At 56.6% G+C, this 57,671-nt stretch carries 51 protein-coding genes, 1 tRNA gene and 2 rRNA genes (2 of these 54 only partly in view); 34 read left to right on the top strand and 20 right to left on the bottom strand.

Annotated elements, in window-relative coordinates; genetic code table 11:
- From FZF21_RS01885 to FZF21_RS01875, 3 genes are all read right to left on the bottom strand, one after another.
- Positions 1–2,724, bottom strand: a 23S ribosomal RNA gene (locus tag FZF21_RS01885); it reaches 182 nt to the left of the window's first position.
- A 192-nt stretch (positions 2,725–2,916) separates the two neighbouring features.
- A tRNA-Glu gene (locus FZF21_RS01880) sits at positions 2,917–2,992 on the bottom strand.
- Positions 2,993–3,076: 84 nt separating this feature from the next.
- Positions 3,077–4,618: ribosomal RNA gene (locus FZF21_RS01875) — 16S ribosomal RNA — on the bottom strand.
- Together the 16S and 23S rRNA genes with 1 tRNA gene alongside form the textbook arrangement of a ribosomal RNA operon.
- 485 nt (positions 4,619–5,103) lie before the next feature.
- Between FZF21_RS01875 and FZF21_RS01870 the strand changes: the two genes are divergently transcribed.
- Positions 5,104–6,057, top strand: a complete 954-nt coding sequence (locus tag FZF21_RS01870) for a nickel/cobalt transporter (RefSeq protein ID WP_015570232.1) — start codon at positions 5,104–5,106, stop codon at positions 6,055–6,057.
- Between the two features lie 33 nt (positions 6,058–6,090).
- Here FZF21_RS01870 and proP read toward each other — a convergent pair whose 3' ends face one another.
- Positions 6,091–7,593 carry a glycine betaine/L-proline transporter ProP gene (gene proP / locus FZF21_RS01865; RefSeq protein WP_015570231.1) on the bottom strand — a complete coding sequence of 501 codons (1,503 nt, stop codon included), beginning with the start codon at positions 7,591–7,593 and terminating at the stop codon, positions 6,091–6,093.
- A gap of 646 nt (positions 7,594–8,239) precedes the next feature.
- On the opposite strand from proP, the gene kdgT reads away from it, so the two are divergent.
- Complete coding sequence (gene kdgT, locus FZF21_RS01860) at positions 8,240–9,232, top strand: 2-keto-3-deoxygluconate transporter (protein ID WP_017694692.1); 993 nt, start codon at positions 8,240–8,242, stop codon at positions 9,230–9,232.
- Between the two features lie 33 nt (positions 9,233–9,265).
- On the opposite strand, the gene FZF21_RS01855 is transcribed toward kdgT, so the two are convergent.
- Both FZF21_RS01855 and crfC read right to left on the bottom strand, forming a co-directional pair.
- Positions 9,266–10,144, bottom strand: coding sequence for a diguanylate cyclase regulator RdcB family protein (locus FZF21_RS01855; protein ID WP_023295782.1), 879 nt, complete (start codon positions 10,142–10,144; stop codon positions 9,266–9,268).
- On the bottom strand, positions 10,141–12,495 hold the full coding sequence (crfC, locus tag FZF21_RS01850; RefSeq protein WP_045348054.1) for a clamp-binding protein CrfC: 2,355 nt from the start codon (positions 12,493–12,495) through the stop codon (positions 10,141–10,143). Before crfC ends, FZF21_RS01855 begins: the two co-directional genes overlap by 4 nt.
- Before the next feature lie 591 nt (positions 12,496–13,086).
- Between crfC and FZF21_RS01845 the strand changes: the two genes are divergently transcribed.
- From FZF21_RS01845 to phnP, 16 genes are all read left to right on the top strand, one after another.
- Positions 13,087–13,422 (top strand): zinc ribbon domain-containing protein YjdM, encoded by a 336-nt coding sequence (locus FZF21_RS01845; RefSeq protein WP_003860206.1) that lies wholly within the window; start codon positions 13,087–13,089, stop codon positions 13,420–13,422.
- Positions 13,423–13,502: 80 nt separating this feature from the next.
- On the top strand, positions 13,503–13,940 hold the full coding sequence (gene yjdN, locus FZF21_RS01840) for a VOC family metalloprotein YjdN (protein ID WP_032104775.1): 438 nt from the start codon (positions 13,503–13,505) through the stop codon (positions 13,938–13,940).
- A gap of 136 nt (positions 13,941–14,076) precedes the next feature.
- Positions 14,077–14,865, top strand: coding sequence for a phosphonate ABC transporter ATP-binding protein (gene phnC / locus FZF21_RS01835; protein ID WP_032104776.1), 789 nt, complete (start codon positions 14,077–14,079; stop codon positions 14,863–14,865).
- A gap of 23 nt (positions 14,866–14,888) precedes the next feature.
- Entirely contained in the window at positions 14,889–15,905 is a 1,017-nt protein-coding gene (phnD, locus tag FZF21_RS01830) for a phosphonate ABC transporter substrate-binding protein (RefSeq protein WP_047736613.1), read from the top strand.
- Positions 15,906–15,998: 93 nt separating this feature from the next.
- Positions 15,999–16,778, top strand: coding sequence for a phosphonate ABC transporter, permease protein PhnE (phnE, locus tag FZF21_RS01825; RefSeq protein WP_032646912.1), 780 nt, complete (start codon positions 15,999–16,001; stop codon positions 16,776–16,778).
- 20 nt (positions 16,779–16,798) lie between these two features.
- Complete coding sequence (gene phnF / locus FZF21_RS01820) at positions 16,799–17,524, top strand: phosphonate metabolism transcriptional regulator PhnF (RefSeq protein WP_006810434.1); 726 nt, start codon at positions 16,799–16,801, stop codon at positions 17,522–17,524.
- Positions 17,525–17,977 (top strand): phosphonate C-P lyase system protein PhnG, encoded by a 453-nt coding sequence (gene phnG / locus FZF21_RS01815; protein WP_015570223.1) that lies wholly within the window; start codon positions 17,525–17,527, stop codon positions 17,975–17,977.
- Positions 17,974–18,558 (top strand): phosphonate C-P lyase system protein PhnH, encoded by a 585-nt coding sequence (gene phnH, locus FZF21_RS01810; RefSeq protein WP_045339387.1) that lies wholly within the window; start codon positions 17,974–17,976, stop codon positions 18,556–18,558. Before phnG ends, phnH begins: the two co-directional genes overlap by 4 nt.
- A complete protein-coding gene (locus tag FZF21_RS01805) occupies positions 18,558–19,622 on the top strand; it encodes a carbon-phosphorus lyase complex subunit PhnI (RefSeq protein ID WP_032646905.1) in 1,065 nt (354 codons plus the stop codon). Before phnH ends, FZF21_RS01805 begins: the two co-directional genes overlap by 1 nt.
- Positions 19,615–20,460 carry an alpha-D-ribose 1-methylphosphonate 5-phosphate C-P-lyase PhnJ gene (phnJ, locus tag FZF21_RS01800; RefSeq protein ID WP_045339389.1) on the top strand — a complete coding sequence of 282 codons (846 nt, stop codon included), beginning with the start codon at positions 19,615–19,617 and terminating at the stop codon, positions 20,458–20,460. Before FZF21_RS01805 ends, phnJ begins: the two co-directional genes overlap by 8 nt.
- Positions 20,457–21,212, top strand: coding sequence for a phosphonate C-P lyase system protein PhnK (gene phnK, locus FZF21_RS01795; protein WP_045339391.1), 756 nt, complete (start codon positions 20,457–20,459; stop codon positions 21,210–21,212). The genes phnJ and phnK overlap by 4 nt, the downstream gene beginning before the upstream one ends.
- A gap of 307 nt (positions 21,213–21,519) precedes the next feature.
- Positions 21,520–22,200 (top strand): phosphonate C-P lyase system protein PhnL, encoded by a 681-nt coding sequence (gene phnL / locus FZF21_RS01790; protein ID WP_017382651.1) that lies wholly within the window; start codon positions 21,520–21,522, stop codon positions 22,198–22,200.
- On the top strand, positions 22,197–23,333 hold the full coding sequence (gene phnM, locus FZF21_RS01785; protein WP_149121111.1) for an alpha-D-ribose 1-methylphosphonate 5-triphosphate diphosphatase: 1,137 nt from the start codon (positions 22,197–22,199) through the stop codon (positions 23,331–23,333). Before phnL ends, phnM begins: the two co-directional genes overlap by 4 nt.
- A complete protein-coding gene (phnN, locus tag FZF21_RS01780; protein WP_032104477.1) occupies positions 23,330–23,881 on the top strand; it encodes a ribose 1,5-bisphosphokinase in 552 nt (183 codons plus the stop codon). Before phnM ends, phnN begins: the two co-directional genes overlap by 4 nt.
- Positions 23,874–24,308 carry an aminoalkylphosphonate N-acetyltransferase gene (phnO, locus tag FZF21_RS01775; RefSeq protein ID WP_015570217.1) on the top strand — a complete coding sequence of 145 codons (435 nt, stop codon included), beginning with the start codon at positions 23,874–23,876 and terminating at the stop codon, positions 24,306–24,308. The genes phnN and phnO overlap by 8 nt, the downstream gene beginning before the upstream one ends.
- Positions 24,309–24,317: 9 nt before the next feature.
- Complete coding sequence (gene phnP, locus FZF21_RS01770; RefSeq protein ID WP_032620756.1) at positions 24,318–25,076, top strand: phosphonate metabolism protein PhnP; 759 nt, start codon at positions 24,318–24,320, stop codon at positions 25,074–25,076.
- Positions 25,077–25,130: 54 nt separating this feature from the next.
- On the opposite strand, the gene yjdP is transcribed toward phnP, so the two are convergent.
- The 3 genes from yjdP to FZF21_RS01755 form a co-directional block, all read right to left on the bottom strand.
- Positions 25,131–25,454 (bottom strand): DDRRRQL repeat protein YjdP, encoded by a 324-nt coding sequence (gene yjdP / locus FZF21_RS01765; protein WP_032668803.1) that lies wholly within the window; start codon positions 25,452–25,454, stop codon positions 25,131–25,133.
- Positions 25,455–25,529: 75 nt separating this feature from the next.
- Positions 25,530–26,156, bottom strand: coding sequence for a GNAT family N-acetyltransferase (locus FZF21_RS01760; RefSeq protein WP_008500049.1), 627 nt, complete (start codon positions 26,154–26,156; stop codon positions 25,530–25,532).
- Between the two features lie 121 nt (positions 26,157–26,277).
- On the bottom strand, positions 26,278–28,554 hold the full coding sequence (locus FZF21_RS01755; RefSeq protein WP_032668804.1) for a hybrid sensor histidine kinase/response regulator: 2,277 nt from the start codon (positions 28,552–28,554) through the stop codon (positions 26,278–26,280).
- Positions 28,555–28,735: 181 nt separating this feature from the next.
- Here FZF21_RS01755 and FZF21_RS01750 point away from each other — a divergent pair, with 181 nt between their 5' ends.
- From FZF21_RS01750 to FZF21_RS01725, 6 genes are all read left to right on the top strand, one after another.
- Entirely contained in the window at positions 28,736–30,250 is a 1,515-nt protein-coding gene (locus tag FZF21_RS01750; RefSeq protein WP_017382641.1) for a sugar ABC transporter ATP-binding protein, read from the top strand.
- Positions 30,251–30,252: 2 nt separating this feature from the next.
- Positions 30,253–31,248: a ribose ABC transporter permease gene (locus FZF21_RS01745; protein ID WP_003860239.1), complete on the top strand. Its 996-nt coding sequence runs from the start codon at positions 30,253–30,255 to the stop codon at positions 31,246–31,248.
- Between the two features lie 28 nt (positions 31,249–31,276).
- Complete coding sequence (locus tag FZF21_RS01740; RefSeq protein ID WP_003860240.1) at positions 31,277–32,218, top strand: ABC transporter substrate-binding protein; 942 nt, start codon at positions 31,277–31,279, stop codon at positions 32,216–32,218.
- Between the two features lie 90 nt (positions 32,219–32,308).
- Positions 32,309–32,995 carry a D-lyxose/D-mannose family sugar isomerase gene (locus FZF21_RS01735; protein WP_017382640.1) on the top strand — a complete coding sequence of 229 codons (687 nt, stop codon included), beginning with the start codon at positions 32,309–32,311 and terminating at the stop codon, positions 32,993–32,995.
- 10 nt (positions 32,996–33,005) lie between these two features.
- Entirely contained in the window at positions 33,006–33,866 is an 861-nt protein-coding gene (locus tag FZF21_RS01730; RefSeq protein WP_017382639.1) for a ketose 1,6-bisphosphate aldolase, read from the top strand.
- Positions 33,866–34,885 (top strand): carbohydrate kinase family protein, encoded by a 1,020-nt coding sequence (locus tag FZF21_RS01725; RefSeq protein WP_032668809.1) that lies wholly within the window; start codon positions 33,866–33,868, stop codon positions 34,883–34,885. The genes FZF21_RS01730 and FZF21_RS01725 overlap by 1 nt, the downstream gene beginning before the upstream one ends.
- Here the strand turns inward: FZF21_RS01725 and FZF21_RS01720 are convergent.
- Positions 34,867–35,598, bottom strand: a complete 732-nt coding sequence (locus FZF21_RS01720; protein WP_032104458.1) for a response regulator transcription factor — start codon at positions 35,596–35,598, stop codon at positions 34,867–34,869. The genes FZF21_RS01725 and FZF21_RS01720 overlap by 19 nt on opposite strands.
- Before the next feature lie 256 nt (positions 35,599–35,854).
- On the opposite strand from FZF21_RS01720, the gene fdhF reads away from it, so the two are divergent.
- The 3 genes from fdhF (at position 35,855) to FZF21_RS01705 (ending at position 39,272) form a co-directional block, all read left to right on the top strand.
- The gene (gene fdhF, locus FZF21_RS01715) at positions 35,855–38,002 is read left to right on the top strand and encodes a formate dehydrogenase subunit alpha (RefSeq protein WP_080024796.1); all 2,148 of its coding nucleotides are present in this window, start codon (positions 35,855–35,857) and stop codon (positions 38,000–38,002) included.
- Positions 38,003–38,323: 321 nt separating this feature from the next.
- The gene (locus tag FZF21_RS01710; RefSeq protein ID WP_023295770.1) at positions 38,324–38,476 is read left to right on the top strand and encodes a Hok/Gef family protein; all 153 of its coding nucleotides are present in this window, start codon (positions 38,324–38,326) and stop codon (positions 38,474–38,476) included.
- Positions 38,477–38,597: 121 nt separating this feature from the next.
- Positions 38,598–39,272: a tetratricopeptide repeat protein gene (locus FZF21_RS01705; RefSeq protein WP_015570200.1), complete on the top strand. Its 675-nt coding sequence runs from the start codon at positions 38,598–38,600 to the stop codon at positions 39,270–39,272.
- A gap of 80 nt (positions 39,273–39,352) precedes the next feature.
- Here FZF21_RS01705 and gltP read toward each other — a convergent pair whose 3' ends face one another.
- On the bottom strand, positions 39,353–40,666 hold the full coding sequence (gene gltP, locus FZF21_RS01700; protein ID WP_015570199.1) for a glutamate/aspartate:proton symporter GltP: 1,314 nt from the start codon (positions 40,664–40,666) through the stop codon (positions 39,353–39,355).
- Positions 40,667–41,089: 423 nt separating this feature from the next.
- Between gltP and acs the strand changes: the two genes are divergently transcribed.
- The 3 genes from acs (at position 41,090) to actP (ending at position 45,137) form a co-directional block, all read left to right on the top strand.
- A complete protein-coding gene (gene acs / locus FZF21_RS01695; protein ID WP_015570198.1) occupies positions 41,090–43,048 on the top strand; it encodes an acetate--CoA ligase in 1,959 nt (652 codons plus the stop codon).
- Positions 43,049–43,176: 128 nt separating this feature from the next.
- Positions 43,177–43,491 (top strand): DUF485 domain-containing protein, encoded by a 315-nt coding sequence (locus FZF21_RS01690; protein ID WP_017382635.1) that lies wholly within the window; start codon positions 43,177–43,179, stop codon positions 43,489–43,491.
- A complete protein-coding gene (actP, locus tag FZF21_RS01685) occupies positions 43,488–45,137 on the top strand; it encodes a cation/acetate symporter ActP (RefSeq protein WP_017382634.1) in 1,650 nt (549 codons plus the stop codon). The genes FZF21_RS01690 and actP overlap by 4 nt, the downstream gene beginning before the upstream one ends.
- A gap of 33 nt (positions 45,138–45,170) precedes the next feature.
- On the opposite strand, the gene FZF21_RS01680 is transcribed toward actP, so the two are convergent.
- Together FZF21_RS01680 and FZF21_RS01675 are read right to left on the bottom strand one after the other, a co-directional pair.
- The gene (locus tag FZF21_RS01680; protein ID WP_017382633.1) at positions 45,171–45,860 is read right to left on the bottom strand and encodes an LrgB family protein; all 690 of its coding nucleotides are present in this window, start codon (positions 45,858–45,860) and stop codon (positions 45,171–45,173) included.
- Positions 45,853–46,263, bottom strand: coding sequence for a CidA/LrgA family protein (locus FZF21_RS01675; protein ID WP_032668810.1), 411 nt, complete (start codon positions 46,261–46,263; stop codon positions 45,853–45,855). The genes FZF21_RS01680 and FZF21_RS01675 overlap by 8 nt, the downstream gene beginning before the upstream one ends.
- A 102-nt stretch (positions 46,264–46,365) precedes the next feature.
- Here FZF21_RS01675 and FZF21_RS01670 point away from each other — a divergent pair, with 102 nt between their 5' ends.
- Positions 46,366–47,280, top strand: a complete 915-nt coding sequence (locus FZF21_RS01670) for a LysR family transcriptional regulator (protein ID WP_149121112.1) — start codon at positions 46,366–46,368, stop codon at positions 47,278–47,280.
- Between the two features lie 36 nt (positions 47,281–47,316).
- On the opposite strand, the gene FZF21_RS01665 is transcribed toward FZF21_RS01670, so the two are convergent.
- The 4 genes from FZF21_RS01665 to soxR form a co-directional block, all read right to left on the bottom strand.
- Complete coding sequence (locus tag FZF21_RS01665) at positions 47,317–48,963, bottom strand: Na+/H+ antiporter (RefSeq protein WP_003860270.1); 1,647 nt, start codon at positions 48,961–48,963, stop codon at positions 47,317–47,319.
- A gap of 152 nt (positions 48,964–49,115) precedes the next feature.
- Positions 49,116–50,465, bottom strand: a complete 1,350-nt coding sequence (ghxP, locus tag FZF21_RS01660; protein WP_023295766.1) for a guanine/hypoxanthine transporter GhxP — start codon at positions 50,463–50,465, stop codon at positions 49,116–49,118.
- Positions 50,466–50,762: 297 nt separating this feature from the next.
- A complete protein-coding gene (locus tag FZF21_RS01655) occupies positions 50,763–51,434 on the bottom strand; it encodes a glutathione S-transferase (RefSeq protein ID WP_017694715.1) in 672 nt (223 codons plus the stop codon).
- A 356-nt stretch (positions 51,435–51,790) separates the two neighbouring features.
- Positions 51,791–52,249 (bottom strand): redox-sensitive transcriptional activator SoxR, encoded by a 459-nt coding sequence (soxR, locus tag FZF21_RS01650; protein ID WP_003860275.1) that lies wholly within the window; start codon positions 52,247–52,249, stop codon positions 51,791–51,793.
- A gap of 98 nt (positions 52,250–52,347) precedes the next feature.
- Here soxR and soxS point away from each other — a divergent pair, with 98 nt between their 5' ends.
- On the top strand, positions 52,348–52,674 hold the full coding sequence (gene soxS, locus FZF21_RS01645) for a superoxide response transcriptional regulator SoxS (protein ID WP_003860277.1): 327 nt from the start codon (positions 52,348–52,350) through the stop codon (positions 52,672–52,674).
- A 6-nt stretch (positions 52,675–52,680) separates the two neighbouring features.
- On the opposite strand, the gene FZF21_RS01640 is transcribed toward soxS, so the two are convergent.
- A complete protein-coding gene (locus tag FZF21_RS01640; protein ID WP_015570189.1) occupies positions 52,681–54,246 on the bottom strand; it encodes an EAL domain-containing protein in 1,566 nt (521 codons plus the stop codon).
- Between the two features lie 265 nt (positions 54,247–54,511).
- Positions 54,512–55,912, bottom strand: a complete 1,401-nt coding sequence (locus FZF21_RS01635; RefSeq protein WP_149121113.1) for a sensor domain-containing diguanylate cyclase — start codon at positions 55,910–55,912, stop codon at positions 54,512–54,514.
- A 443-nt stretch (positions 55,913–56,355) separates the two neighbouring features.
- On the opposite strand from FZF21_RS01635, the gene FZF21_RS01630 reads away from it, so the two are divergent.
- A complete protein-coding gene (locus FZF21_RS01630; RefSeq protein ID WP_003860282.1) occupies positions 56,356–56,637 on the top strand; it encodes a YjcB family protein in 282 nt (93 codons plus the stop codon).
- Positions 56,638–56,698: 61 nt separating this feature from the next.
- On the opposite strand, the gene ssb1 is transcribed toward FZF21_RS01630, so the two are convergent.
- A complete protein-coding gene (gene ssb1, locus FZF21_RS01625; RefSeq protein ID WP_006177466.1) occupies positions 56,699–57,229 on the bottom strand; it encodes a single-stranded DNA-binding protein SSB1 in 531 nt (176 codons plus the stop codon).
- A 251-nt stretch (positions 57,230–57,480) separates the two neighbouring features.
- Here ssb1 and uvrA point away from each other — a divergent pair, with 251 nt between their 5' ends.
- Positions 57,481–57,671, top strand: partial view of an excinuclease ABC subunit UvrA gene (gene uvrA / locus FZF21_RS01620; protein WP_003860287.1) — the 5' end (the start) only. Its footprint extends 2,632 nt past the window's final position; only the first 191 of its 2,823 coding nucleotides appear in the window; its start codon is at positions 57,481–57,483; its stop codon lies beyond the right edge, outside the window.

Below are 57,671 nucleotides of genomic sequence, written 5' to 3'. Positions count from 1 at the left end.
CTACCGGGCAGTGCCATTGGCATGACAACCCGAACACCAGTGATGCGTCCACTCCGGTCCTCTCGTACTAGGAGCAGCCCCCCTCAATTCTCCAGCGCCCACGGCAGATAGGGACCGAACTGTCTCACGACGTTCTAAACCCAGCTCGCGTACCACTTTAAATGGCGAACAGCCATACCCTTGGGACCTACTTCAGCCCCAGGATGTGATGAGCCGACATCGAGGTGCCAAACACCGCCGTCGATATGAACTCTTGGGCGGTATCAGCCTGTTATCCCCGGAGTACCTTTTATCCGTTGAGCGATGGCCCTTCCATTCAGAACCACCGGATCACTATGACCTGCTTTCGCACCTGCTCGCGCCGTCACGCTCGCAGTCAAGCTGGCTTATGCCATTGCACTAACCTCCTGATGTCCGACCAGGATTAGCCAACCTTCGTGCTCCTCCGTTACTCTTTGGGAGGAGACCGCCCCAGTCAAACTACCCACCAGACACTGTCCGCAACCCGGGTAACGGGTCTACGTTAGAACACCAGCCATTAAAGGGTGGTATTTCAAGGTTGGCTCCACGCAGACTGGCGTCCACGCTTCAAAGCCTCCCACCTATCCTACACATCAAGGACCAGTGTTCAGTGTCAAGCTATAGTAAAGGTTCACGGGGTCTTTCCGTCTTGCCGCGGGTACACTGCATCTTCACAGCGAGTTCAATTTCACTGAGTCTCGGGTGGAGACAGCCTGGCCATCATTACGCCATTCGTGCAGGTCGGAACTTACCCGACAAGGAATTTCGCTACCTTAGGACCGTTATAGTTACGGCCGCCGTTTACCGGGGCTTCGATCAAGAGCTTCGCGTTGCCGCTAACCCCATCAATTAACCTTCCGGCACCGGGCAGGCGTCACACCGTATACGTCCACTTTCGTGTTTGCACAGTGCTGTGTTTTTAATAAACAGTTGCAGCCAGCTGGTATCTTCGACTGATTTCAGCTCCGCCCGCAGGGGCTTCACCTACACATCAGCGTGCCTTCTCCCGAAGTTACGGCACCATTTTGCCTAGTTCCTTCACCCGAGTTCTCTCAAGCGCCTTGGTATTCTCTACCTGACCACCTGTGTCGGTTTGGGGTACGATTTCGTGTTACCTGATGCTTAGAGGCTTTTCCTGGAAGCAGGGCATTTATCACTTCAGCACCGTAGTGCCTCGTCATCACACCTCAGCGTTAACAAGGTACCGGATTTACCTGGAACCTCCGCCTACATGCTTAAACCGGGACAACCGTCGCCCGGCTGACATAGCCTTCTCCGTCCCCCCTTCGCAGTAACACCAAGTACAGGAATATTAACCTGTTTCCCATCGACTACGCCTTTCGGCCTCGCCTTAGGGGTCGACTCACCCTGCCCCGATTAACGTTGGACAGGAACCCTTGGTCTTCCGGCGAGCGGGCTTTTCACCCGCTTTATCGTTACTTATGTCAGCATTCGCACTTCTGATACCTCCAGCATGCCTCACAGCACACCTTCAACGGCTTACAGAACGCTCCCCTACCCAACAACACATAAGTGTCGCTGCCGCAGCTTCGGTGCATGGTTTAGCCCCGTTACATCTTCCGCGCAGGCCGACTCGACCAGTGAGCTATTACGCTTTCTTTAAATGATGGCTGCTTCTAAGCCAACATCCTGGCTGTCTGTGCCTTCCCACATCGTTTCCCACTTAACCATGACTTTGGGACCTTAGCTGGCGGTCTGGGTTGTTTCCCTCTTCACGACGGACGTTAGCACCCGCCGTGTGTCTCCCGTGATAACATTCTTCGGTATTCGTAGTTTGCATCGGGTTGGTAAGCCGGGATGGCCCCCTAGCCGAAACAGTGCTCTACCCCCGAAGATGAATTCACGAGGCGCTACCTAAATAGCTTTCGGGGAGAACCAGCTATCTCCCGGTTTGATTGGCCTTTCACCCCCAGCCACAGGTCATCCGCTAATTTTTCAACATTAGTCGGTTCGGTCCTCCAGTTAGTGTTACCCAACCTTCAACCTGCCCATGGCTAGATCACCGGGTTTCGGGTCTATACCCTGCAACTTAACGCCCAGTTAAGACTCGGTTTCCCTTCGGCTCCCCTATACGGTTAACCTTGCTACAGAATATAAGTCGCTGACCCATTATACAAAAGGTACGCAGTCACCCCATAAAGAGGCTCCCACTGCTTGTACGTACACGGTTTCAGGTTCTTTTTCACTCCCCTCGCCGGGGTTCTTTTCGCCTTTCCCTCACGGTACTGGTTCACTATCGGTCAGTCAGGAGTATTTAGCCTTGGAGGATGGTCCCCCCATATTCAGACAGGATACCACGTGTCCCGCCCTACTCTTCGAGTTCACAGCAAGTGTGCTTTCGTGTACGGGACTATCACCCTGTACCGTCGGACTTTCCAGACCGTTCCACTAACACACAAGCTGATTCAGACTCCGGGCTGCTCCCCGTTCGCTCGCCGCTACTGGGGGAATCTCGGTTGATTTCTTTTCCTCGGGGTACTTAGATGTTTCAGTTCCCCCGGTTCGCCTCGTTAACCTATGTATTCAGTTAACGATAGTGCAACGGATTGCACTGGGTTTCCCCATTCGGACATCGCCGGGTCAAGGGTTCATATCACCTCGCCGGCGCTTTTCGCAGATTAGCACGTCCTTCATCGCCTCTGACTGCCAGGGCATCCACCGTGTACGCTTAGTCGCTTAACCTCACAACCCGAAGATGTTTCTTTCGATTCACCATCGACTTGCGAAAATTTGAGAGACTCGAACACACATGAGCTGTGTGTCGTTTCAATTTTCAGCTTGATCCAGATTTTTAAAGAGCAAATATCTCAAACATGACTCGCAAGTCAGTTTTGAGATATGACGGCAGGTGACTTTCACTCACGAACCAGCAAGTGGCGTCCCCTAGGGGATTCGAACCCCTGTTACCGCCGTGAAAGGGCGGTGTCCTGGGCCTCTAGACGAAGGGGACGTACAGTCTCAATCGCAAGACGCCTTGCTATTTACTTTTCATCAGACAATCTGTGTGGACACTACAAAGGCAGGTTCTTTAAGGTAAGGAGGTGATCCAACCGCAGGTTCCCCTACGGTTACCTTGTTACGACTTCACCCCAGTCATGAATCACAAAGTGGTAAGCGCCCTCCCGAAGGTTAAGCTACCTACTTCTTTTGCAACCCACTCCCATGGTGTGACGGGCGGTGTGTACAAGGCCCGGGAACGTATTCACCGTGGCATTCTGATCCACGATTACTAGCGATTCCGACTTCATGGAGTCGAGTTGCAGACTCCAATCCGGACTACGACGCACTTTATGAGGTCCGCTTGCTCTCGCGAGGTCGCTTCTCTTTGTATGCGCCATTGTAGCACGTGTGTAGCCCTACTCGTAAGGGCCATGATGACTTGACGTCATCCCCACCTTCCTCCAGTTTATCACTGGCAGTCTCCTTTGAGTTCCCGGCCTAACCGCTGGCAACAAAGGATAAGGGTTGCGCTCGTTGCGGGACTTAACCCAACATTTCACAACACGAGCTGACGACAGCCATGCAGCACCTGTCTCAGAGTTCCCGAAGGCACCAATCCATCTCTGGAAAGTTCTCTGGATGTCAAGAGTAGGTAAGGTTCTTCGCGTTGCATCGAATTAAACCACATGCTCCACCGCTTGTGCGGGCCCCCGTCAATTCATTTGAGTTTTAACCTTGCGGCCGTACTCCCCAGGCGGTCGACTTAACGCGTTAGCTCCGGAAGCCACGCCTCAAGGGCACAACCTCCAAGTCGACATCGTTTACGGCGTGGACTACCAGGGTATCTAATCCTGTTTGCTCCCCACGCTTTCGCACCTGAGCGTCAGTCTTTGTCCAGGGGGCCGCCTTCGCCACCGGTATTCCTCCAGATCTCTACGCATTTCACCGCTACACCTGGAATTCTACCCCCCTCTACAAGACTCTAGCCTGCCAGTTTCGAATGCAGTTCCCAGGTTGAGCCCGGGGATTTCACATCCGACTTGACAGACCGCCTGCGTGCGCTTTACGCCCAGTAATTCCGATTAACGCTTGCACCCTCCGTATTACCGCGGCTGCTGGCACGGAGTTAGCCGGTGCTTCTTCTGCGGGTAACGTCAATCGACAAGGTTATTAACCTTATCGCCTTCCTCCCCGCTGAAAGTACTTTACAACCCGAAGGCCTTCTTCATACACGCGGCATGGCTGCATCAGGCTTGCGCCCATTGTGCAATATTCCCCACTGCTGCCTCCCGTAGGAGTCTGGACCGTGTCTCAGTTCCAGTGTGGCTGGTCATCCTCTCAGACCAGCTAGGGATCGTCGCCTAGGTGAGCCGTTACCCCACCTACTAGCTAATCCCATCTGGGCACATCCGATGGCAAGAGGCCCGAAGGTCCCCCTCTTTGGTCTTGCGACGTTATGCGGTATTAGCTACCGTTTCCAGTAGTTATCCCCCTCCATCAGGCAGTTTCCCAGACATTACTCACCCGTCCGCCACTCGTCAGCGAAGCAGCAAGCTGCTTCCTGTTACCGTTCGACTTGCATGTGTTAGGCCTGCCGCCAGCGTTCAATCTGAGCCATGATCAAACTCTTCAATTTAAAAGTTTGATGCTCAATGAATTAAACTTCGTAATGAATTACGTGTTCACTCGTTGAGACTTGGTATTCATTTAGTGTCCGAAGACATTAAGAATCCATGTCACTTTGAGTGCCCACACAGATTGTCTGATAAATTGTTAAAGAGCAGTTGCGACGCGCTTCAGCGCTCTGTCGCGAGGTGGCGTATATTACGCTTTCCTCTTTCAGAGTCAACCCGTTATTTCAGGATTTTTTCTCTTCAGCCGACCGGGTTATCTGTGAAGTGATTCACATCCGCCGTGTCGATGGAGGCGCATTATAGGGAGTTCCCGAGCGACCGCAACAGAAAAGTTGCAAAAAAATGACTGACTGCTGTATTCCCCAGCAAAACCCCGCCTTATACCTTTTTACACACAGACTTATCCACAATCCATTGACGATCCCGGTGTGATCCAACGATGTGAACACTATACTAGCGGCAAATATTTCTCTCGCGGGCCAACCTCATGACGACACAACGACTTCAACGTGACTGGCGTATCCCAACCGCCGGGCTCGCCGTGCTGGTGTTACTTATGGCAGGTTTTGCACTGCATACGCACTGGAATGCTTTTATTCAGTGGTGCCTCGCCACCCAGATCACCCTGCACCGATATCTGGTGATGTATCTGCTGCAACTTAATAATCATCAGTACAGCGGTGGGCTATGGTTGTTAACCGGTGCGTTTCTTTATGGTGTACTCCATGCCGTTGGACCTGGGCACGGCAAATTTATCGTCACCACGTATCTCACCACCAATAAAGAGAGCCAGCTCGCGGCGCGCGTCGTACCGTTTATCGGTAGCATGATGCAGGGCGTCAGCGCGATCGTCTTTGTCTTTATCCTGGCGGTTGGATTGAACCTCGCGTCAGGAGATATCAGCACCAGCCGTTGGTACGTCGAGAAAATCAGCGCCGTGCTGATTGCCGTCTTCGGTGCGTTTATCATTTATCAGGCGCTCAGCAGCCTGCGTCCGCGCAAAATGGCGATTAGCGCCATCAAGCCGCTTCACCAGCATAATGAACGCTGTGGCTGCTGCCATCACGGCGTAGGGGTGGATCTGACTAAAAGCGACTGGAAAACCCGTCTGGGCGTGGTGCTGGCCATTGGCGCACGCCCGTGCAGCGGGGCAATTATGATCCTGATGTTCTCGAATGCGCTCGGTATTATTAGCTGGGGGATTGCTGCTGTGATGACAATGTCGCTGGGCACGGCGCTGTCGATTATGGGGCTGTCGCTGGCAGTACGTTACGCGCGTGAACGCACAGTAACCTGGTTTGGCGGCGGCACGTCCCTGAACTGGGTAATGCCGATGGTCAAAATTGCCGGAGGGGTTGTTCTGATACTGTTCGCGACGATCCTGTTCCTGACGGTGATCCCCGTCAGCGCCGGCGGCGACTATATTGCCGCAGGATGCTAATAAAAGAAAACCCGCCAGCGGCGGGTTTTTTTATCACTCGTTAATTCGCGGATGCTGATCGACAAGGCGAGAGCGTTTTGTCTGGAGCGCCTCAATCTCTGCGTCAATATCTTCAATCTTCTGCTCTACATTATCGTAGTGCTCACGCAGGATCTCTTTCGCTTCCTGAATATCAGACGCCGCAGGCGTTGCCCCTTTCAACGGACGATTCGCCGTCTCCTTCATGGTAATACCGGTAATCAGGCCGATCACCGCAATGACCATCAGATAGTAAGCAGGCATCATCAGGTTCTGCGTGCTCTCCACCAGTGAAGCAGCAAGCGTCGGCGTCAGGCCCGCAATCAGAACGGAGATATTAAAGGCTGCCGCCAGCGCACTGTAGCGAATATGCGTCGGGAACATTGCCGGCAGCGTAGAAGCCATCACCCCGATGAAGCAGTTGAGGATCACCGCCAGCATCAGCAGACCGGCGAAAATCAGCCCCAGCACATTGCTGTTAATCAGAATAAAGGCCGGGATTGCCAGTGCGAACAGGGCTACGCTGCCGAGAATAATGAATGGCTTACGGCCAAAGCGGTCGCTCAGCAGACCCATAATCGGCTGCACAAACAGCATACCCACCATGATGGCGATAATAATCAGCACACCGTGGTCTTCCGAGTAGTGCAGGTTATGCGACAGGTAGCTCGGCATGTAGGTCAACAGCATGTAATAGGTGACGTTGGTGGAAATCACCAGACCAATACAGGTCAGCAGGCTGCGCCAGTGTTTGGTCGCAATCTCCTTGAACGACACTTTCGGGCCATCCTGTAACCCTTCACGGTCACCCTGCTCCAGCTTTTCAACGTGCTGCTGGAACGCAGGCGTCTCTTCCAGGGCGTGACGCAGATAAAGCCCAATGATGCCCAGCGGCAGCGCCAGGAAGAACGGAATACGCCAGCCCCAGTCAAGGAAGTTCTCTTCACCCACTACGGTTGAGATCAGAACCACAACCCCCGCGCCCATGACAAAACCGGCAATCGAACCAAAGTCCAGCCAGCTGCCCATAAAGCCACGTTTACGGTCCGGAGAATATTCAGCGACAAAAATCGATGCGCCGGTATATTCGCCACCAACGGAGAAGCCCTGCGCCATCTTACAGATCAACAGCAGAATCGGCGCCCATATACCAATAGTTGCATACGACGGAATAAGGCCGATACAGAATGTACTTATCGACATGATGACAATGGTAATAGCCAGGATCTTCTGGCGACCATATTTATCACCCAGCATGCCGAAGAAAAGGCCACCGAGAGGACGAATCAGGAAGGGAACGGAGAACGTACCCAGCGCAGCAATCATCTGCAAGCTGGGATCGGCACCAGGGAAAAACACTTTACCAAGTGCATAGGCCACAAAGCCGTAAACACCAAAATCGAACCACTCCATCGCATTACCGAGCGAGGCCGCTGTAATCGCTTTGCGCAGTTTCGCGTCATCAATAATGGTGACATCGCGTAGCGTGATGGGTTTTACTTTTTTCCTTCTAAGCATAGCTTTCCTCGTAGACTCAGCCCTGTCCGTTTCACAGCGCATTTTACAAGCTGTGAACCAGAGACCCGCTCCATGCGAATCTCCTTATTCAAGCGTAGCAGGTTTACTTACATTGACGTTTTACCTCAATACAACCGAACCTGTTGACGCCTGTCTGGGCAGTTAAAGACCTTTTTACCCTACCAGCGTTTATATATGTGATCAACTTCACACATATTTTTCCTGTACGTAAGTTGCCTTCAGCTTTTGTCAATTCACGATAAATAAGGTCATTCTAAACCCCCTTATCAAACAGATCTTAACGCCCGTTATTATTCCTCCCCAAACAAAATGCAAGCACATTTTTTCACAGCGAATTTACACAAAATTCAATTATTAACAGTGGGCAATCCTGTTTACATTCAATATGTGACGAAGATAACTAAAACAGCGTTTTATTTTCGTTGAATCACAATTCCAAAGATCGCATGATAAATCCGAACACGATATCCCAGCAGCTTTCAAATGAAGGAATGCTGAACACCTGAATTTCGCTCTACAGCATAAATAACGAATCGATTGGCCCCAAAAAAGGCAATCGTTTGAATTTGTTGATCTATTTTTTGAGCTTTCCGCCAGCCATGCGGACGAGATGTGAGGGTTAATGATGAAGATTAAAGCAACAATAGAACGCATCCCGGGCGGGATGATGCTGGTCCCGCTGGTACTTGGCGCGATATTAAATACGCTAGCCCCGAATACCGGTGCTTATTTTGGCGGTTTTACAAAAGGTATGATTACCGGAACGGTACCGATTCTGGCAGTCTGGTTCTTTTGCATCGGCGCATCAATTAACTTGCGTGCAACAGGTACGGTATTACGTAAATCAGGGACGCTGGTCATTACTAAAATTGCGGTCGCCTGGGTTGTTGCCATGATCTGTGCAATGTTCATTCCGGAGAATGGAATTCAGACCGGCTTCTTCGCCGGATTATCCGTTCTGGCCATAGTCTCAGCAATGGATATGACCAACGGCGGTCTCTATGCCAGCCTGATGAATCAATATGGCACCAAAGAAGAATCGGGCGCGTTCGTGCTGATGTCCCTGGAGTCGGGTCCGCTGATGACGATGTTGATTCTGGGTTCTGCCGGCCTTGCCTCTTTTGAACCACACCATTTTGTCGGGGCGATCCTGCCGTTCCTGATTGGTTTTGCGCTGGGCAACCTCGATCACGATCTGCGTGATTTCTTCAGCAAAGCCACCCCGGTACTGATCCCGTTCTTCGGCTTCGCGTTGGGCAATACCATCAACCTGAACGTGATTCTGGAAACCGGCCTGCTGGGCATTGTGCTGGGTGTTGCCGTCATCGTCATCACGGGTATTCCACTGATTATTGCAGACCGCGTCATCGGGGGCGGCAACGGAACCGCGGGCGTGGCCGCCTCTTCGGCCGCAGGCGCTGCGGTAGCCAACCCGGTGATTATCGCCCAGATTAACCCGGCCTTTGAACCCGTGGCCGCTTCCGCCACGGCTCTGGTTGCCGCCAGCGTGATTGTGACGGCAATTCTGGTCCCTGTCATCACGGCACTGTATGCCAGACGCTTTGGGCATGTGCCTGAGTCCCAAACAGAACCTGAAGCGGTAGAAATGCACCACTAACCCTTTCGCCCCCTCCTTAAAAAGAGGGGGCAATCACGTACCAAATATCTCTTCCACCATGCCATCCACCAGCCGTTTTGCCGAACAGAGTCTCGGCATTCCCAGCGCGACCGTTTGCCAGCTCTGCGTCACTGACCAGCTCACCGGATGTTTATCCGCCTGACACCAGTCCCCCAGCCAGCCCAGCATATCTTTATAATCAATCAGACCGGGAGAAGCGGGCGTCGTCAGCCACTGATGGTAAAAATGCCGGGTGGTGGGAGAAGCATTAATTCCCTGTGCCAGATAGTTTGCGGCCATGCTGCGCAGATTATCTTTCAGCATGGCCGCCACATCGCTATTCGCCAGACGACAGGCATCGCCAAACGCCCCCCAGCGCAACTCTTCCAGCACGATAAAGCAGCGGCCAGCCAGCGACCAGCCGTCATACTGCCCGGCTCGCCAGCGGGTAAAAATTTGCTCGCTGTGCTCACCCGCCTGAACCGTAAGGCCGCGCTGCGCGAGCGCTTTCTCTTTATAGGCGGCACGCTGGTTGAAATGTGCGGAGAGCTCTTCGTACTGTTGCAACAATCCGGGCGGTTGAGGGAGGCGTGGATTCACCTGCTGGCGCAGGGCTACCAGCCTGTCGGACATACGGGTCAGCGCAAGGTGTCCGGGGTCGAGCATACCGGCCAGTTTCTCCGCCAGACCCAGCCGCAGCGCTGCATTTTCGTTGAGCATTCCCGCCATTGCCCACGGCCGCAGCCGGGTCTGCGTAATGATCTCCTGCGTCAAACGCTCACGAAATTGCAGTTGCTGTGGCCCCAGGAGGGAGTGACGTGCAGCGTCCGCCCCCTGGACCAAATCGACCATAAATTTTGGATGAATACACTCCAGCGTCCGCCCGGGACCGTCCAGTAGCTGTGTTGTCATGGTTGCTCTGCCGCGAATAAGGTTTGAATATCATCGCGTAACAGTCGGGTATCTTCCTGAATCCACGCCGCAGTAGTCATACTTTGCTTCAACAACTGGCTAAGCGCCCGGGTTGAATGTTCATTCTGCTGCCGCACGGCAAGGCTATCACGCAAGCTTTCCTGTAACCCGGTCAGGCACAACGAAAACTCTGCAAAGAACGTTGCCATACCTGCCGTAACAGAGACATCGACCTGCGCAGCCAAAGCTTTACGTATTTGATCGCAAAACTGATCGATATGTTGCGTAAATTTGCCATGAAGCTGAACGATGTCGATGACATAGCGTGTGCGCGTCACGACATACTCTTCCCAGCCCCAGCCGGGATTATTGAGCCAGCGCGAGACGGTATTACGTACGCTGCCTGCCCCTGCTGGCTGACTGGCGGGAGGGGTGTCCTGCACAATGGCATCATTAAATAAGCCGCGCGTATTGAAATTAAGCTGGTTTGCCTGAAACGCCGGGAAGCTAATCCGCGCCCGAAATCCGGCATGACTGAGCTGTTCCTTGATTCGCGTCTCGATAGGGCGCATCGCCTCATTCAACGATCGGGCAAGCGTAGACTCCAGCTGATCGAAGCGTAACGCCAGCTCCCGGCCAATTCTGCTCTGCGCATTCAGCATAATCTGCTCGCATGACGATCGGATCTTGCTCAGGACAATCTGCGCCTGCCCTTCATCGTCAAGCACCAGCTGCTGGATCGCATCCGCGTCGTCTGCACGCAAACTGGATGGCTCGCGCCCTGCTAAATCAAGAATAGACGGGCGGCTAAAAATGTCGCCCAGCGCCTGGTGAAGTTCACCTTTCTGGCGAAGCAGGAATGCATCCGTTGTGTTGAGCGCCTCTTCAACTTCATGCTGGACCTCATCGCTCACCACGCTCTGCCGCTGACGCAGCATCGTCATATCCTCTTCCAGGCGCGCAATATTCAGCTCCAGCTCATCAAAAGCGACCGTCAGTCCCTGATGGCGAAAATCCAGGTATTCTCTGGCATTTTGCGCATAGTTCAGCAGCTTATGCGATGCCGACCGCAAAGCGAACAGCGAGGCGTTGGCGTAAGCCGCGTAAATCAGTTTGCGGATGGGCTGTTCGAACAGCGAATCCTCCCACAGCAGATCCGCCGCATGGCGAATATGGTCAATATCGTCCAGGTCGGCCGTTCGCCAGCGGCGGCCCAGCGCGGCCTCGGCAAAATCCTGTACCCAACGCTGATCCTGATGATCGGGAAGGCGCCCATGAACGTTCATCTCATAGCGGGCGCGGTTTGCCAGATAGGCCCACATAGAAGAGACCGGATAAATTTGCCCCGGAGAAATATTTCCTTTCATCAGCGTGCCGGAAATCATCGCCCGCACCTGCTCTTCATCGTCGCTGTTACGATCTTTCTGATCGAATTTGTTGACCAGGGCGTAAAGCGGTACGGATTTGCCGGCAGCCGAAATTGCCTGACGAACCTCCGCATCAGAAATAGATTTAAGCTGTGTATAGTCCATCACCGCCAGCACGGCGGAGGCGCGCGCCAGCTGCTCGCTGAGCATTTTTTGCAGGTGCGGCTGACCGGCCTCGTTCGGCCCCGGCGTGTCGAGCAGCGTCAGTTGCCCCAGGTGCGCATCCAGACCGGCGAGATGCACAAACTCCACCTCAATCACCGGAATATGTTCTATCGCGGCATACTCAGAGAACGGAAACTCCACGCCCAGCGCCTGAGACAGCCGCACCAGATCGTTCAGGCTTTTCAGACAATGAAAGATGGGCTCCGCGCCCAGGTGATGTTTTTCAAACGCCTCACCTCTTTCTATGCGCTCCAGCAGCGTATTCATGTCCTTGTCGATTTCCAGACGCCGCGCCAGCTTGCCGCGATCTTTATCGCACAGTTTTTTCTGCAACTGGGTAATCAGGGTATCGATGGGCGAAACGTGCAAAAAATGCAGCACCGGCTCCTTCTGGCCCGGCGTATGGCGGATCAGCGTGGGAAGTGCCGTCATCGGACGATTGCGGTTCGGCAGCACTTCCGTGCCCACAATCGCATTAATGGTGGTCGACTTTCCCGCTTTCATGGTACCCACAATCGCCAGCACCATTTCGAGACGGGTTATTTTGCGTAATTCGTTATTCAGCATCGCCTGCTGAGCGTCGACACCCCGTGCGCTAAAATGTAACGGCAAAACGTTGTTATTAACGCCGCTCATCGCAGCGGCTGTGCTATCCAGCTTTGCAATCGGCATAGATTTTAATGAATCAAGATTGTTCAGAGCGAGCTGTAACAATCGTTCAGCTTCCTGGCTTAATTCAAATATGGTCTGTGTGTGCATGATAAAAGCCTTCCCTTAACGCAAATTTATTACTTTTATTAAGCCACGATGTTTTAATTATACTTTTCAGGCTTATATGATCACGTATGGAAAACATGTTCATTTAATACAACTAACTGAAGATAATGAGAATTTAAAAACCACCCTCGTAATACGTGTAAAACATCCCCTGGCCAGAAAGCCAAAAGTGAATAGACAAAACGCATTTTCAGGAAACATCAGGATATATCATCGTTATTTACCCACCAAAAAAGAGAGGTATTCCCTGGCGCCAAAAGATGTATGGCGTCAGAAGAGGATAGATAAATAACGGCTTGTTCCTTCACCTTATCCGAAATGGCACAGCGTAGCAATTTGCTGTAATAAAATATTCGATACATTTAGCATGATTACGATCTCTGCCGTTCAGGGCTTAAGCTTCCCTTAATTCACTGACAGTTCGTGTCATCGCTTGCGCATTTATGCGCTATTTTTATAAAACAATATCACCGACAAAAGTGGGGATTTGCGTTATACTCGCTGCCTTTTTCGGCACACTGCCGTCATTTAGCTGGCGTTTTCCAGCGTGTTAACACTTTTGAGGATACCAACATGCAACTTCCACACTGCCCGAAATGCAATTCTGAATACACCTATGAAGACAATGGCATGTTCGTTTGCCCGGAATGCGCCCATGAATGGAACGATGCGGAGCCTGCGCAGGACAGCGATGCGCTGATCGTGAAAGACGCGAACGGCAACCTGCTGGCAGACGGCGACAGCGTTACCGTTGTGAAAGATCTGAAGGTAAAAGGCAGTTCCTCCATGCTGAAGATCGGCACTAAAGTCAAAAATATCCGTCTGGTTGAAGGCGATCATAATATCGACTGCAAAATTGACGGCTTCGGTCCGATGAAACTGAAATCTGAGTTCGTGAAAAAGAACTGATTGTCCCGCCCGGTGACGCTTCGCTTACCGGGCGTTCGGGAACTACACTTAACGGGCTTTTCTTACGTGAGGTAAAGATTATGCCGTTAAGTCCCTACATCTCTTTCGCCGGCAACTGTGCGGAGGCGACCGCCTTCTATCAGCAGGCCGTCGGCGCAGAGCTCCTCTACAAAATCACCTTCGGCGAAATGCCCAAAGACGAAAACAGTGAAGAAGGCTGTCCGTCAGGCATGAACTTCCCGGATACCGCCATCGCCCACTCTAACGTCCGCATTGCCGGCAGCGATATCATGATGAGCGATGGTCTGCCACCCGGCAGCAGCGCGCAGTACGCCGGATTTACGCTGGTGCTCGACACGCAGGACGTGGATGAAGGCAAACGCTGGTTCGACAACCTCTCTGATGGCGGCAATGTCGAAATGGCCTGGCAGGAGACTTTCTGGGCGCACGGATTCGGGAAAGTCACCGACAAATACGGCGTGCCGTGGATGATTAACGTCGTTAAGCAGCAGCACTAATTTTCGGGCGGTGGGCAGTCTGCCTCCGCCTGTCATCAAACTCCCCTCAACTCTTCAAATTCCCGCAACCGAGACTTAACCCAAATGTCATATTGATGCGCCAGCATGAGGCCACATTTATCGTGAGGCCCGGCACATGCAAACTGTCATTCGCGTCGAGAAACTGAGCAAAACCTTCCATCACAACAAGGCGCTGCATGCCGTTGATCTGACCGTCCAGCAGGGCGAAATGGTGGCGCTGTTGGGACCGTCTGGTTCAGGTAAATCCACCCTTCTTCGTCACTTGAGCGGCCTGATTACCTGTGACAAAACGCCGGAAAGCCGCGTCGAACTGCTGGGGAACACCGTGCAACATGCGGGGCGTCTGGCGAGCGATATTCGCAAAAGCCGCGCTCAGACGGGCTATATCTTTCAGCAGTTCAACCTGGTGAACCGCCTGACCGTGCTCGAGAACGTGCTGATTGGCGCGCTCGGCAGCACCCCGTTCTGGCGCACCTGCCTGCGCTGGTTCTCCCCATCCCAGAAGCAAGAAGCCTTACAGGCGCTGACCCGCGTCGGCATGGCGCATTTCGCCCACCAGCGCGTCTCCACGCTCTCCGGCGGACAGCAGCAGCGCGTCGCCATCGCCCGCGCCCTGATGCAGAAAGCCAAAATCATTCTGGCCGATGAACCTATCGCCTCGCTGGACCCGGAATCGGCCCGCATCGTGATGGAAACCCTGCGCGACATCAATCAGAACGACGGTATCACCGTGGTGGTGACGCTGCACCAGGTGGATTACGCCCTGCGCTACTGCGAGCGCATCGTCGCCCTGCGTCAGGGCAATGTGTTCTTCGATGGCGCAAGCCACCAGTTTGATAACGAACGTTTCGATCATCTCTACCGCAGCGTAAACCGCGTCGAAGAGCGCGCGCAGGCTGCTTAACGTCCCCATAACGAGGAATGGACATGAACTACAAAGCCGTTGCCGCGCTGGCCTTCACCAGCATGTTCAGCATCAGCACCCTGCTAAGCCCTGCTTACGCTGAGGAACAGGAAAAAGCGCTGAACTTTGGCATCATTTCAACGGAATCACAGCAAAACCTGAAGCCGCAGTGGGAACCGTTCCTGAAAGATATGGAAACCAAACTGGGGATCAAAGTAAACGCCTTCTTCGCCCCGGACTACGCGGGCATCATTCAGGGAATGCGCTTCAACAAAGTCGACATCGCCTGGTATGGCAACCTCTCTGCTATGGAAGCGGTAGATCGCGCGAACGGCCAGGTCTTCGCCCAGACCGTTGCGGCAGACGGCTCCCCGGGCTACTGGAGCGTGCTGATCGTTAACAAAGACAGCCCGATCAACAATCTCAACGACATGCTCGCCAAACGCAAAGAGCTGACCTTTGGTAACGGCGACCCGAACTCCACTTCCGGTTTCCTCGTCCCTGGCTACTACGTCTTCGCGAAAAACAACGTCTCCGCCAGCGACTTTAAGCGCACGGTCAACGCCAGCCACGAAACCAACGCCCTGGCCGTGGCGAATAAGCAGGTTGACGTCGCCACCAACAACACTGAAAACCTCGACAAGCTGAAGACCTCCGCACCGGACAAGCTGAAGGAAATCAAGGTTATCTGGAAATCGCCGCTGATCCCGGCCGACCCAATCGTGTGGCGCAAAAACCTCTCCGAGAGCACCAAGGACAAGGTCTACGACTTCTTTATGAACTACGGCAAAACGCCGGAAGAGAAAGCGGTTCTGGCGCGTCTGGGCTGGGCGCCGTTCCGCGCGTCCAGCGATTTGCAGCTGGTGCCGATTCGCCAGCTGGCGCTGTTCAAGCAGATGCAGGGCGTGAAGGATAACAAGGGTCTGAAGGAAGAAGAGAAGACCAGCAAAGTGTCGGAAATTCAGGCGCAGCTGGACGATCTCGACCGCCTGACCGCCGCGCTCGGTGCCATGACCAGCGTGAATAAAGCGGTGCAGTAACTTACGTCCCCTCTCCCACAGGGAGAGGGGGAACAGATCGTAGGCCGGATAAGCGTAGCGCCATCCGGCACACAAAGACCCGCGGAGTAAAACATGCAAACCATCACCCTCCCGCCGCCAAAGCGCAGCTGGTTCTCGCTCATAAGCTGGGCCATTCTGCTGGCGGTGCTCGTTATCTCCTGGAAGGGCGCGGAGATGGATCCGCTGCTGCTCTTCAAAGATTCCGGCAACATGGCGACCTTCGCCGCCGACTTCTTCCCGCCGGACTTCAGCCAGTGGCAGGACTACCTCGGTGAAATGGCGATCACCCTGCAAATTGCCGTCTGGGGCACCGCCCTCGCCGTGATCCTCTCCATTCCGTTTGGCCTGATGAGCGCCGAAAACATCGTGCCGTGGTGGGTTTACCAGCCGATGCGTCGCCTGATGGACGCCTGTCGCGCCATCAACGAAATGGTCTTTGCGATGCTGTTCGTGGTCGCCGTCGGCCTGGGTCCGTTCGCGGGCGTGATGGCGCTGTTCATCCACACCACCGGCGTGCTCTCCAAGCTGCTCTCCGAAGCGGTTGAAGCCATCGAGCCCGGCCCGGTGGAAGGCATCCGCGCAACCGGAGCGAACAAAATCGAAGAGATCCTGTACGGCGTCCTGCCGCAGGTGATGCCGCTGCTCATCTCCTACTCCCTGTACCGCTTCGAGTCCAACGTTCGCTCCGCCACCGTGGTCGGCATGGTGGGCGCAGGCGGCATTGGCGTCACCCTGTGGGAAGCCATTCGTGGTTTCCAGTTCCAGCAAACCTGCGCCCTGATGGTGCTCATCATCGTCACCGTCAGCCTGCTGGATTTCCTCTCTCAACGTTTGCGTAAGCACTTCATCTGAGAAGCGAGGCTTTGATTTGTATGCACTTATCCAGACATCCGACCAGTTACCCCACCCGCTGGCAAGAGATTGCGGCAAAGCTCGAAGTGGAGCTGCGCACGCACTACCGCTGCGGAGACTACCTGCCCGCCGAGCAGCAGCTTGCCGACCGCTACGAAGTGAATCGCCACACCCTGCGTCGCGCCATCGATCAACTGGTGGAGCGCGGCTGGGTCCAGCGCCGTCAGGGCGTCGGCGTGCTGGTGCTGATGCGTCCGTTCGACTACCCGCTCAATGCCCAGGCGCGTTTTAGCCAGAACCTGCTCGATCAGGGCAGCCACCCCACCAGCGAAAAGCTGCTGTCAGTCCTGCGCCCGGCCTCCCGCCACGTGGCGGACGCGCTGGGGATTCAGGAGGGCGACAACGTCGTTCACCTGCGCACGTTGCGCCGGGTGAACGGCGTGGCGGTCTGTCAGATCGACCACTACTTCGCGGACCTCACCCTCTGGCCCGTGCTGCAACATTTCGCCAGCGGTTCCCTGCATGATTTTCTTCAGGACGCGACGGGTATCGCGCTCAAACGCACCCAGACGCGCATCAGCGCCCGCCGCGCGCAGGCGAAAGAGAGCAAGGTGCTGGAGATCCCCAACATGGCCCCGCTGCTCTGCGTGCGCACCCTCAACCACCGTGACGGCGACGTCAACGCAACGGAATACTCCGTCAGCCTGACCCGCGCCGACATGATTGAATTTACCATGGAGCACTGAATGCACTTCGACACCTCCACTCGTCAGCGCTGGATGCGCGTGCTGGCCCACAGCCAGCCTAATGCGCTGGCTGCCCGCATGAGCACGCTCGGCCTGACGCCGGACTACGACACGATCCGCGCGCCGGAGATCGGCCTGGTGCAGATCCAGGCACGCATGGGCGGCACCGGCGAGCGCTTCTTCGCCGGCGATGCCACCCTCACCCGCGCGGTGATCCGCCTGAAAAGCGGCACGCTGGGCTACGGCTACGTACTTGGGCGCGACAAAACGCACGCCGAGCGCTGCGCAGCGATCGACGCGCTTTTACAGGAACAGCCGCATTTTCAGACGTTAATGGAAACCCTTATTGCCCCGCTGGAAGCCGACCGCGCCGCACGCCTTGCCGCGCGTCAGGCCGAAGTGAATACCAGCCGGGTCGACTTCTTTACGCTCGTTCGCGGAGACAACGCATGACGCTTCAACCTGCTTTTACCCTGGCCGTCCAGGATGCCCAACAGAGTTTCCGTCGCCTGCTGAAAGCCATGAGCGAGCCGGGCGTCATTGTCTCGCTGCACCAGCTCTCCCAGGGCTGGCTGCCGCTGAACCTCGCCTCGACCAGCGTGCTGCTGACGCTGGCGGACAACGACACCCCGGTATGGCTGTCAGGCGCATTGCTGAACGATATCGCCAGCCAGAACCTGCGCTTTCACACCAACGCGCCGCTGGTCGAGCAGCCCCAGCAGGCGGTCTTCGCCGTGATCGACGAGCAAATCAGCCACGAAGAGCTTAACGCCCTGAGCGAAGGCAGCGCCGTCGCACCGGAAACCAGCGCCACGCTGATTTTGCAGGTCTCCAGCCTGAGCGGTGGCCGCATGCTGCGCCTGACGGGTGCAGGGATTGCCGACGAGCGGATGGTCGCCCCCCAGCTGCCGGAGTGCATCATTCATGAGCTGACCGAGCGCCCGCATCCGTTCCCGCTCGGTATCGACCTGATCCTGACCTGCGGCGAGCGCCTGCTGGCGATCCCGAGAACCACTCACGTGGAGGTGTGCTGATGTACGTTGCCGTCAAAGGGGGCGAGAAGGCGATCGCCGCCGCCCATGCCTTGCAGGCGCACAGACGCCGGGGGGATGACGCCCTTCCCGAGCTGAGCGTCGCCCAGATTGAACAGCAGTTAAACCTGGCCGTCGACCGCGTGATGACCGAAGGCGGCATCGCGGACCGCGAACTGGCGGCGCTGGCGCTGAAACAGGCCAGCGGCGATAACGTGGAAGCCATCTTCCTGCTGCGCGCTTACCGCACTACGCTTGCGAAGCTGGCGGTTAGCGAGCCGGTGAATACGGCGGAAATGCGATTAGAGCGCCGTATTTCTGCGGTGTACAAAGATATTCCTGGCGGCCAGCTGCTTGGTCCGACCTACGACTACACCCATCGCCTGCTGGACTTCACTCTGCTGGCGAACGGTGAAACACCGCAGCTCAGCGTCTCTGACGCTGAACAAGACGCCTCCCCGCACGTCTTTAGCCTGCTGGCAAACCAGGGGCTGGCGAAGGCGGAAGAGGACACCGGCAGCACACCGGATGACATCACCCGCACGCCGCCGGTCTATCCCTGTTCGCGCTCGTCCCGCCTGCAACAGCTGATGCGCGGTGACGAAGGGTATCTGCTGGCGCTGGCCTACTCCACGCAGCGCGGCTACGGGCGCAACCACCCGTTCGCGGCAGAGATCCGCAGCGGTTATATCGACATTGAAATCGTGCCGGAAGAGCTGGGTTTTGCGGTGAACATCGGCGAACTGCTGATGACCGAGTGCGAAATGGTCAACGGTTTTGTCGCGCCAGAGAATGAAGATCCGCACTTTACCCGCGGCTACGGGCTGGTGTATGGCCTGAGCGAGCGCAAGGCGATGGCGATGGCGCTGGTTGACCGTGCGCTCCAGGCGCCGGACTACGGCGAGCATATTGCAGGCCCGGCACAGGACGAAGAGTTCGTGCTGGCCCACGCGGATAACGTTGAGGCCGCCGGCTTTGTCTCGCACCTCAAGCTGCCGCACTACGTCGATTTCCAGGCCGAACTGGAACTGCTGAAACGCCTGCAACGGGAGCGCGCCAATGTCTAACTTAAGCGGCTACAACTTTGCCTATCTGGACGAACAAACTAAACGCATGATCCGCCGCGCCATCCTGAAGGCAGTGGCGATCCCCGGCTACCAGGTGCCATTCGGCGGCCGCGAAATGCCAATGCCCTACGGCTGGGGCACCGGCGGTATTCAGATCACCGCCAGCGTGATCGGCGAAGCGGACGTGCTTAAGGTCATCGACCAGGGGGCAGACGACACCACCAACGCCGTGTCGATCCGCAACTTCTTTAAGCGCGTAACGGGCGTTAATACTACCGAAAAAACCGAAGACGCGACGCTGATCCAGACCCGTCACCGCATTCCGGAAACCCCGCTGGCCGAAGATCAGATTTTGATTTTTCAGGTGCCGATTCCGGAGCCGCTGCGCTTTATCGAGCCGCGGGAAACCGAAACCCGCACCATGCACGCCCTGGAAGAGTACGGGATCATGCAGGTCAAACTGTATGAGGACATCGCCCGCTTCGGCCATATCGCCACCACCTACGCCTACCCGGTGAAGGTGAACGGCCGCTACGTGATGGACCCGTCGCCGATCCCGAAATTCGATAACCCGAAGATGGACATGATGCCCGCCCTGCAACTTTTTGGCGCCGGACGTGAAAAACGCATCTACGCCGTACCGCCGTACACCCGTGTGGAGAGCCTGGATTTTGACGATCACCCGTTTACGGTGCAGGAGTGGGACGAGCCGTGCGCCATCTGCGGTTCGAAGCATAGCTATCTGGATGAAGTGGTGCTGGACGACACGGGCAAACGGATGTTTGTCTGCTCCGACACCGATTACTGCCGCCAACAGAGCGAGGCGAACAGCCAATGAAACCGCTGCTTTCGGTTAATAACCTGACTCACCTTTATGCGCCGGGCAAAGGCTTTAGCGACGTGTCGTTTGAGCTGTGGCCGGGCGAAGTGCTGGGCATTGTCGGCGAGTCCGGCTCCGGTAAAACCACCCTGCTGAAGTCCATCTCCGCGCGCCTGACGCCGCAGAATGGCAACATTCTGTATGAGGGCGTGTCGCTGTATGGCATGAGCGAAGCAGATCGCCGCCGCCTGCTGCGCACCGAGTGGGGCGTGGTGCACCAGCACCCGATGGATGGCCTGCGCCGCCAGGTGTCGGCGGGGGGCAACATCGGCGAACGGCTGATGGCCACCGGCGCGCGCCACTACGGCAACATCCGCGCCACGGCGCAGCACTGGCTGGAAGAGGTTGAAATTCCCGCCTCGCGCATCGACGACCTGCCGACCACCTTCTCCGGCGGCATGCAGCAGCGTTTACAGATTGCCCGCAATCTCGTCACCCATCCGAAGCTGGTGTTTATGGATGAACCGACCGGCGGGCTGGACGTCTCCGTGCAGGCTCGCCTGCTCGACCTGCTGCGCGGCCTGGTGGTGGAGCTAAACCTGGCGGTGGTGATTGTCACCCATGATTTAGGCGTCGCGCGCCTGCTGGCGGACCGCTTGCTGGTGATGAAGCAGGGTCAGGTGGTGGAAAGTGGGTTAACCGACCGCGTGCTCGACGATCCCCATCATCCGTATACCCAGCTGCTGGTGTCGTCCGTATTGCAGAACTGAGGGCGCGGTTGCCGGGTGGCGCTGCGCTTACCCGGCCTACGAACACCGCACCTTGTAGGCCGGGTAAGGCGAAGCCGCCACCCGGCAAAACGAACACCGCACCCGTAGGCCGGGTAAGGCGAAGCCGCCACCCGGCAAAACGAACACCGCACCCGTAGGCCGGGTAAGGCGAAGCCGCCACCCGGCAAAACGAACACCGCACCCGTAGGCCGGGTAAGGCGAAGCCGCCACCCGGCAAAACGAACACCGCACCCGTAGGCCGGGTAAGGCGAAGCCGCCACCCGGCAAAACGAATCGCGAGGCCAACATGATCCACGTACAAAACGTAAGTAAAACCTTTGTGCTCCACCAGCAAAACGGCGTCCGCCTGCCGGTACTGCAAAATGCCTCGTTAGAGGTCAGCAACGGCGAATGCGTGGTGCTGCATGGCCATTCCGGCAGCGGAAAATCCACCCTGCTGCGCTCCCTGTATGCCAACTACCTGCCGGACGAAGGCCATATTCATATTCGCCATAACAATGAATGGGTCGATCTGGTTCAGGCTCCCGCGCGCAAAGTGCTGGAAGTGCGCCGCTCGACGATCGGCTGGGTCAGCCAGTTCCTGCGAGTGATCCCGCGGATCTCCGCCCTGGACGTGGTCATGCAACCCCTGCTGGATCTCGGCGTGCCGCGCGAAACCTGCGCCGCTAAAGCCGCCAGCCTGCTGACGCGCCTCAACGTACCGGAGCGTCTGTGGCACCTCGCCCCGTCGACCTTTTCCGGCGGCGAGCAGCAGCGCGTCAACATCGCCCGCGGCTTTATCGTCGATTACCCGATTTTACTCCTGGATGAACCCACCGCCTCGCTCGACAGTAAGAACAGCGCAGCGGTGATGGAACTGATCGAACAGGCCAAAGCGCGCGGCGCGGCGATCGTCGGGATCTTCCACGACGACGCCGTACGCCAACGCGTGGCGGACAGACTGCACCCGATGGGGACAAACGTATGATTATCAATAATGTCAGGCTGGTGCTGGAAAATGAGGTCGTGAACGGCTCGGTTGAGGTGCGGGACGGTGTCATCCGCGCCTTTGCCGAAACCCGGAGCCGCACTCCTGAAGCGATGGACGGCGAAGGCGGCTGGCTGCTGCCGGGGCTGATTGAGCTGCATACCGATAATCTCGATAAATTCTTCACCCCGCGCCCAAAGGTGGACTGGCCTGCTCATTCAGCGATGAGCAGCCACGACGCGCTGATGGTCGCCAGCGGCATCACCACGGTGCTGGACGCGGTGGCGATTGGCGACGTGCGCGACGGCGGCGATCGCCTGGAGAACCTGGAGAAGATGATCAACGCCGTGGAGGAGACGCAAAAGCGCGGCCTCAACCGCGCCGAGCACCGCCTGCACCTGCGTTGCGAGTTGCCGCACCACACCACCCTGCCGCTGTTTGAGAAGCTGGTGGGCCGCGAGCCGGTCTCGCTGGTTTCCCTGATGGATCACTCGCCGGGGCAGCGCCAGTTCGCCAACATTGAAAAGTATCGCGAATACTATCAGGGCAAATACGCGCTCAACGACGCGGAGATGGCGCGCTACGAAGAAGAGCAGCTCCAGCTTGCGGCCCAGTGGTCGCAGCCGAATCGCCTCTCCATTGCCGCCATGTGCCGGGACCGTAATATTGCCCTGGCCAGCCATGACGACGCCACGCACGATCACGTGCGCGAATCCCACCAGCTTGGCAGCGTGATAGCTGAATTTCCCACCACGTTTGAAGCGGCAGAGGCATCGCGTAAGCACGGCATGAACGTCCTGATGGGCGCGCCAAATATCGTGCGCGGCGGATCGCACTCCGGCAACGTGGCGGCAAGCAGGCTCGCCTCGCTCGGCCTGCTGGATATCCTCTCCTCTGACTATTACCCCGCCAGCCTGCTGGACGCGGCCTTCCGCGTCGCGGACGACGAGAACAACAGCTTCACGCTGCCACAGGCGATTCGCCTGGTGACGAAAAACCCGGCCTGCGCGCTTAATCTTCACGATCGCGGTGAAATTGCCGAGGGGAAACGGGCCGATCTGGTGCTCGCCCACCGTAAGGGCGAGCACATTCATATCGACCACGTCTGGCGTCAGGGAAAAAGGGTGTTCTGATGGGAAGACTCATCTGGTTAATGGGCCCGTCCGGCTCCGGGAAGGACAGCCTGCTGTCGGCGTTACGGCAGCGGGAACATTCACAGCTGCTGGTCGCGCACCGCTATATCACGCGCGATGCCAACGCCGGAAGCGAGAACCATATCGCCCTGAGCGAGCAGGAGTTTTTTACCCGCGCCGGACAAAACCTGCTGGCGCTGAGCTGGCATGCCAACGGTTACTACTATGGCGTCGGTATTGAGATTGACCTCTGGCTGCATGCGGGGTTCGACGTACTGGTTAACGGCTCGCGGGCGCATCTCCCGCAGGCTCGCGCCCGGTACGAAGCGGCGCTGCTCCCGGTCTGTTTGCAGGTTTCCCCGGACGTTCTCCGTAGCCGGCTGCAAAAGCGGGGGCGCGAAAACGCGCGCGAGATCGACCAGCGGCTGGAACGGGCGGCGCGCTACACCCCGTCGGGTTGCCATCTCCTCAATAACGACGGAAGTTTGCTACAGTCAGTCGAGACCTTGCTATCGCTTATTCGCCAGAAGGAGAAACAGCATGCCTGACTGCCAGCTTCGCCCCGCCACCGCCGACGATGCGCCGATCGTTTACGCGCTGATCTGCGAACTTAAGCAGGCCGAGTTCGATCATCAGGCGTTTCACGCCGGGTATCTGGCCAACTTGCAGGATCACAATATGCGTTACCAGCTGGCCGAGCTGGACGGGCAGATCATCGGTATGATCGGCCTGCATATGCAGTTTCACCTGCATCACGCCCGCTGGATCGGCGAGATCCAGGAGCTGGTGGTGATGCCGCAGGCGCGCGGATTAAAAGTGGGCAGCCAGCTGCTGGCCTGGGCAGAGGACGTCGCGCGACAGGCAGGCGCCGAGCTGACCGAGCTTTCCACCAGCGTGAAGCGCGTGGACGCGCACCGTTTTTATGTTCGTGAAGGATATACGCAAAGCCATTTCCGCTTCACCAAACCGCTGTAGAGGTGCGTTATGAGTCTGACGATCACGCTGACAGGAACCGGAGGGGCTCAGCTGGTGCCGGTGTTTGGCTGCGACTGCGCGGCGTGCCGACGGGCGCGTTTACAGGAAAATTATCGCCGTCGCCCCTGTAGCGCGGCGGTGAAATTCAACGATTCGGTCACCTTGCTGGACGCGGGTATTCCACACCTGATGGACGACTGGCCCGCGGGGAGTTTCAGGCAGATTTTGCTTACCCATTATCATATGGATCACGTTCAGGGGCTTTTTCCTCTGCGCTGGGGCGTGGGAGCGACCATTCCGGTTTACGGTCCGCCGGACGACGCAGGCTGTGACGACCTGTTCAGGCATCCGGGCCTTCTCGATTTCAGCCACACGGTGGAGCCGTTTGTGATGTTTGAACTTCAGGGCTTGCGGGTCACGCCGCTGCCGCTCAACCATTCAAAACTCACGTTTGGCTATCTGCTGGAGTCCGCCCACAGCCGCGTGGCGTGGCTTTCTGATACCGCCGGGCTACCGGATAAAACGGTGACGTTTCTGCTAAACAATCAGCCGCAGGCGATGATTATCGACTGTAGCCATGAACCGCGCCCGGAGACGCCGCGCAACCATTGTGACTTGAATACGGTGATTGCGCTGAACGAGGTGATTGGCTGTCCGCAGGTGATCCTGACGCATATCAGCCATCAGTTTGACGTGTGGATGATGAATAACCCGCTGCCGTCCGGCATTGAAGCGGGGTATGACGGGATGGTGCTGGTGTTGGATTAAATTTTGCCGGGTGGCGGCTGCGCCTTACCCGGCCTACGCGTTGCAATACCAGGGTTACCACCGATCGTAATCATCCTCTAACCGGCGCTCATCCTCTTCTAACCGACGCCGATCGTCATCCAGCTGCCGCTGACGCTCGTCTAAACGCTGGCGTCGATCTTCTAACTGTCGACGACGATCGTCGTACTGGCGGCTGTCGGTTTGATGGCTGCGATCGTAACGATCGTCGTCATCATCATTACGGCTGCTGCCGGGGTTATAGGCGTCGTTGATCGCCTGCTGAATATTGCCAATGGCATCATCAATCACATCGGCATGCGCCAGTTGGCTGGTTAAAGTCAGCAGACCCAGTAACAGAGCGGTAGAGTAACGTTTCATAAGGCCAGACTCGCAGGTGAACTGGCCTTACGGTAATGAATGGCAGGGAACCGGGGTAGCGGAGGAATCTCAAATTCAGTTGTGTCCTGGGACTTCCATCAGTTGATTCGCACGCTGTTTATTTTCTGCGACCAGGACGATGCCGTAGCATTTTTGATCCGGCGAATGGCTCCAGATACGATCTTCGGGGATACACCCTCCGTCATAGATAACCTTGCTACCATCATACGGCCAAAATGCGCCCTGCTCGGTATCGAGAACAAATACAGCGATTTGGTCAGACTCGCGGGCAATTTTCTGCCAGAGCATCTTCCCACCCTCATATTGTTCAAAGTCGCTGACAAGTGTCACGCCACACTGTAATACCAGGGCTTCATACAGGCGAGTTGCCAGTCCCTTGTCACGCTCGGCGGGATCAACACAGATACCTTCTACCTGAATAACATTGGCATCTTCCCAACAGCGCTCGACGGCAATGATATCTTCACCCAAATGCGTTTTACGTTGTAAATCCAGGGCAGCAACAACCCGATGCCGGGGCACCCCATCGAAGGTTTCGATATCCGCTTCAATAATCGCAGCTCTTGGCGTCTGGCTATCAAAAATAACATGTAGCACTCGCCCGGAAAGCTCAAACTCATCAACGAGTTTAAACGACCTGGCAATTGTGCTCGGGCTGTATGTTGTAGGCATCACGATCATTTGTGAGTCCCCCTTTGTGAGTACCGGCATAATTCCTTTTATATCCCAATCTGCTAAATTTTGCGCAGATTAACATCACCGGCGTCAACGATGCTCTTGATGAAATCCTAAACAGGGGCATTTAAAAACATATTTTCCGCAGCGCCTGCGCCAGCTGTGCGCGGGTGAACGGTTTTCGCAGTAACTGAACGTCCGGCAGCTGCGGGTTATGCGCCGGGCGCAAATCCTGCCCGCTGATCAGCAGCACCGGCAACTGCGGATAGTGGCTGCGTACATGGCCGATCACCTCCGCACCGCTCAGGCCGCCCGGCAACATCAGGTCGGTGATAAACATGCCGATATCCGGCGACGCGTCCAGCATATTCAGCGCCTGCTCGCCGTTTTCGGCTTCAAGCGTCAGGTAGCCAAGCTGGTGCAGTTGCTCGCACAGGGTCTGCCGCACGCCCGCCTCATCTTCCAGGACCAGCACAAGCAGCTCACTTTCTGCCGGGGCCGTGGTCGCCAGCGCGGCATCATCGGAGAACGCGGGCAGCGTCGAGCGCGGCAGCTGGAGCCGCACGGTGGTTCCCTGCCCCGGCGCGCTTTCGATCTCAACGCGCCCCCCGGACTGACGCACAAAGCCGTACACCATCGACAGCCCTAACCCGCTGCCGCTGCCGGTCTGTTTGGTGGTGAAGAACGGTTCAAAGACCTGCGATTTCACCTCCTGCGACATCCCGCAGCCGTGGTCAATCACCTCCAGCGCGACCATATCCTGCCTGCGCCCGTCGCTGCGGGTCACACGCTGGTTCCAGGTGCGGATTTTGATCACACCATTTTGCCCCTCCATTGCATCACGGGCGTTCATTACCAGGTTGATAATGGCGTTTTCCAGCTGGCTGACGTCAATCCATGCGGGCCAGGCCGGGGTTTGCGCTTCAATATCCAGCGTCAGCGTGGCGGGAAGCGAGTGCCGCATCAGCTCGCTCAGGTTCTCCAGCAGCGGCTTCATCTCTACCGCATGGGGTTGCAGGGATTGCTTGCGCGAGAAGGCCAACAGACGCTGGGTGAGCATGGCCCCGCGTTCCGCGGCTTTGAGCGCACGAGTGATGCGCGGCGCGTCCGGTGACGCTGAATCGGTCAGCTCCAGACTGCCGATAATCACCGCCAGCAGGTTATTAAAATCATGCGCCAGCCCGCCCGTCAGTTGCCCGACCGCCTTCATTTTCTGGCTGTGCAGCAGCGCCTCCTCCAGCCCCTGACGTTCGATGCGGTCGACCTCCATCTGCGAGGTCTTCTCCTTCAGTAGCCGCGTGGTGTGCTCCAGCGAAGCGGTATTGCGGGCAAAAACGTTAAACGCGCGTGCCAGTTCCCCCAGCTCATCACGCCGCTGTAGCGCGGGCACCGACACATCCTGCTCGCCGTGAGCGAGGCGCGACATCGCCCTTGAGATAGCCGTCAGGTTGGAGCCCAGATTGCGGTAAATATACCAGCAGGCGCAGCCGGTGATGATCAGCGCCAGCACCGCGAAGACGCTGATAAACACGCTGATGGAGCGCAGCTCCTGGTGGCTTTGGGCGGTACGCAGCCGGGAGGCCTGCGCCACCTGTTCAACGTACTGATTAATGTCGCGGTTTAATATCGCCACCAGCGCCTTGATGTGGAACATATACCAGCTGATGGACAGATCGCTCTCCTCCAGCTGCTTTGACAGTGGCGCGAGCTTGCGCAGCTCATCATTAAAATCCGGGAGCACCAGGTTGACCACCGGTTGCAGGGCGCTCGCGGGTAACATCGCGGTTACTGCATCCAGCTGCTGCACCGTGGCGCGCGGTGAAGGGGTATCAATGGCGGCAACGATCAGCCTGTCCATCTCTGCAAGCTGCCGGGCGTCTGGCACATTGCTCGCGTAACGGCGGTTGATATCCTGCAAATGACGCAGATAGCTTTGGCTTTGATACAGCGCGCTGAGCAGCGCGTTACGCTCCAGATGCCGTTTTTGCCCGCGCTCCAGCATTCCCGTCACGCTCTGCTGTAACTCATTGCTCCTGCGGATAATACGCGCCACCAGCGCCGGCTCCTGCTGCGCCAGCGGCGCATCGGCAAGCTGCTCCAGCGAGTGGCGCAGCGCCATCTGCGTCTGTTTCAGCCGTTCAGCTTCGCCTTTGTACTCCAGCGCACCGACTACCTGCGACAGCCGCACCGCCGCCGTCGCCACATTCGCGGTATCACGCGCGAGGTTCATGCTGCCAGTCATATCATCCAGCGTTTGCTGCTGCACCTGCTCCTGGATCTGGCTGGCATGACGAAAGCCGAGCACCGCCACGCCGCTTACCATCAGCGTTACCGCCACCACCAGCAGGTTAAATATCAGCAGGCGACCGCGGGCGCTGGTGAAGAACGGGGGGCGTGAAGACATGGGTTTGGGCTCCTCTGCGGTTTGGTGCCCTCACCCTGGCCCTCTCCCACAGGGAGAGGGAAAAGGAAAATGTGATGGCGATTAGCTATTCATAACTATGACAAATATGAACAGCTTCTGACATTTTGCATTTACGCACCTGTGATGAAGTGCAGATATCGACATTCACAGGAGATCCGCCATGAGCAGAACCCCGGTTTTAGAGATGCGCAATATTGCCAAGACGTTTGGCAATTTCCACGCGCTCAAGGGTGTGGATTTGACGGTTTTCCCCGGTGAGATCCACGCGCTGATGGGGGAAAACGGCGCCGGAAAAAGCACGCTGATGAAGATCCTCGCAGGCGCCTATACCGCCAGCAGCGGCGACATCCTCATCGACGGTCAGCCGTTTCACATCAAAGGGCCGAAGGATGCGCTGGCCGCAGGCATTACCCTGATTTATCAGGAGATGCAGCTTGCTCCTAACCTGACCGTGGCGGAAAACATTTTTCTCGGCAGCGAGCTGTCGCGCGGCGGGCTGGTCCAGCGCAAAGAGATGGCTGCCCAGGCGCAGGCGGTCATTGACCGTCTGGGCGCGCAGTTCAGCGCCACCGACCTGGTCATGAAGCTGACCATCGCCGAGCAGCAGCAGGTGGAGATCGCCCGCGCGCTGCACCGCAACAGCCGTATTCTGGTGATGGATGAACCCACCGCCGCCCTCTCCTCGCGCGAAACCCACCGTCTGTTCGAACTGATTTTGCGCCTGCGCGATGAAGGGATGGCGATTATCTACATCAGCCACCGCATGGCGGAAGTGTATGAGCTTTCCGATCGCGTCAGCGTCCTGCGCGACGGGCAGTACGTCGGCAGCCTGACGCGCGACAAGCTGAATGCCTCTGAGTTGGTGCGCATGATGGTGGGCCGCCCGCTCAGCGATCTGTTTAACAAAGAGCGCGATATTCCGCTCGGCAGCCCGCGTCTGAACGTACACCACCTGACAGATGGCAAAAAAGTGCTGCCGTGCAGTTTGCAGGTTCGCTCCGGTGAAATCGTCGGGCTGGCGGGGCTGGTCGGGGCCGGTCGCTCCGAGCTGGCGCAGCTGATCTTCGGCGTGCGCAAAGCCACCGGCGGCATGATCGAGGTCGACGGCGAACCGGTGGTGATCCACTCCCCGCGCGCGGCCATTGAAAACGGCATCGGTTTTCTTACCGAGAACCGCAAGGAGCAGGGGCTGTTTCTGGAGCTGGCGGCGCAGGAGAACATCACCATGGCGACGCTGGAGCGCGACGCCACCTTCGGCTGGCTGAACCGCAAAAAAGCGCAGTCTATTTCCGATGACGCCATCGCCCTGCTCAATATCCGCGTGCCGCATTCTCAGGTGCGCGCGGGCGGGCTCTCCGGCGGCAACCAGCAAAAGCTGCTGATCTCCCGCTGGGTGGCGATAGGCCCGCGCATTCTGATTCTGGACGAGCCCACGCGTGGGGTGGACGTCGGCGCGAAAAGCGAGATCTACCGCATCATGAACCAGATGGCGCGCAAAGGCGTGGCGATTCTGATGATCTCCAGCGAGCTGCCGGAAGTGGTGGGCATGAGCGACCGGGTGTACGTGATGCGGGAAGGCAGCATCGCGGGTGAACTCCACGGACGCGACATCTCTCAGGAAAACATCATGACGCTGGCAACCGGCGTGAACGACACACATCATCAGGCGGTGTAATTATGACAACTCCAACCCATCCGCAGCAGGTGGCGAAATCCGCCTCCGCCAAAAAAATGCTGATGAGCGATCTGATGCAAACGATCGGCATTTTGCCAATTTTAATCCTGATTGTGGCGGTATTTGGCTTTATCGCCCCGAACTTTTTCACCGAGAGCAACCTGCTGAATATTACCCGGCAGGCGTCGATCAACATCGTGCTGGCGGCGGGGATGACCTTCATCATCCTGACCGGCGGGATTGACCTCTCTGTGGGCTCGATTCTGGGCACTACGGCGGTAGCGGCGATGGTGGTCTCGCTTATCCCTGAATTTGCGATGCTCTCCATTCCGGCGGCGCTGATGCTCGGTATGGTGCTGGGGCTGTTCAACGGCGCGCTGGTGGCCTTTGCCGGGCTGCCGCCGTTTATCGTCACCCTCGGCACCTATACGGCACTGCGCGGCGCGGCGTATCTGCTGGCGGACGGCACGACGGTCATTAACTCCAACATTAACTTCGAGTGGATCGGCAACAACTACCTCGGCCCGATTCCGTGGCTGGTGGTGATCGCCCTGGCGGTGATTGTGGTGTGCTGGTTTATTCTGCGTCGCACAACCCTCGGCGTTCACATCTATGCGGTCGGCGGCAATATGCAGGCGGCACGCTTAACCGGCATCAAGGTCTGGCTGGTGCTGCTGTTTGTCTACGGCATGAGCGGCCTGCTCTCGGGATTAGGCGGCGTGATGAGCGCCTCGCGCCTCTACAGCGCCAACGGCAACCTCGGCACGGGGTACGAGCTGGATGCGATTGCGGCGGTGATCCTCGGCGGAACCAGCTTCGTCGGCGGGATCGGCACGATCACCGGCACGCTGGTCGGTGCATTGATCATCGCCACCCTCAACAACGGCATGACGCTGATGGGCGTCTCCTACTTCTGGCAGCTGGTGATCAAAGGGGCGGTGATCATCATAGCGGTGCTGATCGACAAATACCGTACCCGACACCATCAAAGTGCATAACAACAATACCCTACGTGAGGAATACAGCATGAGATTGAAGCCCTTAGTGACCGCGCTCTGTGCTGGCGCGCTGCTGGCCGCAACCCCGTTTGCGCAGGCAAAAGATCTGAAGTCCATCGGCGTGACGGTGGGCGACCTGGCTAACCCGTTCTTCGTGCAGATCACCAAAGGTGCCGAGCTGGAAGCGCGCAAGCTGGCGGGAGATAACGTCAAGGTGACGCTGGTCTCCAGCGGGTACGATCTGGGCCAGCAGGTGTCGCAGATCGATAACTTCATTGCGGCGAAAGTGGACATGATCATCCTCAACGCCGCGGATTCCAAAGGGATCGGCCCGGCGGTAAAACGCGCCAAAGAGGCAGGGATCGTGGTCGTGGCGGTTGACGTGGCGGCGGAAGGGGCTGATGCGACCATCACCTCCGATAACACCCAGGCGGGGGAGATGGCCTGTAAGTACATAACCGACCGTCTGAAAGGTAAAGGCAACGTGGTGATCATCAACGGGCCGCCGGTTTCTGCGGTACAAAACCGCGTGGAGGGCTGCCAGACCGAGTTCAGGCGCCACCCGGATATCAAAGTGCTTTCGGATAATCAGAACGCCAAAGGCAGCCGCGAAGGCGGACTGGAGGTCATGACCTCCCTGCTGGCGGCCAATCCGAAGATCGACGGCGTATTCGCAATTAACGATCCGACGGCGATCGGTGCCGATCTGGCGGCGAAACAGGCTCAGCGCAACGAGTTCTTTATCGTTGGCGTGGATGGCAGCCCGGACGGTGAAGAAGCCCTGAAGCGCGAAAACTCCCTGTTTGTGGCGACGCCGGCGCAGGATCCGCAGGTGATGGCGGCGAAGGCGGTGGAGATCGGCTATGACATTCTTCAGGGCAAACCTGCGCCGAAAGAGCCTGTGCTGATCCCGGTGACGATGATCGATAAAAAGAACGTCGGCACGTATAAGGGGTGGACGGTTAAGTAACCCCGGTGCGGCCTGATGCCCTCACCCTAACCCTCTCCCTTGAGGGAGAGGGCCGGGGTGAGGGGGTGGCATAAAACGCAAGGAGTCCCCATGAAACGCTCCGACATCAATGAAATCCTCGGCCACACGCGGCAGTTCTTCTCCATGCACGACGTGCATCTCCCGCCGTTTGCCAGCTTTCCGCCAACAAAATGGCAGCAGCTTGACCAGGCCGCCTGGCAGGAGGTGTTCGACCTCAGGCTCGGCTGGGACGTGACGGCGTTTGGCGGCAACCACTTTGCCGCACAGGGGCTGACGCTGTTCACCCTGCGCAACGGCTCCCCCAACGGCGTGCCTTATGAGAAGTGCTATGCCGAAAAAATCATGCACGTGCGCGACGGCCAGGTGACGCCGATGCATTTCCACTGGCGCAAGCGGGAGGACATCATCAACCGCGGCGGCGGGAATCTGATTATTGAGTTATGGAATGCGGGCGCGCATGAGGAGACCGAAAACACCGACGTGATCGTCACGATAGACGGCTGTCGGCAGACGCACGCGCCCGGCAGCCAGCTGCGCCTCACGCCTGGGGAGAGCATCTGCCTGACGCCCGGCCTGTACCACAGTTTCTGGGGTGAACGCGGCTTTGGCGACGTGCTGGTGGGCGAAGTGTCGTCGGTCAATGACGATGAACACGACAACCACTTTTTACAGCCCATCGATCGCTACAACACCATCGAAGAAGACGAACCGGCGGTGCTGGTGCTGTGCAACGAGTACAACCTGTTTCGGATATAAGGAGTGAATGATGCCATTGATTTCTCTTGCCGACGGTCTGGCACACGCCAGAGAACACCGCTACGCCCTGGGCGCGTTCAACGTTCTCGACTCCCATTTTCTGCGCGCGCTGTTTGCCGCCGCGAAGCAGGAACGCTCGCCGTTTATCATCAACATCGCCGAAGTGCATTTTAAGTACGTGTCTCTGGAGTCGCTTGTTGAAGCGGTGAAGTTCGAAGCCGCCCGTCACGATATTCCCGTGGTGCTGAACCTCGACCACGGGCTGCATTTTGAGGCCGTCGTGCGCGCCCTGCGCTTAGGGTTCAGCTCGGTGATGTTCGACGGCTCAACGCTAAGCTACGAGGAAAACATTCGCCAGACGCGGGAAGTGGTGAAGATGTGCCACGCGGTGGGCGTGTCGGTGGAGGCGGAGCTGGGTGCGGTCGGTGGTGACGAAGGCGGCGCGCTTTACGGGCACGCGGACGAAGCGTTCTTTACCGACCCGCAGCTGGCGCGCGAATTTGTCGATTTAACCGGTATCGACGCGCTGGCGGTCGCCATTGGCAACGCGCACGGGAAATACAAGGGCGAGCCGAAGCTTGATTTCACGCGTCTGGACGCCATTCGCCAGCAGACGGGGCTGCCGCTGGTTTTACACGGCGGCTCGGGAATTAGCGATGCCGACTTCCGCCGCGCTATCGAGCTGGGCATTCATAAAATCAATTTTTATACCGGCATGTCGCAGGCCGCGCTCGCCGCCGTTGAGCAGCGCATGGCGAACCGCCAGCCGCTGTACGATGAGTTTGCCGAACTGCTGCTGGGCATTGAAGAGGCCATTACCGATACGGTCGCGGAGCAGATGCGCATCTTCGGCAGCGCGGGGCAGGCATAATGGAACGCAAAGGGATTATCGCCGCAGGCAACATGCTGGTGGATCACGTTCATCAGATCGTGCAGTGGCCGGAGCGCGGCTGGCTGGCGGAAATCACCCACAGTGAACGCTCAACCGGCGGTGCGCCGCTCAACGTTCTGCTGACGCTGGCGAAAATGCACGTCGGCCTGCCGTTACAGGCGGTGGGGCTGATTGGAGAAGACAGCGACGGAGACTATATTCTGGCGATGCTCGACCAGTATCACGTCAATCGCCAGCGCGTGCAGCGCACGACGTTCGCCCCAACGTCGATGTCGCAGGTGATGACCGACCCCAGCGGACAGCGCACCTTTTTCCACTCGCCGGGGGCCAACCGCCTGCTGGATCTTCCCGCCTTCGATCGTTTAGACGGATCGCTGAAGATCTTCCATCTCGGCTATCTGCTGCTGCTCGACAGCCTGGACATGCCGGACGAGGAGTTTGGCACCCGCAGCGCGCGGTTACTGGCACAGATGCACGATCAGGGGTATGAAACCTCGCTCGATCTGGTCTCCCGCAAGGGCGATCCACGCTATCAGCCGCTGGTGCTCCCTGCCCTGCGTCATCTTGATTATCTGGTGATTAACGAGCTGGAAGCCGGTGAGTTTAGCGGGCTTGAGATCCGCGACAGTCATGGTGCGCTGAACATGGTCCATATCGCCGACGCTGCCGCACAGTTGCTGGCGGCAGGCGTGCGGCAGCGGGTAGTGATCCACTGTCCGGAAGGGGCATGGGGTGAAGCGCCGGGTGAAAAAGGGCAATGGGTTCCTTCGTGGAAGCTGACGCAGGACGAGATTATCGGCAGCGTCGGTGCGGGCGACGCGTTTTGCGCAGGCTTTTTATACGGTTGCCATGAATCGCTGTCGCTTACCGAGAGTATTTATCTGGCGCACGCCTGCGCGCGGGCCAGCCTGCTGGCGGCCAATGCGATTGACGGCGCGAAAACGCTGGCCGAGCTTCAGGCGTTTATTCAGGAGAACGGTCAGGCGGCTTTCTCATGATGGGAAACGTCCGTGGCAAAAACATAGCCCAGACCGCGAATGGTTTTGATCAGCAAAGGCTGGTGCGGATTGACCTCAATTTTTCGCCGTAGCCGCATGATCAACACGTCGATAGTGCGGTCAAAGACCTCGGCGCTTTCGCTGTGGGTCAGCTCCAGCAGCTGTTCACGACTCAGTACCCGGCGGGCGTTTTGCGTTAATGCCAGCAGCAGGCCGTATTCGCCCTGGGTTAACGGCACGGTATTACGCTGCGGATCGCTCAGCTCGCAGCGGGTGGTGTCCAGCGTCCAGCCGTTAAAGGCAATACCTTCAACGCGCGGCGCGGCAGGCTCCGCGTCCAGCGCGCCGGTTCGACGCAGCACCGCCTTAACGCGGGCGACCACCACGCGCGGATTGAACGGTTTTCCGATGTAATCATCGGCGCCCATTTCGAGCCCGACGACCACATCTGATTCACTTCCCAGCCCCGTCAGCATCACCACCGGTAGCGATGGTCGCTGCTTTTGCAGTTGCAGCAAAACCTGTAATCCGTTGATATCCGGCAGCATCATGTCCAGCAGAACCAGCGCAATGCCAGGGTCCTGCTGGACACGGTTCACCGCGTCCTGACCGGTGTGACACGTCAGCACGGTAAAGACGTGCTCGCTGAGCACATCCTGTAGCAGTTCGCAGACTGCGACATCATCATCAACCACCAGAATCGCCGGTTTCATCGCATGCTTCCGTCAGGGAATTATGTTAAGTCTGAACCATTCTGCCGCTGGCTCCAGCCGAATTGTTTTTTACGTGACGGAATTCCAATCCATGTCACATCCCCTGCCCTTTCGACACGTCAATTTTGACGATTGGCTGTTTTTCGTCAGGGTTTTGCCCCGCAAAGGGCCGTAAAGTCAGGAAATACCCATAGTAAAAACATGGCATAGAAGCTGCATATTGGGCAGGTAAGAACTGTTTAACTGGAGCAAAGTGATGAAAAAAGTCGTCACGGTTTGCCCTTATTGTGCCTCAGGTTGCAAGATCCACCTGGTGGTCGATAACGGCAAAATCGTCCGGGCGGAAGCGGCGCAGGGTAAAACCAATCAGGGCACGCTGTGCCTGAAAGGGTACTACGGCTGGGATTTTATTAACGATACCCAAATCCTCACGCCGCGCCTGAAAACCCCTATGATCCGCCGCGAGCGCGGCGGCAAGCTGGAAGCCGTCTCCTGGAATGAAGCGCTGGATTACGTCGCCACGCGCCTCAGCGCCATCAAGGCCAAGTATGGCCCGGATGCGATTCAGACCACCGGCTCCTCACGCGGAACCGGGAATGAAACCAACTATGTGATGCAAAAATTCGCGCGCGCCGTTATTGGTACCAATAACGTCGACTGCTGCGCTCGCGTCTGACACGGCCCATCGGTTGCAGGTCTGCACCAGTCGGTCGGTAACGGCGCAATGAGTAATGCCATCAATGAGATAGATAACACCGATCTGGTGTTCATCTTCGGCTATAACCCGGCGGATTCTCACCCTATCGTCGCGAATCACGTTATTCGCGCCAAACAGAACGGGGCGAAAATCATCGTCTGCGATCCGCGTAAAATTGAAACCGCGCGCATTGCGGATATGCACATCGCACTGAAAAACGGCTCGAACATCGCGCTGTTGAATGCGATGGGGCACGTCATTATTGAGGAGAACCTCTACGACCAGGCGTTTGTCGCGAGCCGTACGGAAGGGTTTGAAGAGTATCGCAAGATTGTCGAAGGCTATACGCCGGAGTCAGTAGAGGCGATAACCGGCGTCAGCGCGCAGGAGATCCGCCAGGCGGCGCGGATGTACGCCGGAGCGAAAACCGCCGCCATCCTGTGGGGCATGGGCGTGACCCAGTTCTACCAGGGTGTGGAAACCGTGCGCTCGCTCACCAGCCTCGCCATGCTGACCGGCAATCTGGGTAAAGCGCATGTGGGCGTGAACCCGGTGCGTGGTCAGAATAACGTGCAGGGTGCGTGTGATATGGGCGCGCTGCCGGACACCTATCCGGGCTACCAGTACGTGAAGTTCCCGGAAAACCGCGAGAAGTTTGCGAAGGCCTGGGGCGTGGAAAGTCTGCCGGCACACACCGGATACCGCATCAGCGAGCTGCCGCACCGCGCGGCTCACGGTGAAGTACGTGCGGCCTACATCATGGGTGAAGATCCGCTCCAGACCGACGCCGAACTGTCCGCGGTGCGCAAAGGCTTTGAGGATCTGGAGCTGGTGATTGTTCAGGATATCTTTATGACCAAAACCGCGGCAGCGGCGGATGTGATTCTGCCGTCGACCTCCTGGGGCGAGCATGAAGGTGTCTATACGGCAGCAGACCGCGGCTTCCAGCGCTTCTTCAAGGCCGTCGAGCCGAAGTGGGATCTGAAAACGGACTGGCAGATCATCAGCGAAATCGCCACCCGCATGGGCTACCCGATGCACTACAACAACACCCAGGAGATCTGGGACGAGTTGCGGCATCTGTGCCCGGACTTTTATGGGGCAACCTATGAAAAAATGGGTGAGCTGGGCTACATCCAGTGGCCGTGCCGGGATGAGTCAGAATCCGATCAGGGGACGTCATACCTCTTTAAAGAGAAGTTCGACACCCCGAACGGGCTGGCGCAGTTCTTCACCTGCGACTGGGTCGCGCCGATCGATAAGCTCACCGACGAGTATCCGATGGTGCTCTCCACCGTGCGTGAAGTGGGCCACTACTCCTGCCGCTCCATGACCGGCAACTGCGCCGCGCTGGCGGCGCTGGCGGATGAACCGGGCTACGCGCAGATCAACACCGCCGATGCCGAACGTCTCGGTATTGAAGATGAAGCGCTGGTGTGGGTGAACTCGCGTAAAGGCCGCATCATTACCCGCGCGCAGGTCAGCGACCGTCCAAACAAAGGGGCAGTCTATATGACCTACCAGTGGTGGATTGGCGCCTGTAACGAGCTGGTGACGGAGAACTTAAGCCCGATAACCAAAACGCCGGAGTATAAATACTGCGCCGTAAACGTGGAGCCAATAGCGGATCAACACGCTGCGGAACAGTATGTGATCGACGAATATAACAAGCTGAAAGCCCGCCTGCGCGAAAGCGCAATGGGATGAAGCCGTTAATTAATCGCTGACTAAATGGGGTGAGATATTCACCCCATTATTATTTCTGGCATCGCTATTAATTACATCTATATATATTTCTGAAGATGTCTCGCAGAAAAAATGTAATTTGCACGAAAATTAATTACATCTTTGCATTTTAATTCAGCGAGATAAGATATGCGGCGGGTGCTTAAGACTTTCTGTCTTGAGCATTGTTGAGGGACAGAAAGTGGAAAGCCCCGGGAAATTTGCATTTACCCGAGGCTCCCCCTCAACAACCAACAGGTTGAGAGTAGCCTCTTATTCTTTTTTTCACAAGGAGTAAAAGGCATGACGCCATTAAAAACTACGTTAGGCATCGTCTTTATTATTTGCCTGACGATAGTGATCTTTACCTTTATTACTCGCGATAAGTTATGTGAGTTTTCAATAAAGAGTGAACATCAGGAGGTGGCGGCGAAATTAGCCTGTAACGCAGGCTAACCTCTTCGGGCGGAACGCGTGTTCCGCCCGGCTTGTGGGATGCTGAGGTCTTAACGCACCCGTTTTTTTCTTCTGTCGCCGCGATTATACTGCGCGGCGTGTACCCAGATGATAAGAATCCATGAAAACCCTTTTTCTGATGTTGTTATTTTTAACCGCGTTTGCCCATGCCGATGAGATAGGCAGCCAGTATAAAAAGCAGGCTGAAGCGGGCGATGCGCGCGCGCAGTATTATCTTGCCGATACCTGGTTCAGTTCCGGCGACAGCGCGCAGGCGGCGCTGTGGGCGGAAAAAGCGGCAAAAGGCGGTGATGTCGACGCCATGGCGCTGCTGTCGCAAATCCACTTTTCGCAGGGCGACTATGCTCAGGCCAAAGCCCTGGCCCAGCAGGCAAACATTGCGGGCAGCAAACGCGGCGCGATCATGCTGGCGCGGGTGCTGGTGAACACGCAGGCGGGCAAAACCGACTACCCGCAGGCCATCGCACTGCTGCAATCGGCGACCGAAGACATCGATAGCGACTCGGCGGTAGACGCGCAACAGCTGCTGGGGCTGATCTATGCCAACGGCGTTGAAGTTCCTCAGGATGACGTGCAGGCCGCATCGTGGTTCAAGCGGAGTTCGGCTCTGTCCCGGACGGGCTATGCGGAGTACTGGGCAGGAATGCTGTTCAGGCAGGGTGAGAAAGGCTTTATCACACCGAATAAACAGAAAGCGCTTTACTGGTTAAATCTGAGCTGTACCGAAGGGTTTGATACCGGGTGTGAAGAGTTTGATGCGTTGAGCGGGGAGTAACGTGCCGGGTGGCGGCTTCGCCTTACCCGGCCTACAAAACCCGTAGGCCCGGTAAGCGCAGCGCCACCGGGCTTAAAATGTTACTGGTCAGCCGTTTTATCAAAACGACCCAGCACCTCGCGTTCATACGCCAGCGCTTTTTTACGGTCGAACTTGTGTTCCCACTTGGAGATTACCAGCACCGCCAGCGCATTACCCACCACGTTCAGCGCAGTACGCGCCATGTCTAGGATACGGTCCACACCGGCAATAAACGCCAGGCCTTCCAGCGGAATACCGACGCTGCCCAGCGTCGCCAGCAGCACCACGAAGGAGACGCCCGGGACGCCTGCGATGCCTTTTGAAGTCACCATCAGCGTCAGAACCAGCACGATCTCCTGCCACAGCGACAGGTCAATGCCGTACAGCTGCGCGATAAAGATTGCCGCAATACTCTGATACAGCGTCGAACCATCCAGGTTAAAGGAGTAACCCGTTGGCACCACGAAGCTGGTAATGGACGCCGGCGCACCGTAGGCCTCCATCTTCTCAATGATACGCGGCAGTACGCTCTCGGAGCTTGCCGTGGAGTAGGCCAGAATCAGCTCATCCTTCAGGATGCGGATCAGGATCCAGATGCTGAGCCCGCACAGGCGCGCCACAATGCCCAGCACTACCAGCGCGAAGAACAGAATCGCGAAGTGCACCAGAATCACCAGCTTCGCCAGCGGCCACAGGGAGGCAAAGCCGAAGTTCGCTACGGTCACCGCAATCAGCGCGAATACCCCGACCGGCGCATAGCGCATCACCATGTGGGTGACTTTGAACATGGTTTCGGAGACAGATCGGAACACGGTGACCAGCGGTTCACGGTGCGTCGCGGGCAGGGAAGAAAGCCCCAGACCAAAGAGTACCGAGAAGAAGATGATCGGCAGCATCTCGCCCTTCGCCATGGACGCGATAATGTTGGTCGGCACCAGCGAGAGAATAGTCCCCATCAGTCCATGCGAATGGCTCTGCACATCGGCGGTTGTGCTTTGGTATTTCGAAATATCCACCGTCGCCAGCTGCGACATATCGATCCCGGCACCAGGCTGGAACACATTCGCCAGGGTGATGCCAAGAACGATGGCAACCGTGGTGATCACTTCGAAATAGAGAATAGTTTTAACGCCGATGCGGCCTAACTGTTTCGCATCACCGACACCCGCGATACCGACCACCAGCGTCGAGATCACAATCGGCACAACAATCATCTTGATCAGATGAATAAAGATATCGCCCGCAGGGGAGAGAAGGTTCGCAATCAGCCACTCGCGGCTGTCGCTATGATAATGGAGGTAACTGCCCAGCAAGATGCCCAGCACAAGGGCCAGCAGGATCTGCCAGGCCAGGCTGACTTTCAAATTTTTCATAGAAACTGACTTCCTCAATGAAATCTCCGTACCATCAAAACTGCATGAATATGGAGACATACTGAAAGGGTATGAATTGTGTTGCGTTGGTTTATGGGATTTTTTAACGCGCCGTATGAGTATCATTTGCACGGCATGCTGCGCAAGCCTTAAAGAACGAGGCATTTCACTGCAAAAAGTGTCATTGACGGCAATTTATAGCAATTCGCATAAATAACCATTTGTTATACAAAATATTTTCACTTCAAAAAAGTGAATAATTCTTCAGGTGAATTATTTCCCTTCAAAGTTTCATTCGCTCAATTTTCATACTCTTCAGACATTGCGTGATCTGTCGCCCAAATACTAAACAAAGCTTGTAAAGCCCCTACTATTAACGTTTTTGCGACATATTATTAACATCTTACAAGGAGAAAAAAAGCCATGAGCCAAATACACAAACACGACATTCCCGCAAACATTGCGGACCGTTGCCTGATAAGCCCGGAGCAATACCAGGAGAAATACCAGCAGTCCGTTTCCAGCCCTGACGCGTTCTGGGGTGAGCAGGGCCACATCCTCGACTGGATCAAACCTTATCAGAAGGTAAAGAACACCTCTTTCGCGCCGGGCAACGTCTCCATTAAATGGTATGAAGACGGCACGCTGAACCTGGCGGCGAACTGCCTGGACCGCCATCTTGCTGAACGCGGCAACGAAACGGCCATCATCTGGGAAGGCGACGATGCCTCTCAGAGTAAACACATCTCGTATAAAGAACTTCATCGCGACGTGTGCCGCTTTGCCAACGTGCTGCTGGCCCAGGGCATTAAAAAAGGCGATGTGGTGGCGATCTATATGCCAATGGTGCCGGAAGCCGCCGTGGCTATGCTGGCCTGCGCGCGCATCGGTGCGATCCACTCCGTTATCTTCGGCGGTTTCTCGCCGGAGGCGGTTGCCGGGCGTATTGTCGACTCAAATTCGAAGCTGGTGATCACAGCTGACGAGGGCGTGCGCGCCGGGCGCGGTATTCCGCTGAAGAAAAACGTTGATGAAGCGCTGAAAAACCCGAACGTGAAATCCATCAGTAACGTCATTGTCTTCAAACGCACGGGCGGCAAAATCGACTGGCACGAGGGGCGCGACCTGTGGTGGAGCGATCTGATTGAAAACGCCAGCGACCAGCATCAGCCTGAAGAGATGAACGCGGAAGATCCGCTGTTTATCCTGTATACCTCCGGCTCCACCGGTAAGCCGAAAGGCGTGCTGCATACCACCGGCGGCTATCTGGTTTACGCGGCCACCACCTTTAAATACGTTTTCGACTACCATCCGGGCGACATCTACTGGTGTACCGCCGACGTGGGCTGGGTGACCGGTCATAGCTACCTGCTGTACGGCCCGCTGGCCTGCGGCGCAACGACGCTGATGTTTGAAGGCGTACCGAACTGGCCGACCCCGGCGCGTATGTGCCAGGTGGTTGATAAGCATCAGGTCAACATTCTCTACACCGCGCCAACGGCGATCCGCGCGCTGATGGCAGAAGGAGATAAAGCTATCGAAGGGACCGACCGCTCTTCCCTGCGTATCCTCGGCTCCGTGGGCGAGCCGATCAACCCCGAAGCCTGGGAGTGGTACTGGAAGAAGATCGGCAACGAGAAGTGCCCGGTGATGGATACCTGGTGGCAGACCGAAACCGGCGGCTTCATGATCACCCCGATGCCGGGCGCCACACAGCTGAAAGCCGGTTCGGCCACCCGTCCGTTCTTCGGCGTGCAGCCTGCGCTGGTGGATAACGAAGGCAATCCGCAGGAAGGCGCTACCGAGGGCAACCTGGTGATCGTCGATTCCTGGCCTGGCCAGGCGCGTACCCTGTTCGGCGACCATGAGCGCTTCGAGCAGACCTACTTCTCGACCTTCAAAAACATGTACTTCAGCGGCGACGGCGCGCGCCGGGATGAAGACGGTTATTACTGGATCACCGGACGCGTGGACGACGTGCTGAACGTCTCCGGCCACCGTCTGGGCACGGCGGAGATTGAGTCTGCGCTGGTGTCGCATCCGAAAATTGCCGAAGCGGCGGTTGTCGGCATTCCTCACAACATCAAAGGCCAGGCGATCTACGCCTACGTCACTCTGAACCACGGCGAAGAGCCGTCGCCAGAGCTGTATACCGAGGTGCGCAACTGGGTGCGTAAAGAGATCGGCCCGCTTGCCACGCCGGACGTGCTGCACTGGACCGACTCGCTGCCGAAAACCCGTTCCGGCAAGATTATGCGCCGTATCCTGCGCAAAATCGCGGCGGGCGACACCAGTAACCTCGGTGATACCTCAACGCTGGCCGATCCTGGCGTGGTGGACAAACTGCTCGAAGAGAAGCAGGCCATCGCAATGCCTTCCTAGTGTTTTCTCCCTCTCCCCGTGGGAGAGGGCCGGGGTGAGGGCATCAGACCGCACCTTCCTCCCCTCACCCTCTCCCCACAGGGGAGAGGGGATAAAAACAAACCAACCTTACTTCTGGAGACTCTGTGATGAATAACGATATTTGTCAGCAGATAGAGAATAGTGCGCACTACAGGGAGCTCGTCGAAAAACGGCAACGGTTTGCCTTCATCCTTTCCATCATCATGCTGATTATCTACGTCGGCTTTATTCTGCTGATCGCCTTTGCGCCGCACTGGCTGGGCACCCCGCTGCATGAGGGTACCAGCGTCACGCGCGGTATTCCGATTGGGATTGGCGTGATCATCATTTCGTTTGTGCTCACGGGTGTGTACGTCTGGCGTGCGAACGGTGAATTCGATCGTCTTAACAGAGAAGTTCTGCGCGAGGTAAAAGCATCATGAAGCGAGTCCTGACGGCGCTAGCCGCCACACTTCCCTTTGCTGCCCATGCGGCAGATGCCCTTACCGGCGAGGTTCAGCGCCAGCCAACCAACTGGCAGGCGATTATCATGTTCCTGATTTTCGTGGTGCTGACGCTGTATATCACCTACTGGGCGTCGAAACGCGTACGCTCCCGTAACGATTACTACACCGCGGGCGGCAATATTACCGGCTTCCAGAACGGGCTGGCGATCGCGGGGGACTTTATGTCCGCCGCCTCGTTCCTTGGGATCTCCGCGCTGGTGTATACCTCAGGGTATGACGGCCTGATCTACTCCCTCGGGTTCCTGGTGGGCTGGCCAATCATTCTGTTCCTGATTGCCGAGCGCCTGCGTAACCTGGGACGCTATACCTTTGCTGACGTCGCCTCCTATCGCCTGAAGCAGGGGCCGATTCGTACCCTCTCCGCCTGCGGTTCGCTGGTGGTGGTGGCACTCTATCTGATCGCCCAGATGGTCGGCGCGGGCAAACTGATCGAGCTGCTGTTCGGCCTGAACTACCACGTCGCGGTGGTGCTGGTCGGCGTGCTGATGGTGATGTACGTCCTGTTCGGCGGCATGCTGGCCACCACCTGGGTACAGATCATCAAAGCGGTACTACTGCTGTTCGGCGCCAGCTTTATGGCCTTTATGGTGATGAAGCACGTCGGGTTCAGCTTCAATAATCTGTTTACCGAAGCGATGGCGGTCCACCCGAAAGGGGAAGCGATCATGAGCCCGGGCGGGCTGGTGAAAGATCCGATATCCGCGCTCTCGCTCGGTCTCGGCCTGATGTTCGGTACCGCTGGCCTGCCGCATATCCTGATGCGTTTCTTCACGGTGTCAGATGCGCGTGAAGCGCGTAAAAGCGTGTTCTACGCCACCGGGTTTATGGGCTACTTCTACATTCTGACCTTTATCATCGGCTTCGGCGCAATCATGCTGGTGGGGGCAAACCCGGCGTTTAAAGACGCGGCGGGCGCGCTTATCGGCGGTAACAACATGGCGGCGGTGCATCTGGCCGACGCGGTGGGCGGCAACCTGTTCCTCGGCTTTATCTCTGCCGTGGCCTTTGCCACCATCCTCGCGGTGGTTGCAGGGCTGACGCTGGCCGGCGCGTCGGCGGTTTCGCATGACCTCTACGCCAACGTCTTCCGCAAAGGCGCAAGCGAGCGCGATGAGCTGAAGGTCTCCAAAATCACCGTGCTGGTGCTGGGCGTTGTCGCCATCCTGCTGGGGATTTTGTTCGAGAAGCAGAACATCGCCTTTATGGTCGGGCTGGCCTTCTCGATTGCGGCAAGCTGTAACTTCCCGATCATTCTGCTCTCCATGTACTGGTCAAAACTGACCACCCGTGGGGCGATGATCGGCGGCTGGCTGGGCCTGCTGACGGCGGTGATTCTGATGATCCTCGGCCCGACCATCTGGGTGCAGATCCTCGGTCACGAAAGCGCTATCTTCCCGTATGAATACCCAGCGCTGTTCTCCATTGCCGTGGCGTTTATCGGGATCTGGATCTTCTCTGCCACCGATAATTCACCGGAGGGTAACCTGGAGCGTGAAAAATTCCGCGCCCAGTTTATCCGCTCGCAAACCGGCCTGGGCGTTGAGCAGGGCCGCGCGCACTAAGCCTTTTCTCCCCGGTCGCTCTGGCCGGGGAGCTTAAAACATCACCCACGCCACCAGCGGCGCAATCAGCACCATCGTGACGCCCGAAAGCATCATCACCAGGCTCGCGACAACGCCCTCCTGCTGTCCCAGCTCATACGAACGTGCCGTCCCCGCCCCGTGCGACGCCGCGCCAAACCCCGCGCCTTTCGCCATCCCTTCGCGAATGGAAAGCCGCAGAAACAGCACATCCCCCACTGCCATGCCGAACACGCCCGTCACCACCACAAACAGCGCCACCAGATCCGGCTGGCCACCGAGCGGTTTGGCGGCTGCCAGCGCAAACGGCGTGGTCACCGAACGCACCGCCAGGCTGCGCTGGATTTCATCCGACAGGGTAAACAGCCGCGCCAGCCAGACCGAGCTGCACACCGCCACCACCGTCGCGGTGACGACGCCCGCGCCGAGCGACATCCAGTGGCGTCGGATAATAGCGAGGTTGTCATAAACGGGTACGGCGAAGGCGATGGTCGCCGGGCCGAGCAGCCACAGTAGCCAGTGGGATTCGCCAATGTAGTTCTGCCAGGAGATATGGCCGAAGACCAGCATCAGCACCAGCAGGATCGGCGTAAAGACCAGCGGCATCAGCGGCAGCGCGCGAAAGCGGCGATACAGGCGCTTGTTGGCAAAGTAGATGACGACTGTCGCAATCAGGCACAGCACGCTTATCTGAAAGTTAGTCATGCGTCTGCCTGCTGATTTCAAAGCGATACACTTTATCCACCACCCAGGCGGTGGCGCCCAGCACCATCAGCGTGCTCAGGGCGATAACCGCAAAGATGCGCCAGCCGTCGACCATCAGCAGCTGGGCATAGTTCACCACCGCCACCACGGCCGGCACAAAGAACAGCAGCATCTCCGCCAGCAGCCAGCGTGCGCCGGCCCGCACCCAGCTAAGGGGCAACGCGCGACAGAGGATCAGCGTCAGCAACAGCACCATCCCCACCAGGTTGGCGGGTAAAGGCAGATGCAGCCAGTCGACAAGATATTCCGCGAAAACAAACAGTCCCGCGTAAAGCAGTACCTGAACCGGTACCTGGAGTCGTTGAACAACGGCAGGCGTAACACGGCTTAACGCCACGGCCATGGGGGTTTTCCTCAGAAATGAGACGAGGCGCCAGTATAGTGAGCGTACGGTATCGACTGAAATGAATTAAAATCATCGAAGGTATAGTTTCGAGGAATAATCATGGACATAAGAACGCTGCGCTATTTTGTCGAGGTGGTTCGCCAGCAAAGTTTTACCCGCGCAGCGGAGAAGTTATTCGTAACCCAGCCAACCATCAGCAAGATGCTGAAAAACCTCGAAGATGAGCTGAACTGTACCCTACTGATCCGCGACGGGCGCAAGCTGCTGCTGACCGATACCGGTCGCGTGGTGTTCGAGCGCGGGCTGGCAATTCTGGCGGAGTTCCGCCAGCTGGAGGCCGAGCTTGGGGACATCAACCATCTGACAAAAGGGCTGCTGCGGCTCGGCATTCCGCCGATGGTCGGCATGATGATGGCCGGGCCGATAAGCCTGTTTCGCCAGCGCTATCCCGGCGTTGAGCTAAAAATTTCTGAATTTGGCGGCCTGACCGTGCAGCAGGCGGTGATAAACGGTGAACTGGACGTGGCCATGACCGCCCTTCCCGTGGAGGAGGAAAGCGGCCTGGCGACGCTGCCGCTGTTCAGCCACCCGCTGTGCGTGCTGGTGCCGCGCTCCGGCGACTGGCTGAAGATTGAATCAGTAAAACCCGAGCTGCTCGGCGAACACCCGCTGCTGATTTACAACGAAGATTTTGCCTTAAGCCGCCAGCTGATGGCGCTGTTTAACCAGCACAACGTGAAGCCGCGCATTGCGGTGCGCAGCGGCCAGTGGGATTTTCTGGCGGCGATAGTACAGGCGGGCGTGGGGATTGCCATTCTGCCGCAGCCGATCTGCGAGCGGCTGGATAAAAATACGCTGCGCTGGATCCCGCTGGAGAGCGACCTGCACTGGCAGCTGGGGATGATCTGGCGTGAAGGGGTCTATCTGTCGCACAGCGCACAGGCGTGGTTGCAATGTTGTGAGGGGTTTTGGGTACCCTCTCCCACAGGGAGAGGGTACCGATCGAGCACGTAGGCCCGGTAAGCGCAGCGCCACCGGGCAATTACAGCGCTACTGATTCTCTATCAACAACGCTTCCAGCAGATCCAGATCGTGCAGCAGCTTTTGCAGCGTCTCGTTGCTGATCTGCCGCGTGGCGCGCAGGTGATACAGCTCGGCACGCTCGGAGCGCAGCGCCGCCAGGCGGAAACGGCGTTCGAGGTTCTCTTCCTGCAACGAACTTTCCACGTCGTTACGTCCGTCAGCACGGCGACGCAAATTACCGATCACGCGTGAACTGACTTCCTTCAGCAGCTGGTTATCAATGTTCTCTTCGGCATCGGCGGCCAGACGCTCCTCCATCTTCTCGATGGCGACAATCGCCACTTCCGCCGTCGCCGCACGGGCAATCCGCTCTTCTTTGTGCTGTTGCGAGGAGTCCCCTGCGTCAATATGTTGCAGCAGAATCGGCAGCATAATCACGCCGACAAACAGCGAGAAAAGGATCACGCCCGCCGCCAGGAACACCAGCTCGTAGCGCGCCGGGAAGACGTCACCCGTCGGCAGCAGCAGAGGAATGGAGAGCACACCAGCAAGGGTGATCGCCCCGCGCACGCCCGCGAAAGAGGCAATCAGCAGCTCGCGCGTGGTCCACGAGCCAAACTCCATCGGCTTTTTGGTCAGGAAGCGCACGCTGAATTTCTTCATCGTCCACAGCCAGCCGAAACGCACCAGCATCAGCGCAAGGTAGATGAGCACGATATCGGTAAACAGCATCCAGACTTCAACGTTTGGATCCGCTTCGGCCGCAATCAGCGAGGATTCCATAATGCCCGGCAGTTGCAGGCCCAACAGCAGGAACACCATGCCGTTAAACACAAACTCGAGCATAGCCCAGGTACTGTTCGCGCGCAGGCGCATCGCCAGCGGCGCGCGACGCATAACGCCGGAGCGGGTGATGGTCATCCCCGCGGCTACCGCCGCCAGAATGCCCGACACGCCGATGTGTTCGGCAATCAGGTAAGAGGCAAACGGCAGCAGGAACAGCAGGACGATCTGCGTCGCCGGTTCATCACCACCCCAGCGGCTAAGGAAGCGCAGCGAGCGTCCGTACAGCCAGCTCACTACGAAGCCCGCGAGGATACCGCCAATCGCCACCTTGAAGAATTCCAGGGTCGCGCCGCCGACGGTAAAGACCATGGTGCCCATGGCAACCGCCACGGCAAACTTCAGGGCGACCAGGCCAGAGGCGTCGTTCATCAGCGCCTCGCCCTGCAAAATGCCCATGATTTTCTTTGGAATACGCCCTTCGCCCACAATGCCGGACAGCGCCACGGCGTCGGTAGGCGACAGCACGGCGGCCAGCGCAAAGGCCGGTATGAGCGGGATCCCCGGTACGGCCCAGTAGATCAGGAAACCAATCCCGACCACGGTGACCACCACCAGCGCCAGCGCCAGGCCGAAGATCTCTCGCCCGTGCTCCAGAAATTCGCGCGTCGGCGTTTTCCAGCCATCGGCAAACAGCAGCGGCGGGATAAACAGCACGAGGAACAGTTCCGGATCGAACTCCACGTGCAGACCGAACGTCGGCCACGCCAGCAGCGCACCGATAGCTATTTGCATTAAAGGCAGGGGGACCTGGAAGGGCAGTACGCGTGTAACCACCCCGGATAATGAGACCACAAGGGTCATGATGAGTATTGTGAAGAAAATTTCCATGCGTTCCCTGTTTGCTGTGTTTCTTATATGCCAAACCTGAGGCGTCGTGCCTCTTATTCTATCCTCTCCAGAGTAACGTAAAAGGCAACAGGATGAGTCCTGAAAATAAAAACGGGCGGCCTGAGCCACCCGTTTTCGCATAAAAAGTCAATTCAGATGGCCCAGCCGCCCGCGTAAAACGCCACCAGCGCAACGGCGATGACCACGGTACCGATGTTCAGCTTACGCCACTCACCGGAGACCAGACGCCCAATCACCAGCGAGGCGAAACCGATCATAATGCCGGTCACGATGTTACAGGTCAGCACGATGAATACCGCAGTGATCAGGCCGGACATGGCATCAACAAAATCCGCGAAGTCGATTTTCGCCACGTTGCTCAGCATCAGCAGGCCGACGTACATCAGCGCAGGTGCGGTCGCGTAAGCCGGCACCAGATAAGAGAGCGGAGAGAGGAACAGGATCAGCAGGAACAGCACGCCAACGGTGATGGCCGTCAGGCCGGTTTTACCGCCTGCCGCCGTACCCGCTGCGGACTCAATGTACACCGCCGCAGGCGCCGCGCCCACCAGACCAGAGAAGACGCTGCTCAGGGAGTCGGTGGTCAGCGCTTTGCCGCCGTCAATAATCTGTCCGTCTTTATCCAGCAGGTTCGCCTGACCGGCCACCGCGCGGATGGTGCCGGTGGCGTCAAACACCGCGGTCATTACCAGCGCCAGCACGCTTGGCAGGATCACCGGGTTCAGCGCGCCCACAATATCCAGGCTGCCAATCAGGGAGTTGCCGTTGTCATCGCTCAGCGACGGCATGGCGAAAATCCCGGAGAAATGAACGGTCGGGTCGAAGATCAGGCCGACGATGGACACGCCGATAATGGTCAGCAGAATGCCGCCCGGCACTTTCAGTTTTTCCAGGCCAATGATCACCGCCAGACCCACCAGCGACATGATCACCGGGAAGCTCGCGAAGTTACCCAGCGCAACCGGCAGGCCGTCCAGCGGGTTCTTGATGACCAGACCCACGCCGTTGGCAGCGATCAGCAGCAGGAACAGGCCAATACCGATGCCGGTGCCGTGCGCCACGCCCTGCGGCAGGTTGCGCAAAATCCAGCTACGAATGCCGGTCGCTGAAATCACGGTGAACAGCACGCCCATCAGGAACACGGCGCCGAGCGCTACCGGGACGCTGATATGCTGGCCCAGCACCAGGCTGAAGGCGGTGAACGCGGTCAGGGAGATGGCGCACCCGATCGCCAGAGGCAGGTTCGCCCACAGGCCCATCACAATCGAACCCACACCCGCAACCAGGCAGGTGGCAACGAAGACCGCCGCTGGCGGGAAGCCCGCTTTGCCGAGCATGCCTGGCACCACGATGACGGAGTACACCATCGCCAGAAACGTGGTCAGACCGGCAACAACTTCCTGGCGCACGGTGCTGCCGCGAGCAGAGATTTTAAACATGGCGTCAAGTGAACCGCCGGTACGCGCAGATGGCGTAGACATAGAAAACATCCCCTGAAAATTTTTATTGAAAGTCCGTAAGCGTGGTGGAGACTCCACTGCCAGCGAAACGTCAAATCCTTGTGCTGCGTTTGCGACGAAAGGGGCGTCACAAAAAAAGCAAACGTTTAGCTCCGCGCTTACAAAACGGGTGGTCAAATGTAGGCAAACGATTATCTAGCCTAATACCCGCCCTTTTCAACTGAACTTTCTCGTTTTTCGCTAAAATTGCCTCATGACGATGAAGAATTAAGCAGAGGATGCGCAAACGTTATCGTCCATGCGCAATTTCGTTACATTTCATCCCTCGCCGGGGATTGTCAGCGGGCCGCCTTTCGCAAGCGTTGTCTGCCAGCCCGGACGTGCCTCCACTCTCTGTTTCCACGCCGCTATGTGGTCGAGATTGTCAATGCCGCCTCTCGCCAGCAGGGCGAAGAGGGGAAAACTCATCTGGATATCAGCCATGGTCAGCGTGTCGCCGGCAAACCAGCTGTTTTCGGCAAGATGATCGTTAATAAAGCGCGCATGCGTTTCCAGCTGGCGGTTGAGATACGCTTTTTGCACCCCCTGCCCCAGCGCCTTACCCAGCGTGCGCAGGCCAAACGGGACGGGTGGTTTGCCGAGGCTGTTAAACACCAGCTTCATTAACAGTAGCGGCATCAAAGACCCTTCGGCGTAATGCAGCCAGAAGCGATACTGCACTTTATGGGCGGGATCTAACGGTTTGAATCGTGACGCCGAATCGTACGTTTCCTGAAGATATTCCAGAATCGCGCCTGATTCGGCCAGCACCAGTCCGTTATCTTCCAGTACCGGGGATTTCCCCAGCGGATGCACTTTTTTGAGCGAATCCGGTGCAAGCATGGATTTCTCGCGCTGGTAGCGCACAATCTCATACGTCAGACCCAGCTCTTCCAGCGCCCAGAGGACGCGATGTGAACGAGACTGATTAAGGTGGTGGACCGTTAGCATGATGTTCTCCGGTGATTCATACTTTTTAACTATAGAAAACTGAACAACTTCACGAAAAAAATTTGGCTAAAATCTCACCGTCTCCGGTGGCAAAAACGGCGGCCGGGCATAGAATTAAAGTGTCAGTACAAACCGGAACCTCCTCCACAAGCTCGACACGAGGGGTACTGATGTCGGGGGAAACCCTCCCGTGAGCCAGCGGGATAGAGAGAAAGACAAAGACCGGAAAAAACTAAAGCGCCCTTAGTGGCGCTTTAGTTCTTTATGCTTGTTGCCGGGTGGCGGCTGCGCCTTACCCGACCTGCAAAACCGAGAGCGTAGGCCGGGTAAGCGAAGCGCCACCCGGGAAACACCTCTCAATCCTCCTCCAGCAACCGCGCCCCCGTTCCCTGCTCGCCCAGCCTGTCACCCGGGTTACGTAGCGGACAATCGCTGCGTGATAAACACCCGCAACCAATGCAGCCGTCCAGCTCATCGCGCAGGGCCACCAGCGTGTGAATACGACGATCCAGCTCTTCTCGCCACTGGGACGACAGCTGCTTCCACTCCTTCGCGCTCAGCGAGTGCCCTTCCGGCAATACGCCGAACGCGTCACCGATGGTGGCCAGAGGAATGCCGATACGTTGCGCAATTTTGATGATCGCCACGTAGCGGAGCACATCGCGGGTGTAGCGCCGCTGGTTTCCGGCGTTACGGATACTTTTTATTAACCCTTTGCTTTCATAGAAGTGGAGTGCCGACACCGCCACACCGCTTCGCTTAGCCACTTCACCGGGGGTTAACAGCGCTTTGATGCGCGGTAATCTCTTTTCCATAAAACCTCTTTACCTCAAGTTAACTTGAGGAATTATACTCCCCCGCAGTGAAAACGACGAATCAACCAGGACAGATGTCTCCACAGAGGGGTAACCTTATGTCGCATCAGCAAATTATTCAGACACTTATTGAATGGATTGATGAACATATCGACCAGCCGTTGAACATTGATGTGGTCGCTAAGAAGTCGGGCTATTCGAAATGGTATTTACAGAGAATGTTCCGCACCGTAATGCATCAAACGCTGGGTGATTACATTCGCCAGCGCAGGCTCCTGCTGGCGGCGCAGGCGTTACGCTCAACGCAGCGGCCCATTTTTGATATCGCAATGGATCTGGGCTATGTGTCGCAGCAGACCTTTTCCCGCGTCTTCCGCCGCGAGTTTGACCGTACGCCGAGCGACTACCGTCATCAGCTCAATTAATGCGTGTTAACGCAAGGGTTGCTGCTGCCAGGCCATAAATGCCTGGGGCGGCATCGCTTTCGCGAAGTGCCATCCCTGACAATACTGCACGCCACGCTTCAGCAACCAGCTCACCTGCTCCCCCGTCTCGACCCCTTCCGCAATGGTTTTCAGCCGCAGGCTTTGCGCCATCTCAATGATGTGCTCGGCAATCAGGTGGCTGGTGCTGTTGGTGGTTAAGGTATCGATAAAGGATTTGTCGATTTTCAGGATATCGACGTTCAGCGAATAGAGGTTATGCAGGTTAGAGTAGCCGGTTCCGAAATCATCAATCGCCACTTCATACCCCGCCTGGCGAAACGCCTGAATGACCGGCGTGGTTTTCGGCACGTCAATAAACCCCCGCTCCGTCACCTCAATTTTGATTTGCTGCGCGCGAACCGAGTAAAAGCGGGCTTTGTCGGAGATCAGGGCGATAAGACGCGAAGAGTGAAAATCCGACGCCGACAGGTTAATCGAGACATACAGATCGGGATGAGCGGCAAGAAAATGGCCCAGATCGCTGAACACCTCCTCCACGACGTAATCCGTAATGCGCTCAATCATCCCCTCTTTTTCTGCCAGGGGAATAAATTCCGCCGGGCTCATAACCTGACCGTTGAATCCAGGCCAGCGCAACAACGCCTCTGCCCCCACGCACTGGTTATTTTTAATATCAATAATGGGCTGATAATGGACGCACAGCTGGCGTTTATTCAGCGCCCGGTGCAGAAGTCGGCCAGGCGAATTGAATTCACGGTGTGTACGCGACCACACCAGCAGAATAATAATGCTGCAAATTATCCCCAGCGGTAGCGTCAGGGTAGCCTGATGATAAAGCGTTTTATAAAAACGGGCGCTGGAGGTTGAAACGATGGCCGCAATCGGCCGCTGCCCGGATTTCACGATCGTATAAAAACGGTCACCTTTCTGAAAAGTCGTTTCCTGATGTCGAAGCATCGAATGCAATAAAGAAATATTGGCTTTCTGGCTTACAGAAAAGAATGCATTGCTGACGGTGTCATACACCCCCCACGACAGGGAACGATCGTCTGACATCACCTCACTGTACGAAAGCGGGTTGACCACTGCGACATAATTTCCGCGCTGCATATATATCATTTTATAACCATCAAAAAATGGCGTATCGCGAAAATAATAGATAGCAACGTCGGGTTTACGTGTGTAATTGGCAGCGGGAATGGTGTAAGGATGATCCGGCGTAAAAAGGGTCGAGCAGAGAAACGACTGGCCTTCAGCATAAATTAAATCGGCAACAAAAAGACGACCGCGGGAAACGTTCAACATATATTGACGATGCTCCGGCGTACACACTTTTCCCTGATATTTTTCCGCGTCTTCCCGGGCCAGATCAACCTGTTGAATAACCCGTTCAGTTTTGTTTAAAGCAAGTTCAGCAAACGTGCGCAGCTGGGCGCTGATTTCCGACACGGCTCTAAGCTGGGCAAACCATAGCGCAAGCATCACCGGCAGCATAACTACCATGATAATCCCGACCACTTTGAGCATGTTGCGCAGCGCGCTACGATTCATTTCCCGCTCTGTATCCCTGCATGTTGTACGCCTGTAGCAATGAAGACCGGCTGCTTTGATAAACAGGTGATTACGTTGCATGAATCATGGGAAGTTAGCAACTGACTTTTGGTATTAAAAATCCTAAAATTCGTGATGCCGATAATATTTTCCCGTAAGCCAAACTAAAAGTATTCATTTCGTTTCTGATAAGGAAAATAATTACCCGCGACAGGTGTGGAAAATTCGCTGGCTGAAATAGCCTGCTCTTTGTTCTTATGCAGATTTATAAATAATCAGACGCCAGGACCGTTTTTCCTCTTCCCGTACGCTTGGCGTCATATAATGCCTTATCGGCACGCATCAGTATGGCAGAAGTATCCCGTTGCCCCTGACAGACTTCAACCACCCCGGCGCTGAAAGAGAGTACCAGCGTTTTATCGCCCACACGCAGCGGTTTTGAGATCAGCGCGGCACGCAGCCGGGAAGAGAGCAACGTAGCGGCCATACCATCCGTGTGCGCCAGCAGAAGAACAAACTCTTCGCCCCCCACCCGTCCCAGCGCCGACCCGGCCGGGCTCACCTCGCGAATACGGTCGCAAAAGTGGATCAATGCCGCATCGCCAACCTGATGTCCCCACCGATCGTTGATCTGCTTGAAATAATCGAGATCGAACATCAGGAGACAGAAGTGGCTACTGACATCCTGCGGCGAACTGGCTGCCAGCGCTATTTTGAGACGCTGTAAGATTGTCGAGCGATTCAGACAGCCCGTCAGATCGTCCGTGGTGGCTTTGACGGTCAGCTGCTGTTCTGCTTTTTTACGTTCGGTGATATCCAGGCCAATGTTGAGAATGGAGTTATCCGGCAAAAGGATGTTTGACCAGAGAATGGTTAACTGCGTCCCGTCTTTACGCACCGGGTGCCATTCGTACATATCCTTAAGTGGTGCGAAACGAACCGACTCCTGCACGCGCTGCCGCTCCTCAGGATCCGGGTAAAACAGGGCCAGCGGATCGGGATGCTCGCCGATTTCAGTCATACTCCAGCCAAAGACTTTTTCGCATTCGGCATTCCACAATACACACCGGTTATGCCTGTCAAAGGCGTTCATTAATACCGGAGCACGCTCAAATAAGGTTTTATATTGCGTGACGACGCGCTGCATTTCCTGCGCCGTTTTTTCTCGCACGATGATGTCATCAAAATAATCTTTTAGCTTCTCAACCAATACCACCACGATATTTTTCAATATCGGCAACGAGGTCAGTTTTTCATTAAAAGCCAAAAAGAAATAACCACTGCACTGTCTGCCATGCGCTGAGAATTTACACAGCACGCCGCTTTGCAGCCGCGCATAGCCTGGGTGCTGAGGGGAAAATACCGTCCGGCCAATATGCTCTTTCCAGTAGATCACCCGCCAGGCGCGCTGATGCCGCTGCAACAGGGTGCTGGCAAGAAAATCCGCCACGTTAAAGGCGTGACACGTCACGTCGCCGGCACAAACCACGCGCGGCCCGTCTGCGGATTCGACACTGACCCATGAGAGATTTGCCCCCAGTGCGCTGTTGATAATTTCCAGCATTTCAACTGGCGAACACTGCGCGTTGAGTTGCGGCATCAGCTTCGCCAGGGCATGCAGCGCCTGCATGCTGTCGTTAATAATCTCGCGTCTTTTTTCTTTCATTATCTTTTCGCAGGTCATTAATCGAGAGAGCAACCGCAATAATTCATATCTGAATAAAAGAATAAGACCACGAAATCAAAGAGCATGCCGAGTGTAAAACAAAGAATACAAAATCCAAAAAAGTCAATTAATTCAATGCGATGAATTATTTTTGCGGGTACATTTATTGTTCCACACAAGCATAATCCATAGATATACTGCTGTAAACGCTATACAGCCGATGGCGTTTTGCAAAGGTTTTACTATCTGGATGAAATAAAAATAAAAATTCCGACCAGACGTCGCTCTGAGCGACGACGATATATTTTCCCCGGCAATAATCCCACTTTTACCTCACGCAGATACTGGCGAATAAAACAGCAAATGTGATATAGTTCACACATCTTATGTAACGAGAAACATTGTTTCATTCCAGTTCGTCTGTTTTGTCGAGGATGGGTTTTATGGCAACCATTACCACCAGCATGGTGCTCCTGCGCTGGCCGTTGTTGAGCGCGGTTTTGATGTTCCTGGCCAGCACGTTAAACATTCAGTTTCGAAAGTCCGACTACGCAGGTCTTGCTGTGATTAGCACCCTGTTAGGGTTGGGCGCCGCATGCTGGTTCGCGACAGGTTTGCTTGGCATTACGCTGGTAGACATTGCCGCCGTCTGGGAAAACATTAAAGTGGTGATGGTTGAAGCCATGAGCCACACTCCGCCAGACTGGCCGATGGTGATTACCTGATAGCCTGTTATAAAAAAACCCAGACATTGTCTGGGTTTTTTGTTTTTCACGCGTCTGGATATCAGAATGGGATATCGTCGTCGAAATCCATTGGCGGTTCGTTAGACGGTGCCGGAGCAGACTGCTGCTGCGGACGGGACTGCGCGCCGCCGCTGAACTGGTTGCCGCCCTGAGGCTGCTGAGGCTGACCCCAACCACCCTGCTGCTGATTCTGACCGCCACCTGCCGGTGCGCCACCGCCCTGACGGCCACCCAGCATTTGCATGGTGCCGCCCACGTTCACCACCACTTCCGTGGTGTACTTCTCAGCGCCGGATTGGTCGGTCCATTTGCGGGTACGCAGCTGGCCTTCGATATAGACCTGAGAACCTTTACGCAGATACTCACCGGCCACTTCGGCCAGTTTGCCAAACAGCACAACGCGGTGCCATTCGGTCTGCTCTTTCATTTCTCCGGTCGCTTTATCACGCCAGGATTCGGAAGTAGCCAGCGTAATGTTGGCAACTGCGCCACCACTCGGCATGTAGCGTACTTCCGGGTCCTGGCCCAGATTACCGACGAGAATCACCTTGTTTACGCCTCTGCTGGCCATGTTCGTGTCTCCTGAATACGTTTCTTAATAGTGTAAACGCGCGAGTGTACCATTTCCATGCTGCACTTTGATAGTTGCGTAGCACGTTCCAGAGTTCTCCCGCGAACTCGACATTGTTACACAGTGAATCAGAAAATGCATTCCAATACTGTATATTCAAACAGGTCATTTTGTGTCATAATTAGCCGTTTCTGACAGCCGTTTGTCCTTCAAACAAATCAGGCAATCCGTGTTCCAACCGGGAAAGGTGAATGGATAAGATCGAAGTTCGGGGCGCCCGCACCCATAATCTCAAGAATATCAACCTCATAATCCCTCGCGACAAACTCATCGTCGTGACCGGGCTTTCGGGGTCTGGCAAATCCTCACTGGCTTTCGACACTTTGTATGCCGAAGGACAGCGTCGTTACGTTGAATCGCTCTCGGCGTACGCGCGTCAGTT

The sequence above is a fragment of the Enterobacter sp. LU1 genome, from assembly GCF_008271405.2.
Taxonomy (GTDB): domain Bacteria; phylum Pseudomonadota; class Gammaproteobacteria; order Enterobacterales; family Enterobacteriaceae; genus Enterobacter; species Enterobacter hormaechei_C.
The sequence above is the reverse complement of the archived record's forward strand: the minus strand, read 5'-3'. Positions and strand labels throughout refer to the sequence as shown.

Coding starts and splice junctions, on each gene's coding strand:
- FZF21_RS01870 (WP_015570232.1), top strand. CDS start 5,104: ATGACGACACAACGACTTCAACGTGACTGGCGTATCCCAACCGCCGGG.
- proP (WP_015570231.1), bottom strand. CDS start 7,593: ATGCTTAGAAGGAAAAAAGTAAAACCCATCACGCTACGCGATGTCACC.
- kdgT (WP_017694692.1), top strand. CDS start 8,240: ATGAAGATTAAAGCAACAATAGAACGCATCCCGGGCGGGATGATGCTG.
- FZF21_RS01855 (WP_023295782.1), bottom strand. CDS start 10,144: ATGACAACACAGCTACTGGACGGTCCCGGGCGGACGCTGGAGTGTATT.
- crfC (WP_045348054.1), bottom strand. CDS start 12,495: ATGCACACACAGACCATATTTGAATTAAGCCAGGAAGCTGAACGATTG.
- FZF21_RS01845 (WP_003860206.1), top strand. CDS start 13,087: ATGCAACTTCCACACTGCCCGAAATGCAATTCTGAATACACCTATGAA.
- yjdN (WP_032104775.1), top strand. CDS start 13,503: ATGCCGTTAAGTCCCTACATCTCTTTCGCCGGCAACTGTGCGGAGGCG.
- phnC (WP_032104776.1), top strand. CDS start 14,077: ATGCAAACTGTCATTCGCGTCGAGAAACTGAGCAAAACCTTCCATCAC.
- phnD (WP_047736613.1), top strand. CDS start 14,889: ATGAACTACAAAGCCGTTGCCGCGCTGGCCTTCACCAGCATGTTCAGC.
- phnE (WP_032646912.1), top strand. CDS start 15,999: ATGCAAACCATCACCCTCCCGCCGCCAAAGCGCAGCTGGTTCTCGCTC.
- phnF (WP_006810434.1), top strand. CDS start 16,799: ATGCACTTATCCAGACATCCGACCAGTTACCCCACCCGCTGGCAAGAG.
- phnG (WP_015570223.1), top strand. CDS start 17,525: ATGCACTTCGACACCTCCACTCGTCAGCGCTGGATGCGCGTGCTGGCC.
- phnH (WP_045339387.1), top strand. CDS start 17,974: ATGACGCTTCAACCTGCTTTTACCCTGGCCGTCCAGGATGCCCAACAG.
- FZF21_RS01805 (WP_032646905.1), top strand. CDS start 18,558: ATGTACGTTGCCGTCAAAGGGGGCGAGAAGGCGATCGCCGCCGCCCAT.
- phnJ (WP_045339389.1), top strand. CDS start 19,615: ATGTCTAACTTAAGCGGCTACAACTTTGCCTATCTGGACGAACAAACT.
- phnK (WP_045339391.1), top strand. CDS start 20,457: ATGAAACCGCTGCTTTCGGTTAATAACCTGACTCACCTTTATGCGCCG.
- phnL (WP_017382651.1), top strand. CDS start 21,520: ATGATCCACGTACAAAACGTAAGTAAAACCTTTGTGCTCCACCAGCAA.
- phnM (WP_149121111.1), top strand. CDS start 22,197: ATGATTATCAATAATGTCAGGCTGGTGCTGGAAAATGAGGTCGTGAAC.
- phnO (WP_015570217.1), top strand. CDS start 23,874: ATGCCTGACTGCCAGCTTCGCCCCGCCACCGCCGACGATGCGCCGATC.
- phnP (WP_032620756.1), top strand. CDS start 24,318: ATGAGTCTGACGATCACGCTGACAGGAACCGGAGGGGCTCAGCTGGTG.
- yjdP (WP_032668803.1), bottom strand. CDS start 25,454: ATGAAACGTTACTCTACCGCTCTGTTACTGGGTCTGCTGACTTTAACC.
- FZF21_RS01760 (WP_008500049.1), bottom strand. CDS start 26,156: ATGATCGTGATGCCTACAACATACAGCCCGAGCACAATTGCCAGGTCG.
- FZF21_RS01755 (WP_032668804.1), bottom strand. CDS start 28,554: ATGTCTTCACGCCCCCCGTTCTTCACCAGCGCCCGCGGTCGCCTGCTG.
- FZF21_RS01750 (WP_017382641.1), top strand. CDS start 28,736: ATGAGCAGAACCCCGGTTTTAGAGATGCGCAATATTGCCAAGACGTTT.
- FZF21_RS01745 (WP_003860239.1), top strand. CDS start 30,253: ATGACAACTCCAACCCATCCGCAGCAGGTGGCGAAATCCGCCTCCGCC.
- FZF21_RS01740 (WP_003860240.1), top strand. CDS start 31,277: ATGAGATTGAAGCCCTTAGTGACCGCGCTCTGTGCTGGCGCGCTGCTG.
- FZF21_RS01735 (WP_017382640.1), top strand. CDS start 32,309: ATGAAACGCTCCGACATCAATGAAATCCTCGGCCACACGCGGCAGTTC.
- FZF21_RS01730 (WP_017382639.1), top strand. CDS start 33,006: ATGCCATTGATTTCTCTTGCCGACGGTCTGGCACACGCCAGAGAACAC.
- FZF21_RS01725 (WP_032668809.1), top strand. CDS start 33,866: ATGGAACGCAAAGGGATTATCGCCGCAGGCAACATGCTGGTGGATCAC.
- FZF21_RS01720 (WP_032104458.1), bottom strand. CDS start 35,598: ATGAAACCGGCGATTCTGGTGGTTGATGATGATGTCGCAGTCTGCGAA.
- FZF21_RS01710 (WP_023295770.1), top strand. CDS start 38,324: ATGACGCCATTAAAAACTACGTTAGGCATCGTCTTTATTATTTGCCTG.
- FZF21_RS01705 (WP_015570200.1), top strand. CDS start 38,598: ATGAAAACCCTTTTTCTGATGTTGTTATTTTTAACCGCGTTTGCCCAT.
- gltP (WP_015570199.1), bottom strand. CDS start 40,666: ATGAAAAATTTGAAAGTCAGCCTGGCCTGGCAGATCCTGCTGGCCCTT.
- acs (WP_015570198.1), top strand. CDS start 41,090: ATGAGCCAAATACACAAACACGACATTCCCGCAAACATTGCGGACCGT.
- FZF21_RS01690 (WP_017382635.1), top strand. CDS start 43,177: ATGAATAACGATATTTGTCAGCAGATAGAGAATAGTGCGCACTACAGG.
- actP (WP_017382634.1), top strand. CDS start 43,488: ATGAAGCGAGTCCTGACGGCGCTAGCCGCCACACTTCCCTTTGCTGCC.
- FZF21_RS01680 (WP_017382633.1), bottom strand. CDS start 45,860: ATGACTAACTTTCAGATAAGCGTGCTGTGCCTGATTGCGACAGTCGTC.
- FZF21_RS01675 (WP_032668810.1), bottom strand. CDS start 46,263: ATGGCCGTGGCGTTAAGCCGTGTTACGCCTGCCGTTGTTCAACGACTC.
- FZF21_RS01670 (WP_149121112.1), top strand. CDS start 46,366: ATGGACATAAGAACGCTGCGCTATTTTGTCGAGGTGGTTCGCCAGCAA.
- FZF21_RS01665 (WP_003860270.1), bottom strand. CDS start 48,963: ATGGAAATTTTCTTCACAATACTCATCATGACCCTTGTGGTCTCATTA.
- ghxP (WP_023295766.1), bottom strand. CDS start 50,465: ATGTCTACGCCATCTGCGCGTACCGGCGGTTCACTTGACGCCATGTTT.
- FZF21_RS01655 (WP_017694715.1), bottom strand. CDS start 51,434: ATGCTAACGGTCCACCACCTTAATCAGTCTCGTTCACATCGCGTCCTC.
- soxR (WP_003860275.1), bottom strand. CDS start 52,249: ATGGAAAAGAGATTACCGCGCATCAAAGCGCTGTTAACCCCCGGTGAA.
- soxS (WP_003860277.1), top strand. CDS start 52,348: ATGTCGCATCAGCAAATTATTCAGACACTTATTGAATGGATTGATGAA.
- FZF21_RS01640 (WP_015570189.1), bottom strand. CDS start 54,246: ATGAATCGTAGCGCGCTGCGCAACATGCTCAAAGTGGTCGGGATTATC.
- FZF21_RS01635 (WP_149121113.1), bottom strand. CDS start 55,912: ATGAAAGAAAAAAGACGCGAGATTATTAACGACAGCATGCAGGCGCTG.
- FZF21_RS01630 (WP_003860282.1), top strand. CDS start 56,356: ATGGCAACCATTACCACCAGCATGGTGCTCCTGCGCTGGCCGTTGTTG.
- ssb1 (WP_006177466.1), bottom strand. CDS start 57,229: ATGGCCAGCAGAGGCGTAAACAAGGTGATTCTCGTCGGTAATCTGGGC.